This is a genomic window from Streptomyces sp. NPDC026522 (assembly GCF_055567555.1).
On sequence record NZ_JBVHQF010000001.1, the window covers coordinates 491,865 to 546,792 of the forward strand.

Genomic DNA, 54,928 nt, shown 5'->3' on the forward strand with positions numbered 1-54,928 from the left:
AGGTAATCGTCACATAAATGCCTGACGGGTCGTGACCTGCGGATCCGTCAGAAATGTCGCCGCGCGTCCGGCGTGTCGCTCAACCGGGCGGCCCAAAGCCGGAAATGCGCTGGTTGCGGGCCGCCCCGAGGGTTCGTGATGGGAGGCGTTCTCGTCGATCATCCCGGGCGACCGCTCCGGGGCGCTTTCCGCTGGAGGTTCCACCATGCGTGTTTTGCGCGCACTCACCGTGACCGCGGCGGCCTGCGCCGCCGTCGTCCTCGGCGCACCCCTCGCCTCGGCGAATCCGGCGGGCGGCCCGCCGCTGGGCGGCGGCACCGGGCCCAGCAACGTCACCGTCAACCCTTACTCCGTGCACCAGGGCTCCACGATGCAGGTCAGCGCGGCCGGCTGCACCCACGGCGGCACGGTCTGGTCGCACGGCAACTTTCCCGAGACGAGACTGTCGGCCGGCTCCATCGGATTCGCGACCGTACGCATCTTCAACCACGCCTCGCCGGGCCACCAGACGCTGTCCGTCAGGTGCAACGACAGCAGCCTCGTCGCGACGCACCGCTTCACGATCCTCGACGGCAACGGCGCCCAGGGCGGTCTCGGCGGCTCCTTCGGCCCGTCCGCCACCGAGACCGCCATCGGCTCCGGTCTCGTCGGTACGGCGGCCCTCGGCGCGGGCATCCACGTGATGCGCCGTCGCCGCCCGATCGGTAGCCGGGCCTGACCGGCCGACCTCCCCGGTCCGCCCGGCACCGCGGTCGCCCCGAGTCCTGACGAGGGCTCGGGGCGCGTGCGGTTCCCGGCACGGCCGGCGGGGGGCCCGCCGCGGTCAGTGGCCACGGGTGGAGCGGCGGCGCAGCACGTACCCCGTACCGGCCACGGCGACCAGCACGAAGCCGGTGCCGATGCCCAGTTCCAGCAGGTCCACCCCGGCCACGCTGCCGCCGAGGCCGCCCCGCACGCCGAGGGTGGCGCCGCTGGAAGTGGGTACGGCGGGTACGGCTGGTGCGGTGGGCGGGGACGGGAGGCGGCGCGGGGGCCCCACGGTGGAGCTCGTGGTGGGCCGGGTCGTACCGCCGGCGATGGTCAAGTCCGCAGAGCCGGTCTCCCCGTTGCAGGTGAAGGTGACGGAGTACAGCGCCCCGGGCCGGGCGTCGCGGTCGACGGTGACCCGGGCGGTCTGGCCGCGCGCGATGCTCACGGTGTCGAAGACGCCGGAGGAGGAGGTGGCGAACGCGGCGTTGCAGCCGCTGACGGAGAGCACCACCTGGCCGCCGGGGGCGACCGTCGACGGGGTGATGGCGAAGGCGAACGAGGTGGCGGGCTGGGCCTCGGCCGCGCTCGGCCCGGCGGCACTGGTGCCCGCCGGGCCGAGCGCGAGAACGGCGCCCGTGGCGGCGACGCTCAGCAGGGCTGTGGCGGAGCTGCGTATCGCACCCATGAGTGATTCTCCGGATCCCCGAGGAGCAGCCGCGGAATGGTTTCCGCACGTGGAGGGACGTGCGCCTCGATGCCCGTCACGCTAGGCGCGGACTCCGGGACCCGCGATCAGGAACGGGCGAACGGGTCATTTCGATGGGCCGAACCGGGGACGGGAGCCCCGTCCCCGGTTTGCCGGGCTCAGTCCTCCAGCCCGAGGTGCGGGAACTGGGCGAAGAAGGGTTCGGCGGTGGCCGCGATGCCCCGGCCGAAGGGCGCGTCGAAGTCCCAGATCAGGAACAGCAGGAAGGCGATCAGCGCGCTGAACAGTCCGGCCAGCAGCAGTTCGCGGAACGAGCGCCGGATCTGGAGCGTGAAGATCAGGCCCACCGTCACGAGCGCCCCCACGACCAGGCCGAACCACACGACCCCGGGCATGGTCGCCTGGGCGCTCTGGCCGCGGGCGTTGCGGGCGTCGTCCACCGCCGCGACCTGGTCGACCAGCGGCTGGTAGGCCTGCCCCTCGTGGTCGGTCTTCGGCTCGTAGTCCGTGACGTCCCGGCGGATACGTTCCAGCAGCTGGCCGCTGCGGTCGGTGATCTTGCCGTGGTCGGCCATCTCCTTCCACTCCGTGTCCACCACGTACGTCACGTACGCGTCGACATCGGCGCGGATCGTCTTGCGGACTTCCGCCGGATAGACCTCCGAGCGGACGCTGATCTCGTGCAGGGCCTGGGACTCCTGGCGCACGTACTCCTGGGCGGCCCCGCGGCCCTCCCAGACGCCGGCGATAGCCAGGCCCAGGACGATCGCGTAGATCACCCCGATCATCATCGTCATGTACTCGATGACGTCCGGGGTCTCGCTGGGATCGTCGTCCTCGCCGATCCGCCGCTGGTTGAAGAAGGCGATGCTCAGGACCACGGCGCAGGCCGCGGCCATCGCCAGGGACAGGACGAGCCATTCCGACACGATGACTCCTAACGAGGGGGGGGCTCAGCGGGGGCGCAGCGCGACGATCGCGAGCACCGCGGGGGCCGCGGTCATGAGCGTGAAGGTGACCGGCGAGATGTGGTGTTCGACCGGTTTGCGGGATGCCGTGTGGTACGAGGGACGGGCCACCGGCTTGGGGGCGGGCGGGGGCGTCACCGTGGGTGTGGGCGGGGGAGTGGGTTCCGGCTCGGGGGCGAGGGCGGGTTTCGGCGGGATGCGCGGGGCGGGCGGCGCGGCGGCCACGGGCGGGGGCGGCGGCGCGGGCTTCGTCGGCGCGGGACGCGGGGTCGGAGTGGGCTTGGGGGGCGGCGGCGTGGGTGTGGGGGAGGGGGGAGGCGGTGTGGGCGTCGGGGTTGGGGTTGGGGTTGGGGTGGGCGTCGGCTTCGGGGGGCAGGGCGGCGGAGGCGGGGGCGGGCAGTGGTGCCCGCCGTGGTGGTGGCCCCAGCCGGGTCCGTGGCCGGATCCGTGGCCGTCGGCGTGGCCGGGACCGTTGCCGTGGCCGTCGGGGGGCCCGTCTTCGGGTCCGTCTTCGGGTCCGTCTTCGTGATGTCCGCCACCCCGGCCGGCCGGGGCCCGGCCGCTGTGGGCGGCCGCGGAGACCCCGGCGGTGGCCGTGCCGTCGCCGGGGCCGATCGACGCGTGGGCGCGGCTATCGGCCACGGCCGGTGTGGCGGACATCGCCGCCCACACCAGGACCGGTACCGCCAGCAGGCGCCGGGCACATGCTCTGTTCACCCGGGGAGCATGGGCCCCCGCGCGCCCGCACACGCGAAGGTCGGCCACGGTTCGCCTGAACGGGCGGAGTTCGGACCATAGTGGTTTGAGCCACATTTTGATCGCCGTCCATGGTGGTCCGGTCAATTCCCAAAAGGTATTTGTCGGTTTCTGTCAGAGGGTGCGGCCGGACCCGGGCCCGGGTTAGGTGTGTGACCAAGAACGGATCGCCAATTTCCGCTTTTGCTCGCTCCGTTGGCCAATGATCAGTACATTCGGCTCGGACAGGAGTCCGGTTCCCGACCGACCCCCGACCGGACCACGGCACGACTACGGCTTGGAGACCCCGATGGAGCGCCCCGCCTGGGCCCCGCCAGGCATCGACATATCGGTGCCGAGCGTGTCCCGCATCTACGATTACTACCTGGGCGGCTCGCACAACTTCGAAGTCGACCGCCAGGCAGCCCGTCGCGCCATGGAATTCCTGCCGGGGCTCCCCAAGATCATGCAGGCCAACCGGGCGTTCATGCGCCGCGCGGTCCGTCATGCCGTCGACCAGGGCATCACCCAGTTCCTCGACATCGGCTCCGGCATCCCGACCTTCGGCAACGTCCACGAGGTCGCCCGCCGGGCCACCCCCGAGGCCCGCGTGGTCTACGTCGACCACGACCCGGTCGCCGTCGCGCACAGCCAGGCCGTCCTCGCCGGCGACGACCGCACCGGGGTCGTCTCCGCCGACCTGCGCAAGCCGCAGGACATCCTCGGCGCCCCCGAGACCGCCCGGCTGCTGGACCCGAGCCGTCCCGTCGCCCTGCTGCTCGTCGCCGTCCTGCACTTCCTGGAGGACACCGACGATCCGTACGCCGCCGTCGCCGAGCTGCGCGACGCGCTCGCCCCCGGCAGCATGCTGATCCTCACCCACGCCTCCTACGAGGGCATCCCGCTCGCCGAGGAGGTCGCGGTCGGGGCCGTCGGCGTGTACCGGGACATCCGCAACCCCCTCGTGATGCGCACGCGCGGGGAGATCACCCGCTTCTTCGACGGGTTCGAACTGCTGGAGCCCGGCCTGGTGTCGATGCCGGACTGGCGTCCGGACCTCACCGAAGCCCCGGCGGACGGTGACACGCCGGAGGATCCGTTCGCCTTCTCGGGCTTCGGCGGCGTGGGACGCAAGGCGTGAGACTCCCGGCCCCGACCCCACCACCCGTCAGCCCGAGCCCGGCCCGGTCGGCGGAGCCCACCGGGCCCGTGCCGCCCCCGAAGGACCCGTCGGTCAGCGACGCGCCGCCCGGCCCGCATGCGGGCCGGGCGGCCGTGCGCGAGCAGCACAGCGGGCTGGAGGACCGGATCGCGCGCTTCGCGACCATCTGGGGCCGGGCCATCTTCCCCGTCACGGCGACCTCGCTGACCCGCCCCGAGTTCGAACGGCACCTGGTCCCGCTGACCCGCACGCTCACCGAGGCGCTGCACGCCCGGCCCTTCGACGCCTCACCCGCCCAGCGGGTGGGCACCGAACTCGTCGCCGTGCACTGCACCGACCCCGAGGCCCTCGCGGGAACCCTGGGGGTCGTCGAGTCGTACCTGGTGCTGTACTGCGGCCCGGACGGCGCCGGGGCGGAGAGCACCGAGGAGTACCGCTCCCGCTGCGCGCGGCTCCAGCACGGCATCGCGGCCGGTTTCGCCCGCGCCCTGCGCGAGCGCACCCTCAAGGAGCAGGAGGCCATCGCCCGTTCCGCGCTGACCGCCCGCGCCGACGCGCAGCAGGCGCTGCACGCCAGCGAGGAACGCTTCCGGGCCGTCTTCGAAGGGGCGGCCATCGGCATCGGCATCGCCGACCTCGAAGGAAACGTCCTGGAGGTCAACGACGCGCTGCTGCAGATGTTCGGGGGCCTCGAAGGGCACGTCCGCAGCCGCAACGTCAGCGAATGGGGCCACCCCGACGACACCCCGCACGTCTGGCGGATGTACGGGGAACTGGTACGGGGTGAGCGCGAGCACTACCGGGTGGAGAAGCCCTACTACCGCAACGACGGGACCGTGCTCTGGACCAACCTGACGGTGTCGCTGCTGCGGGACGCCGAAGGCAGACCGCAGTACCAGCTGGCCCTGATGGAGGACACCACCGAACGCCGGCTGCTGAACCTGCGGCTGCGCTACGAGGCCACCCACGACGCCCTGACCGGCCTGCCCAACCGGACGCTGTTCTTCGAGCGGCTGGAGAAGGCCCTCAACGGAGCCGGCGGCCCCCGCTTCGGCCTGTGCTACCTCGATCTCGACGGGTTCAAGGCGGTCAACGACAGCCTGGGCCACTCGGCGGGCGACCGGCTGCTGGTGGAGGTCGCCGACCGGCTCCAGAGCTGCGCGACGGGACCGGGCGAGGTCGTCGCGCGGCTCGGCGGCGACGAGTTCGTGGCGCTGACCACCGGTGACGACACCGAGGAGAACGTCACCGAACTGGCGGTCCGGGTGCTCTCCGCCCTGTCCACCCCGATCCGGCTGGAGGGCCGGGAGCTGACGGTCCGGGGCAGCATCGGCATCGTCGAGGGACCGGCGGGCGAACGGACCCCGGCGGAGGTGCTGCGCAGCGCCGACATCACGATGTACCGGGCCAAGGCGGCGGGCGGCAACCGCTTCGAGTTCGCCGACGAGGAGGCCGACGCCCGCGCCATCACCCGGCACGGCCTGACCAACGCGCTGCCCGCGGCCCTGGAACGCGGCGAGTTCTTCATCGAGTACCAGCCGCTGGTGCACATGCACGACGGCAGTGTGCACGGGGCGGAGGCGCTGGTGCGCTGGTCGCACCCGCAGTACGGGGTGCTGGGCCCGGACCGCTTCATCCCGCTCGCCGAGCGGACGGGACTGATCGTGCCGCTCGGCCGCTGGGTCCTCGAAGAGTCCGTGCGCCAGGCCTGCAACTGGCAGCGCCAGCACGGCGGCGCCTCCCTCCGTATCAACGTCAACCTCTCGCCGACCCAGCTGCACCACCCCGGACTGGTCGCCGACACCGTCCGCGTGCTGGAGGCCTCCGGTCTGGCCCCGGGCGCGCTGTGCCTGGAGGTCACAGAGTCGGCGCTGATCGGTGCCGACGACGAACTCCTCGAACCGCTGCGCCGACTGGCCGCCCTCGGCGTGGACATCGCCCTGGACGACTTCGGCACCGGCTACTCCAACCTGGCCAACCTGCGCCGCCTGCCGGTCAGCGTGCTCAAACTGGACCGCTCGTTCACGCAGGGGATGCAGCAGCAGCCGGCCAACCCGGTCGACCTCAAGATCGTGCAGGGCATCGTCGCACTGGCCCACAGCCTCGAACTCGCGGTCACCGTCGAGGGCGTGGAGACCGGCGTCCAGGCGGCCCAGCTCCGCGAGCTCGGCTGCGACACCGCCCAGGGCTGGTACTACGCCCGCCCCGGCTCCCCCGACCGGATCTACGCGCTGTCCCTCTCGGACGCCGTCTCCACGCCTTACTGACGGCCGGAGCGCGGCGGGGGTCAGGCCATGCCCGCCTCCGTCCCCCGGCCGGGCGTCCGGACGGCTTCGACGACCCGGTCGTAGCGCCGCGCGGTGTCGGCCACGACCGCCGTGGCCACCGGCAGCCGCTCCGCCTCGTACGCGTCGAGTACGTCCTGCCGGGCCGGGTCGGCGAGGGCCCCGGCCAGTGTCCGTGCGAGGGCGGCCGCGTCCTGGATGCCGGTGTTCATGCCCAGGCCGCCGGCTATGGGGTGGACGTGCGCCGCGTCTCCGGCGAGGAAGGCCCGCCCCTCCCGCATCCGGGCGGCCACGCGGACGTTGACCCGCCAGCTGGAGAGCCAGGTGGGGTCGGTGAGCCGGATCCCCGGCATCCGGGCGCACCGGTCGAAGATCCGCTGGAAGCTCTCCAGCGAGGGCGGCAGCTGTGAGCCCTGCTCGTCCACCTCGGGTGCGGCCTGCAGTTGGAAGCTGTCGGTTCCCGGTATGGGGCAGAGCAGTATCCCGCCGCCCTCCGAGGTGAACCACTGGTGCCAGAAGTCGCGGCTGAGTCCCGGCACCCGCACGTCGCCGAGCACCATCGCGGGTTCCTCCCGCGTACTGCCCTCGAACGGGATGCCGAGCAGGCCACGGGTGGTGCTGCGCCCGCCGTCGCACCCCGCGAGGTAGCCGGCCGCCACCGCGCTGCCGTCCGCCAGCTCCGCCCGGACGCCGCCCGCGTCCTGGGCGACGGCGACGAGGCGGGACCCGTACTCGACGCGCACGCCCAGCTCGGCGAGCCGGTCGCGCAGGATCTGCTCGATCCGCCATTGCCCGATCAGCACGCCGTCGTCGTCCACGGCGGTGTCCGTGACCCGTTTCCCGTCGAAGTACTTGCGCAGGACCACCTTCCTGCTGCCGGCGGACCTCACAGCCCCGGCCACACCGAGGGTTTCGAAGACCTCCAGGCTGCTCGGCCGCAGCCCCTTGCCCCGGGACTCGCGGTGCGGTGCGGTGCGTTGCTCAAGGACCCGGACGGCGGCGCCGCGCAGGGCGAGGTCGCACGCCAGGGTCAGTCCGGTGGGGCCGGCGCCCGCGATCACTACGTCGGTCATCGGAAGTCCTCTCCTCGTCGTTGCTCCAAGGAAAGCCGCTCCCGACAGAAAAAGCAACTGGGTTACAAAAATAACCGAGTAAGAATTTCGTGGTACGCTCCAGGCATGGAAAAGACGACGGGTCCGCGCGCGACAGGTCTGCGCGAGAGCAAGAAGCTGCGCACGCGCCACCAACTGGCGGCCACGGCGCTCGAACTGTTCCTGGAGCGGGGCTTCGACGCCGTATCGGTCGCTGACGTCGCCGCCGCGGCGGAGGTCTCCAAACCCACCCTGTTCCGCTACTTCCCGACCAAGGAAGACCTGGTGCTCGACCGGTTCGCCGACCACCAGGACGAGGCCGCCCGCGTCGTGCGCGACCGGGAGAGCGGGGTCAGCCCGGTCGGGGCGCTGCGGGCGCACTTCCTCGCGGCGCTCGCCGAGCGGGACCCCATCACCGGTCTCTGCGACCATCTGAACGTGCTCGCCTTCCAGGGCCTGCTCTACGCGACCGCCAGCCTGGAGTCCCGGCTGAGCCACTACACCGCCCGTGAGGTGGACCTGCTCGCCGCGGTGCTGGAGGCGGAGCGGGTGGCGCCGCTCGCCGCGCGACTGGCGGCGCAGCACCTGGTGACCGTCCGTCATGAGCTGGGCCGGGAGAACTGGCGCCGCCTCGCCGCCGGACAGAGCGCCGACGAGGCCTATCCCACCGCCGTCGCGGACGCCGGCCAGGCCTTCGCGATGCTCGCCGACGGCCTCGACCGGGCCCTCCCCATACGCCGGTCCTGACCCGCGCCGCACCCCGCCGCACCGCCCGGGTCAGGACAGCAGCATGCGCTTGAGCTCGCGGGCCGCACGCGGGGGAGCGACGTCCGTGCGGTGGGCCAGGGCGATCGTGCGGCGCAACGGTGAACCGGCGAGCGGGGTGGCGCGCAGCCCCGGTCCGCCGTGGTCGACGACCATCGCCGGGACCACCGCGATGCCCAGCCCCGCCCGGACGAAGCCGAGGACCGCGTCCATCTCGCCGCCCTCCACCGTGAACACCGGCTCGAAGCCCGCCGACCGGCAGGCGGCCACCGTCAGGTCCCGCAGGTCGTAGCCGTGCCGGAACATCACCATCGGCTCGTCCCGCAGCGCGGCGATCGTCAGCGGCCCGCCCCCGCCCGGCGCCGGCCGGTCCGTCGACGAGACCACCACCAGGTCCTCGGTCAGCAGTTCCACCGTCGTCAGCGCCGGCGCCGACGGCGGAAGCGGCAGCGCGATCAACGCCAGGTCCAGCACTCCGCGCGCCAGTTCCCGTACGAGGTCCAGCGAACCGCTCTCCTCGATCAGCAGCTCGATCCCCGGGTGTGCGGCGTGAAAGGCGCGCAGCACGTCCGGGAGCAGCCCGGTGCACACACTCGGCGTGGCCCCCAGCCGCACCCGCCCGCGCCGCAGCTGCGCCAGCTCCTGCACCTCCAGCCGCGCCGTGTCCGCGTCCGCCAGGATCCGCCGGGCCAGCGGCAGCAGCGCCTCGCCCGCGTCCGTGAGGGCGATGTTGCCCCGCGCCCGGCTGAACAGCTCCGCGCCCAGCTCCCGCTCCAGGGCTTTGATCTGCTGCGACAGCGACGGCTGGGCCACGTGGACCCGCTCCGCCGCCCGGGTGAAGTGCCGGGTCTCGGCAACCGCCACGAAATACAGGAGCTGCTGGAACTGCATCATCCCAGGATAGCCCCGTGCATAGGCTGCACCTATCGAGTGCAGCTCCATCATGTCTTGGACCTTTCGGGACCTCTGTCCCTACCGTCGTTCCATGGCTCTGGCACCGCGGACGGATCGACGGCCGTCCACCACGCGAACGCTCTGGGACTCCACCGTCGGCAAGAAGTCCGTGATGGCCGTCTCCGGCCTGATCATGCTCGGCTACCTCGTCGTGCACATGCTCGGCAACCTGAAGGTCTTCTTCGGGCCGGCGGAGTTCAACGGCTACGCGCACTGGCTGCGCACCCTGGGATCCCCCTTCCTGCACCACGAGTGGGCCCTGTGGATCGTCCGCGTCGTGCTCGTCGCCGCCGTCGTCGCGCACGCGGTCTGCGCCTACCAGCTCAGCCGCCGCGACATCAAGGCGCGCCCCGTCCAGTACGCCCACAAGCGGCGCCGCGCGAGCTACGCGACCCGCACGATGCGCTGGGGCGGCGTCATCCTCGCCCTGTTCATCGTCTGGCACCTGCTCGACCTCACCACCCTCACCGTCAACGAGCGGGCGTGGGCCGGCCACCCCTACGAGAACGTCCTCGCCACCTTCTCCACCTGGTACGGCAACACGATCTACATCGTGGCCATGGCGGCGCTCGGCCTGCACGTGCGCCACGGCTTCTGGAGCGCCGCCCAGACCCTCGGCGCCGGCAACGCCCGGCGCGAGCGGTCCCTCAGGTTCCTGGCCAACGCCCTGGCCCTCGTCCTCTTCGCGGGCTTCGTGTCCGTGCCCGTCGCCGTCATGACCGGAGTGGTGAGCTGAGATGAGCAGCACCGACAACAGCGACTACACCGCCTACACCACCGGCGACCCGATCGCCGACACCAAGGCTCCCGCCGGCCCCGTCGCCGAACGCTGGGACCGCCGCCGCTTCGAGGCCAAGCTGGTCAACCCGGCCAACCGCCGCAAGCACACCGTCATCGTCGTCGGCACCGGCCTGGCAGGCGGCGCGGCCGGCGCGACCCTCGCCGAACAGGGCTACCACGTCGTCCAGTTCTGCTACTCCGACTCCCCGCGCCGCGCCCACTCCATCGCCGCCCAGGGCGGCATCAACGCGGCCAAGAACTACCGCAACGACGGCGACTCCGTACACCGGCTCTTCTACGACACCGTCAAGGGCGGCGACTTCCGCGCCCGCGAGTCCAACGTCCACCGCCTCGCCCAGATATCCGTCGAGATCATCGACCAGTGCGTGGCCCAGGGCGTCCCCTTCGCCCGCGAGTACGGCGGCCTCCTCGACACCCGCTCCTTCGGCGGCGTCCAGGTCTCCCGCACCTTCTACGCCCGCGGCCAGACGGGCCAGCAGCTGCTCCTCGGCGCGTACCAGGCGCTGTCCCGGCAGATAGCCGCGGGCAACGTCGAGATGCACGCCCGCACCGAGATGCTCGACCTGATCACGGTCGACGGAGTGGCCCGCGGCATCGTCGCCCGCGACCTGATCACCGGGGAGATCAGCACGTACTACGCCGACGCCGTCGTCCTGGCGAGCGGCGGCTACGGCAACGTCTTCTACCTCTCCACCAACGCCATGAACTCCAACGCGACCGCCGTCTGGCGGGCGCACCGGCGCGGCGCCTACTTCGCGAACCCCTGCTTCACCCAGATCCACCCCACCTGCATCCCGCGCACCGGCGAGCACCAGTCCAAGCTGACGCTGATGAGCGAGTCCCTGCGCAACGACGGCCGGATCTGGGTGCCCAAGGCCCAGGGCGACACCCGCCCCGCCGCCGAGATCCCCGAAGCGGAGCGCGACTACTACCTGGAGCGGATCTACCCGTCCTTCGGCAACCTCGTGCCCCGCGACATCGCCTCCCGCGCCGCGAAGAACGTCTGCGACGAGGGCCGCGGCGTCGGCCCCGGCGGCCAGGGCGTCTACCTGGACTTCGCCGACGCCATCCGCCGCATGGGCAAGGACAAGGTCACCGAGAAGTACGGCAACCTCTTCGACATGTACGAGCGGATCACCGCGGAGAACCCGTACGAAGTCCCCATGCGGATCTACCCGGCGGTCCACTACACGATGGGCGGCCTCTGGGTCGACTACGACCTCCAGACCACCGTCCCCGGCCTGTTCGCGATCGGCGAGGCCAACTTCTCCGACCACGGCGCCAACCGCCTCGGTGCCTCCGCGCTCATGCAGGGCCTGGCCGACGGTTACTTCGTACTGCCCTCCACCATCAACGACTACCTGGCCCGCAACCCGCACCACGACACAGTGGACGACAGCCACCCCGAGGCGGCGGCCGCCGTCCGCGAGACCCGCGACACCCTCGCGAAGCTGCTCGCCGTGGACGGCGACCGGACCCCCGACTCCTTCCACCGCGAGATCGGCGAACTCATGTGGGAGTACTGCGGAATGGCGCGCACCGACGCCGGACTGCGCAAGGCCCTCGCCCGCATCCCCGAGATCCGGGAGGAGTTCTGGCGGCGGATCAAGGTCCCCGGCAGCGGCGCGGAGTTCAACCAGTCGCTGGAGAAGGCCAACCGCATCGTCGACTACCTGGAGCTCGCCGAGCTGATGTGTCTCGACGCGCTCCACCGGGCCGAGTCCTGCGGCGGCCACTTCCGGGAGGAGTCCCAGACCCCCGACGGCGAAGCCGCCCGCCGTGACGAGGAGTTCGGCTACGCGGCGGCCTGGCAGTACCAGGGCACGGGCGCCGCGCCCGTCCTGCACAAGGAAGACCTCGTCTTCGAGTACGTCCACCCCACCCAGCGGAGCTACGCATGAAGCTCACCCTGCGCGTCTGGCGCCAGCGCAACGCCGGCGCTCCCGGCGCCATGGCCTCCTACGAGGTCGACGGCATCTCCAAGGACATGTCCTTCCTGGAGATGCTCGACACCCTCAACGAGGACCTCATCCTGCGCGGTGAGGACCCCGTCGCCTTCGACCACGACTGCCGCGAAGGCATCTGCGGCGCGTGCAGCCTCGTCATCAACGGCGACGCCCACGGCCCCGAGCGGACCACCACCTGCCAGCTCCACATGCGGGCGTTCGCCGACGGCGACACCATCGACATCGAACCGTGGCGGGCCTCGGCCTTCCCGGTGGTCAAGGACCTCGTCGTCGACCGGAGCGCCTTCGACCGGATCATCCAGGCCGGCGGCTACATCACCGCCCCCACCGGCTCCGCCCCCGAGGCGCATGCCAACGCGGTGCCCAAGGCCGACGCCGACTACGCCTTCGAGCACGCCGAGTGCATCGGCTGCGGCGCCTGCGTGGCGGCCTGCCCCAACGGTTCGGCGATGCTGTTCACCTCCGCCAAGGTCAACCACCTGAACGTGCTGCCGCAGGGTTCGCCCGAGCGGGAGACCCGGGTCCTGGACATGGTGGCCCGGATGGACGACGAGGGCTTCGGCGGCTGCACCCTGACCGGCGAATGCGCCACGGCCTGCCCCAAGGGCATCCCGCTGCCGTCGATCGCCGCGATGAACAAGGAGTGGCTCCGCGCGGTCCGCAAGGCCTAAGGGCTGTCCGCCGGGCCTCCGAACGAGGGATCCGCTCCGCCGACCGGGGGCTCGTGGGGCCGTACGCCGTGCCGCGGGCGGGCCGGGCCGGGGGCGTGCGGGACAGTGGGCGCATGGCACAAGCCCCCGCCGGGTCCGGCCCGCGCCGCCGAGCCGTGCTGGCCGCCGCCCTCGCACCGCTCGCGGTGGCCGGCTGCACCTCGCAGCCCGCACGCCCGAACCCCGGTCCGCAGGACTTCCCCAAGGACGCCCTCGTCATGGTCATCCGGCACGGGGAGCAGCCGCCCCCCGGGGACACCGGGGAGGACGACGAGGGCACCGAGCACCCCGGCTCCCTGGCCGGCCGGGGCGAGCGCCGCGCCGAGGAACTCCCGCGGCTGTTCCCCCCGGCGGCCCGGGCCCCGCTGCCCCGCCCGGCGGCGGTCTTCGCGACCGGCGGCGGCCCGTCCGCGCCCGCCCGCTGCAAGCAGACCGTCGAGCCACTGGCGACGGGCCTGCACCTGCCGGTCCGGACCGGCTTCGCCGTCGGCGCCGAGGCCGCCCTGGCCCGGGCGGTGCTGGCCGCGCCGATGCCCGTACTCGTCTGCTGGGAGTACCCCGGCATCCCCCGCCTGGTCCGCGCCCTCGGCGCCCACCGGGTGCTGGGGGTGCCCGCCGCCTGGCCCGACCGGCACGACCTCGTCTGGATGTTCACCCGCCACCAGGGCCGGTGGAGCTTCCGGGAACTCCCGCAGCACCTGCTCTCCGGCGACGCCTGAGTCCGGTCCGAGCGGGGGCATCGGACTGCGCGACCGTGCTCGATCCGGCCGCGTTCCGAGCAACTATTGACATGTGCCCGTCACTGGGCTGCACTTGTGCCCCCTTCCGCTCCGCGGCCCCAGTCGGCTGGAGGCAGCCATGCGTCTGCTCAGGTTCCTGATCGCCGCCGTCTGCGCGGTGTTCGCACTGGCCTTGCCCGGTGTCCGCGCCGACGCCGCCCAGGCGGCCGCCGCGGCCCCGCCGCAGACCGTACCGGCGCTGCGGCAGTGGACCCCCGGCACCGGTGCGTACACCTTCACCGCCGCCACCCGCATCGCCGTCGACCCCGCCTACACCGCCCAGCTCTCCGACGAGGCGGCCACCTTCGCGGCCGACCTGGGCGCGCTGGCCGGGCGCGGCGTGGCCGTGGTCACCGGATCCGCCGCCCCCGGTGACATCCGGCTCACCCTCGGGGACCCCGCGCTGCCCGCGGAGGGCTACCGGCTGACCGTCGCCGCCTCCCTCACCGTCCAGGCGGCCACCGGCACCGGCGCCTTCAACGGCACCCGCAGCATCCTGCAACTGCTGCACCAGTCACCGTCGGTGCCCGCCGGCACGGCGGTCGACTGGCCCGCCAAGGCGGAGCGCGGACTCATGGTCGACCAGGGGCGGAAGTTCTTCACCGTCGACTGGCTGAAGCAGCACATCAAGGAACTGGCCTACCTCAAGCTCAACACCTTCCACTTCCACCTCTCCGACACCTTCGGCTTCCGGCTGGAGAGCTCCACGCACCCGGAGATCGTCTCCACCGACCACTACACCAAGCAGGACATCGCCGACCTCGTCGCCCTCGGCCGCGCCTACCACGTCACCATCGTCCCGGAGATAGACACCCCCGGGCACATGAACGCGGTGCTGGCCGCGCACCCCGAACTCAGGCTCAAGAGCAGCTCCGGCGCGCTGAGCCCCGACTTCATCGACCTCTCGCTCCCCGCCTCGTACACGCTGATCAAGGACCTGATCACCGAGTACCTGCCGCTGTTCCCGGGGCCGTACTGGCACATCGGCGCGGACGAATACGTCACCGACTACGGCAAGTACCCGCAGCTCCTCGCCTACGCCCGCGCCCACTACGGCGCGAACGCCACCGCCAAGGACACCTACTACGGGTTCGTCAACTGGTCCGACGCCCTGGTCCGGGCCGGCGGCAGGACCACCCGCATGTGGAACGACGGGATCAAGTCCGGCGACGGAACGCTCAGCCCGAACCCCGGCATCGTCGTCGAGTACTGGTACACCTACGGCCTCACCCCGCAGCAACTGGCCGCCGCCGGGCACACCGTCGCCAACGAGTCGTGGACGCCGACCTATTACGTACTCGGCGGCGCCAAACCGGACACCAAGTGGATGTACGAGACCTGGACCGCGGACCGCTTCGAAGGCGGGAACACCCTCTCCGACCCCGCGCGGAACCCCGGCTCGCTCCTGCACGTCTGGTGCGACAACCCCACCGCCGAGAGCGAGGACCAGATCGCCGCGGGCATCATGTACCCGCTGCGCGCACTGGCCCAGCAGACCTGGGGGTCACCGAAGCCGGTGGCCACGTACGCCGCCTTCACCCCGATCGTCGCCGCCGTGGGCCACAACCCGGCCTGGCCGGGTCCCGCCCAGGCGGGCAACCTGGCCCTGGGCCGCCCCACCACCGCCTCCAGTACCGAGACGGCGGACTTCCCCGCGGCCGCGGCCACCGACGGTGATCCCGCGACCCGCTGGTCCAGCGCCTACGGCGACCCGCAGTGGCTCCGGGTCGACCTCGGTTCCGTCCGCCGCGTCGACCGCGTGGTGCTGCGCTGGGAGACGGCGTACGGGAAGTCCTTCCAGGTCCAGCTCTCCGACGACGCCGCCACCTGGCGCACCGTCTACTCCACCAGCACCGGCGCCGGCGGGGTGCAGGACCTGACCGGCCTGGCGGGCTCCGGCCGCTACATCCGCGTGTACGGCACCCAGCGCGGCACGGCGTACGGCTACTCCCTCTACGAGTTCGAGGTGTACGGGGACCCCCTGGCCGGAGTCCGCACGCTCACGGTGGCCGGCCAGGCCCTGGACGACCCGGGCAGCTCCGGCGCCGCCGGCACCCAGCTCATCACCTGGACCCCGCACGGCGGCGCCAACCAGCAGTGGCAGCTGAACCCCACGGGCGACGGCGGCTACACCCTCGTCAACGGAGCCTCCAAGCTGTGCGCGGACGTCTCCGGCGGCGCGACCGGCGCGGGCGCGGCCGTCGTCCAGGCGGCCTGCACCGGCGGCGACAGCCAGCGCTGGCGGATCACCGCACTCGGCGCCGGCGGCTACTCGGTGGCCAACAAGAAGAGCGCGCTCCTGCTGACCACCGCCTCCGGCTCGGACGGCGCCCCAGTCACCCAGCAGCCGCCCCAGGACCCGGCCTACCAGCAGTGGCAGATCACCTGAAACCACGCCTCCCGCCGGAAACCACGCGCCGCCGGCTCAGCCCAGGGCCCGGGCCAAGTAGCGTGCCGTGGCACTGCCGGGGGTGCGGGCCACCTCGGCGGGGGTGCCCGCCGCGACCACGCGGCCGCCGTCCGCCCCGCCGCCCGGGCCCAGGTCGATGACCCAGTCCGCGCCCGCCACCACCTCCATGTCGTGCTCCACGACCACCACCGAGTGCCCCGCGTCCACCAGGCCGTGCAACTGCCGCAGCAGCACCCGCACATCGGCCGGGTGCAGTCCCGTCGTCGGCTCGTCCAGCAGGTACAGCGTGTGGTCGCGGCGCAACCGCTGCAACTCCGTCGCCAGCTTGATCCGCTGCGCCTCGCCGCCCGACAGCTCCGTGGCGGGCTGCCCCAGCCGCAGGTAGCCCAGCCCGATGTCCTGCAGCGCCCGCAGGCTGCGCGCCGCCGCCGGGACGTCCGCGAAGAACGCCGACGCCGACTCCACCGTCAGCGCCAGCACCTGCGAGATGTCCAGTCCCTCGTACCGCACCTCCAGCGTCTCGGAGTTGTAGCGCGCGCCGCCGCACTCCGGGCAGGGAGCGTACGTACTGGGCAGGAACAGCAGCTCCACCGAGACGAAGCCCTCGCCCTGGCAGGTCTCGCAGCGGCCGCCCGGCACGTTGAAGGAGAACCGGCCCGCCTTCCAGCCCCGCTCGCGCGCCTGCGGCGACGCGGTGAACAGCCTGCGCACCACGTCGAACAACCCGGTGTACGTGGCCAGGTTGGAGCGCGGGGTACGGCCGATCGGCTTCTGGTCCACCTCCACCAGCCGCCGCACCGGGAACCGCGGGTCCGCGAGCCGCTCCCCGACCTCCCCGGCCAGCGCCTGGCCGACCAGCGTGGACTTCCCGGACCCGGACACGCCGGTGACGGCCGTGAACACGCCGAGCGGGAACCGCGCGTCCACCCCGCGCAGGTTGTGCCGCTCGATCCCGCTGAGCCGGACCGCCCCCGTCGCGGTGCGCGCAGCCCGGGCCGGGGCCGGCTCACCCGTCCCGAACAGGTGCCGGGCCGTCGCCGACCGCGCGACCTCCGCCAGCGCGGCCGGCGGCCCGCTGTGCAGCACCTGCCCGCCGTGCTCCCCGGCCAGCGGCCCGACGTCCACCAGCCAGTCCGCGTGCCGCACCACCTCCAGGTCGTGCTCCACGACGAACACCGTGTTCCCGGCCGCCTTGAGCCGGTCCAGTACGCCGAGCAGCGCCTCGGTGTCGGCCGGGTGCAGCCCCGCTGACGGTTCGTCCAGTACGTACACCACCCCGAACAGCCCCGACCGCAGCTGCGTCGCCAGCCGGAGCCTTTGCAACTCGCCCGCCGACAGGGACGGCGCGCTCCGGTCCAGGCTCAGGTAGCCGAGCCCGAGCTCGATGACCGGGCCGATCCGGGCCCGCAGGTCCTCGATGAGCACCCGCGCCGCCTCCCCGGCGGGCGGCGTCGAGGCCAGTACCTCGTCCAGGGCGGTCAGCGCCAGCGCCGCCAGCTCCGCGATCGTCCGCCCGGCGAAGGTCACGGCGAGGGACTCGGGCCGCAGCCTGCGGCCCCCGCAGCGCGGGCACGGCGAGTCCGTGAGGAACTTCTCGGCGCGGGCGCGCAGCGTGGCGCTCTTGCTGTCGGCGAAGGTCCGCATCACATAGCGGTGTGCGCTCATGTACGTGCCCTGGTACGGGCGCTGGATCCGGTCGGCGTCCCGTACCGGGTGCACGGTGACGACCGGCTGCTCCTCGGTGAACAGGATCCACTCGCGGTCCTCCGCCGGCAGCTCCCGCCAGGGCGCGTCCACGTCGTGGCCGAGCGCCTCCAGGACGTCCCGCAGGTTCTTGCCCTGCCAGGCGCCCGGCCAGGCGGCGATGGCGCCCTGACGGATCGACAGGCCCGGGTCCGGCACCAGGAGTTCCTCGGTGGTGCGGTGGATGCGGCCGATCCCGTGGCAGGAAGGGCAGGCGCCGGCGGCGGTGTTGGGGGAGAAGGAGTCGGAGTCGAGCCGTTGCGCGCCCGGGGGGGAGCTGCCCGCGCGGGAGTACAGCATCCGCAGCGAATTGGACAGCATCGTCACCGTGCCGACGGACGAGCGGGAGCCGGGTGAGGAGCGCCGCTGCTCCAGCGAGACCGCGGGCGGCAGCCCGGTGACGGAGTCCACCTTCGGGGCGCCGATCTGATGGATCAGCCGCCGGGCGTACGGGGCCACGGACTCGAAGTACCGGCGCTGCGCCTCGGCGTAGAGCGTGCCGAAGGCGAGGGAGCTCTTGCCGGAGCCGGAGACACCGGTGAAGACGGTGAGCGCGTCGCGCGGGATGTCCACGTCGACGCCGCGCAGGTTGTGCTCCCGAGCCCCCCGTACCCGTACGTAAGGGTCGCGGGCGTCGGTCTGGGGAGTGGTGAGCGGGTGCATTCGTCCCAGTTTAGGGGGTGTCGCGGCCCGCGCCCGAGTCCGCACCCGAGTCCACCCCGTGCAGGCCCGCGAGCCGGGCGAGCCGGGCGAGCGAGTCCCGCAGGGCCGTGCGGTCGTACGTGGAGGTCGTCACCAGCAGCTCGTCGGCGCCCAGCGCCCCGGCGAGGACGGTCAGCTCCGCCGCGACCTGTTCCTCGGTGCCGTGCACGTGCCCCTCGAGCGCGCCTTCGTACAGCTCGCGCTCCTTCGGCGTCCGCTCCAGCGCCTCGATCTCCTCGGCCGGGCGCAGCGGCGGGAAGGAGCCCCGGGTGCGGGAGTGCGCGAGGGACCACGCCTCCGGGACCAGGATCCGCCGGGCGGCTTCCTCGGTGGCCGCGACCGCCACCGTCCCGGAGACCACCACGTACGGCCGCGCGCCCCAGGGGGAGGGCCGGAACTCCTCCCGGTACGCCGCCACGGCCTGCGCGACCCGGCCGCGGGCCCGCAGGTCCCCCACGACCACCGGCAGCCCGGCCCGGCCCGCGATCCGGGCGCCCTCGCCGGTGGCCAGCACGTACGCCGGGATCCGCAGCCCCTCCGCCGGGCGGGCGTGCACCCCGGGGTGGGCCCGCTGGGTGCCGTCGAGCCAGCCCAGCAGTTCGGCGAGCTGTTCCGCGAACCGGTCCGCGTCCCCGGTGTCCCGGCCCAGGGCGCGCCGGATCCCGTCGGTGAACCCGACGGAGCGGCCCAGCCCCATGTCGATGCGGCCGGGGAACAGCGCCTCCAGCACTCCGAACTGCTCGGCGACGACCATCGGCTGGTGGTTGGGCAGCATCACCCCGCCCGTGCCGACCCGGATCCGCCGGGTGGCGGCGGCCACGGCGGCGGCCAGCACGGTGGGCGCGGAGCCCGCGACGCCGGGCACGCTGTGGTGCTCGGACACCCAGAAGCGGTGGTAGCCGAGCCGTTCCGCCTCGCGGGCGAGTTCCACGGTGTCCCGCAGGGCCTGCGGGGCGGGGTGCCCCAGGCGCGTACGGGACCGGTCGAGTACGGAGATTCGCGGTATCACACCCCCCTCAACACCGGGCGGCCGCCAGGATTCCCGTAGCTCATTCCCGTGGCTCCGGGCACCCCCTAAGGGCTGTCCCGTAATCCGCGGCGGGTCAGCGCGCGGCGTCAGATGCGGTGCATCGCAAGGCGGAGGGTCGCCCTCGTACTGGGCGTATTCGGGCGATCCCGACAACGCGGCGAGGTGCCGTAGCTGGCGCCGCGCGCCCTCCGGGGATTACGGGACAGCGCTTAGGCTTCCCCCCATGTCCCGAGAGAGCGCCGACCGCCGGCCCCTGGCCGTCTTCGACATCGACAACACCCTGTCCGACACCGACCACCGCCAGCACTTCCTGGAGCGCCGTCCGCGCGACTGGGACGGCTTCTTCGGCGCGGCCCCGGCCGATCCGCCGCTCGCGCGCGGGGTGGCCCTGGCGGTGGAGAGCGCGGCCGACTGCGAGGTGGTGTACCTGACCGGCCGGCCGGAGCGCTGCCGCGCGGACACCGTCGAGTGGCTGGCCCGGCACGGGCTGCCCGAGGGCCGGCTGTGGATGCGGGGCGACCGCGACCGCCGCCCCGCCCGGGCGACCAAGCTGGAGGTGCTCGGCCGGCTCGCCTGGACGCGGGAGGTGCGGATGCTCGTGGACGACGACGAACTCGTCTGCCAGGCCGCGCGCGAGGCGGGCTTCCGGGTGGTGCTCGCCGACTGGGCGGCGGACGCGCCGGAACTCACCGCCGCCCAGGAGACCGAGGGCCGTACCTGACGTACCGCCGGACGGGGCTCCCGGCCGCCCGCCGGGGGCCCACCGCGGCCGGCGGTACCTCAGTCGCCGTCGTCGAGCCGGAAGCCCACCTTCAAGCCCACTTGGTAGTGGGCGACCTCGCCGTTCTCGATGTGCCCGCGCACCTGAGTGACCTCGAACCAGTCCAGGTTGCGGAGCTTCGAGCCCGCCCGCGCGATGCCGTTGCGGATGGCGTGATCGATGCCCTCGTGGGACGTGCCGACGATCTCGGTCACCCGGTAGGTGTGGTTGGACATGGGCGTCTCCCGACAGTGGTCGCTGTTGCCTGGTTCTACGGTGCCCCAGTAAGTCCACTCCCGCGAACTTTGTGCGAACAGTCCCGAGGCCGAAGGCCTTGACCAGCCCATTGGTCCATGCCAATTTTCAAGCCATCTGAGATCCGTCCCCAGAAGGTGACTTTCCGTGAAGATGCGCTTCATCGCCCTGTGCACCGCGCTCGCCGCCGCGACCGCCCTCTCCGGCTGCGCCGGGTCGGCCGGATCGCGGCCGGGACCCGAAAAGGTGACCCTGTGGCTGATGAAGGGAAGCGCGTCCGACGACTTCATCACCAAGTTCACCGCCGACTTCGAGAAGGAACACCCCGGCATCGACCTCGTCGTCAAGATCCAGGAATGGACGGGCATCGTCGACAAGGTCAACGCCGTCCTCGACGGCAGGAGCAAGGAGGACGCCGACGTCATCGAGGTCGGCAACACCCAGGTCGCCCAGTACGTGGAGACCGGCGGCCTGCACGAGCTGACCCTCGAAGGACTGCGCGCCTGGGGCAGCAAGGACTGGCTCCGCGGCCTGTCCGACCCCGGCACCGTCAACGGCGCGCAGTACGGGGTCCCCTGGTACGCCGCCAACCGCGTGGTCATCTACAACAAGGACCTCTTCGCGGCCGCCGGCATCAAGACCCCGCCCAGGACCCGCCAGGAGTGGCTCGCGGCCACCCAGAAGCTCGACAAGGGGGACAGGGGCGGCCAGCAGGGCATCTACCTCCCCGGCCAGAACTGGTACGTCCTCGCCGGGTTCGTCTGGGACGAGGGCGGCGACCTCGCCGTACAGAACAGCGGCGAATGGTCCGGCGCCCTGGACGACGAGAAGGCCCTGACCGCCATGGAGTTCTACAAGCAGCTCCAGGGCCTCGGCAACGGCCCCAAGGACGCCGACGAGGAGACGCCCCCGCAGTCCGAGGTGTTCGCCCGGGGCCAGGTCGCCCAGATCATCGCCCCGCCCGGACAGGCCCGCGAGATCGAGGCGGCCAACCCCGCGCTCAAGGGCAGGCTCGGCTTCTTCCCGGTCCCCGGCAAGACCTCCGAGAAGCCCGGCGCCGTCTTCACGGGCGGCTCCGACCTGATCATCCCGGAGCGGACCGAGCGGCGCGCCCGGGCCGTCGACGTGATCACCGCACTGGTCAGCGAGAAGTGGCAGACCGAACTCGCCACCACCATGAGCTACGTGCCGAACAAGACCACCCTCGCGCACGTGGTCGACGGCAACGAGGGAGCCGCCGCCATGGCCCCCGGCGCCGCCCAGGGCCGGGCCACCCCGAACTCCGCACGCTGGGCCGAGGTCGAGGCCAAGAACCCGATCAAGCCGTTCATGACGGCCGTCCTCACCGGCCAGGACCCCAAGCGCGCGGCGACGACGGCGTCCGAGGCGATCGGCAAGATCCTCAACACCGCCCACTGAGCACCGGCCACAGCACACAGGGGCGCCGGCCCTTGCACCCCGCCGCGCCGCCCGAGCACCGAGTTCAGCGTCCGCACATCCCGCCGCCGCTGAGCGGTCATGTCGAATCCAGCCGGTCACGGAAGAAGTAAAGGAGCCAGGCCGCCGACCTGCCGGCCTGGCCCCCGTGCCCGGATCAGGAGCAGCCATGACCATCGCCCCCCTGTCCCCGTCCCCCCTCGCCTCCCCCACCACCCCCCGGTACGCCGTCCGGCTCGCCCGCGACGAGGACGAGGTACGCGCCGCCCAGCGGCTGCGCCACCTCGTCTTCGCCGGAGAGTTCGGCGCCCGCCTGGACGGACCCGAGCCGGGCATCGACGCCGACGCCTTCGACGCCTACTGCGACCACCTCCTGGTGGTGGACGAGAACACCGAGCAGGTCGTCGGCACCTACCGGCTGCTGCCGCCCGAGCGCGCCGCCGTCGCCGGCCGGCTCTACTCCGAGAGCGAATTCGACCTGACGGCGCTGGCCCCGATCCGTCCCGACCTCGTCGAAGTCGGCCGCTCCTGCGTCCACCCCGACCACCGCAACGGCGCCGTCATCGCCCTCATCTGGGCCGGCCTCGCCCGCTACATGGACCGCTCCGGCCACAACTGGCTCGCCGGATGCTGCTCCGTCCCGCTGGGCGACGGCGGGGTCCTGGCCGCCGCCACCCGCGCCAACGTCCTGACCCGCAACCTCGCGCCCGAGGAGTACCGGGTCACCCCGCACCTGCCCTGGAACCCCGAAGGCATCGCCTTCCCCCACCGCACGGAACTGCCCCCGCTGCTGCGCGGCTACCTGCGCCTGGGCGCCTGGGTGTGCGGCGAACCCGCACTCGACGCCGAGTTCGGCTGCGCCGACCTGTACGTCCTGCTCTCGCTGCGCCGCACCAACCCGCGCTACCTCAACCACTTCCTCTCGCTCGCCCCGGGCGCATGAGCGTCTGGCTGCCCACCGCGCCCTGCACCCCCGAGGCCTGCGCGGCCCACGAGGGGCGGGCGGCGAGCGTTCCGCACGCGGTGGCACGGCTCGCCTGCGCCGCCGCCCTGGTGCTGCTCGCCGTCCTGACCGCCCCGCCGGTCCGGCTACTGCCGCAGCGCCCCCGCCGCGCCCTGGTCCGGGCCTGGGCCGCCGCGCTGCTGGGGTCCCTGGGCATACGGATCACCGTGCACGGCAGCCCCGGGCCGGACGGCGGCCGCCTGGTCGTCGCCAACCACATCTCCTGGCTGGACATCCCCCTGATCGCCGCCGTCCTGCCCTGCCGGATGCTGGCCAAGAGCGAGATCGGCGCCTGGCCCGTACTCGGCCGCCTCGCCGCCCGAGCCGGCACCGTGTTCATCGAACGCGACCGGATCAGGGCCCTGCCCGACACCGTGGGCACCCTCGCCAGGTCCCTGCTGGCGGGGGACCGGGTCACCGTCTTCCCCGAAGGCTCGACCTGGTGCGGGCGCGCCCAGGGGCCCTTCCGGCGGGCCGCGTTCCAGGCGGCCCTGGACGCGCGGGTCCCCGTACAGCCGGTGCGGCTCTCGTACCGGCTGACGGCCGACGGGGGCCTGGCCGGGGCGCCCGCCTTCGTCGGGGACGATCCGCTGACCGCCTCCCTGTGGCGGATCGCCCGCGCCCGCGGGATACGGGCCGAGGTGCGGCTGCTGCCGCGCATCCCGCCGGGCCGGCACCCGGACCGCCGGGACCTCGCCGCGGCCGCCCAGGAAGCCGTCCGCAGCGCCGGTCAGCCGACGCTGCCGGGCCTGCCGGCTCAGCCCGCCAGGCCGCCGGCCACCGACAGGGACAGGGCGAAACGGCCCGCCTCGTCCGTCCACCACTGCGTGAGCTCCAGCCCGGCCGCCGCCAGCTCACGCCGTACGCCTTCCTGACGGAACTTCGCGGAGATCTCCGTCAGGATCTCCTCACCCGCCTCGAAGGGCACCACCAGATCAAGGGCCCGGATCTTCACCAGCACCTCCGAACGGGCGCGCAACCGCATCTCGATCCACTCCTGCTCCCGGTTCCACACCGCCACGTGCGTGAAGTCGGCGGTGTGGAAATCAGCGCCCAACTCCCGGTCGATCACGGCCAGTACGTTCTTGTTGAACTCCGCCGTCACCCCCTGCGCGTCGTCGTACGCGGCCACCAGCACCGCCTCGTCCTTCACCAGGTCCGTCCCCATCAGCAGCGCGTCACCCGGCGACAGCATCGCCCGTACGGACGCCAGGAACGCGGCCCGCTCCGGCGGCCGCAGGTTCCCGACCGTGCCGCCCAGGAACACCACCAGGCGGGGCCCGGCCGACTCCGGCAGGTGCAGCGGCCGGGTGAAGTCCGCCAGCAGGGCGTGCACCCGCAACCGCGGATGCGCGGCCAGCAGCGTCTGCGCCGCGCCTCTCAGGGCGCTCTCGCTGACGTCCACCGGGATGTACGTCTCCAGCGCGGGCAGCGCCTCGATCAGGTGCCGCGTCTTCTCCGAGGAGCCGGAACCCAGCTCGACCAGTGTGCGCGCGCCGGTCTCCGACGCGATCTCCTGGGCCCGCCCCAGCAGGATCTCCCGCTCGGCGCGCGTCGGGTAGTACTCGGGCAGCCGGGTGATCTCCTCGAAGAGCTCACTGCCCCGGGCGTCGTAGAACCACTTGGGCGGCAGCTCCTTCGGCGAGCGGGTCAGCCCGCTGCGCACGTCCGCCCGCAGCGCGGTGTCCGCGGAGTGCTCGTCGAGGGTCCGGGTCAACTGGAAGTCACTCACGAAAGGCTCTCCTTGAGCGGGGTCAGGTCGACCCGGGAACGGGTGGCGGTCAGCAGGGTCCGGTCGGCTACCTCGGTCCAGCGGCTGTCGTCGTCGTAGGGCTCGGACGCCACGACCGTGCGCCCGGCCCCCGGATCGGACAGGTACCAGAGGGAGTCGCCCCACGCGGTCGCGGCGATGCCCGTCCCGTCCGTCAGCAGCAGGTTCAGCCGGGAGCCCGGGGACGCGGCCGCCAGCTCCTGCACCGGCCCCGCGAGGGCCTCGCCGAGGCCGTCCCCCTCGCGCAGACGGCGCAGCACCAGCGCCCAGACCAACGCCGAATCGGTGCGCGCGGACAGCTGGAGCAGCTCGTGCGGCGGCAGCCCGGCCGCCAGCGGGGCCGCCGAGTCCGGCCAGTCGCGTATCGCCCCGTTGTGGCTGAACAGCCAGGGCCCCGACGCGAACGGCGCGGCCGCGGCCTCCCCGTCCGCCCCGGCCAGCGTGGCGTCCCGTACGGCGGCCAGCGCGGCCGCGCTGCGCACCACCCGGGCCAGGTCGGCGAAGGTCAGATCGCCCCACACCGGCCCGGAGCGCCGGTAGCGGGCCGGAACCGGGTCGCCCTCCGCGTACCAGCCGATCCCGAAGCCGTCGGCGTTGATCGTGCCGTACCGCTGGCGGCGCGGCGCGTACGACTGCCGGACCAGCGAGTACTCGGGCTCGCTGAGCAGCCGGCCCAGACACACCGGCGGTCCCACGTAAGCGAGGTGACGGCACATCAGGCCCCACCCCCGCGCGCGGTCCGGAAGCCGGCGAAGATCTGCCGACGCACCGGCAGGTCCCAGTTGCGGAACGTGCCCCGGCAGGCCACCGGGGCCACGGCGAAGGACCCGCCGCGCAGCACCTTGTGCTCCGGGCCGAAGAACACCTCCGAGTACTCCCGGTAGGGGAACGCCCGGAACCCCGGGTACGGCAGGAAGTCCGACGCGGTCCACTCCCACACGTCGCCGATCAGCTGGCGCACCCCGAGCGGGGAGGCCCCGGCCGGATAGCTGCCCGCCGGGGCGGGGCGCAGGTGTCGCTGGCCCAGGTTGGCGCGTTCCGGCGTGGGGTCTGCGTCGCCCCACGGGTAGCGGGTGGAGCGCCCGGAGCGGGGGTCGTGGCGGGCCGCCTTCTCCCACTCCGCCTCGGTGGGCAGCCGGCGTCCCGCCCAGCGGGCGTAGGCGTCGGCCTCGTACCAGCTGACGTGCAGCACGGGCTCCTCGTCGGGCACGGGCTCGGTGACACCGAAGCGGCGGCGCAGCCAGATCCCGCCCTCCCGGTGCCAGAACAGCGGGGCCCCGATCCCGTGCGCACGGATCTGCTCCCAGCCATCGGCCGCCCACCAGCGGGGGTCCCGATAGCCGCCGTCCGCCATGAAAGCCTGGTAGGCGGCGTTGGTGACCGGCGCCGCGTCGATCCAGAACGGTGCGACGTCCCGGGTGTGCGCGGGCCGTTCGTTGTCCAGGGACCAGGGCTCCGCGGAGGTGCCCATCGTGAACGGCCCGCCGGGGACGAGGACTTCCGCGGCGGGCGGCGGCGGCCCCTGCGGGGGGTCCGGGTCCGGAGCGGTCAGCACGGGTGCGCCGCGCCGCAGCTGATGGGTGATCAGCATCGTCTCGTCGTGCTGCTGTTCGTGCTGGGCGATCATGCCGAAGGCGAAACCGCCGTCCAGCAGCGGAGAGCCCTCCAGCGGAGTGCGCTCCAGCACGTCGAAGACCCGTCCCCGGACCTCCGCCGCGTACCGGCGGGCCTCTTCCGGCCCCAGCAGCGGCAGCTTCGGCCGCTCCGAGCGCGGGTGCTGGAAAGCGTCGTAGAGCGGGTCGATCTCGGGACGCATGGAGTCGCGCCCGGCCACATGGCGCAGCAGCCAGAGCTCCTCCTGGTTCCCGATGTGCGCGAGGTCCCAGACCAGCGGGGACATCAGCGGGGAATGCTGCGCCCTCAGGTCCTCGTCGGTCACGGCGTCGGTCAGCGCGGCGGTCCGGGCCCGCGCGGCGGTCAGCTCCGCGACCGCCCGCTCGCGCGGGACGGCGGGGCGGGATTCGGTGGTCACGATCGCGTTTCCTTCCCGGCGGGCTGCTGCTGGTCCTGATCGTCGGCCGGACAGCGGCCGCGCCGTACGTAGCGCTCGGCGAAGGTGCCGACCGTGTCCTGTACGTGGGAACTCGCGCCCAGCCGGGGCAGTGCCTCCCCGGCCGCCGCGAAGCAGGTGACGGCGGCCGCGCGCAGCTCGGGATCGGCCAGCCCCGCCCGGGCGGCGGTCCGCCACAGCGGATTGCGGGGCGCGCGCCGGCTCCCGTACGCGTCGGCCAGCGCCTTCACCGCCCGGTAGGCCGTCTCGGCGGCCTCGGGGTCGTCGAACAGCGCGTGCGTGACCGCCAGCGGAACCAGCCAGCCGTCCGCACCGGGCTGCGCGTCGATCATCCGCAGCTCCAGGTGGCCGCGCGGCCGCACCGGCGGGAACAGCGTCGTCAGGTGGTAGTCCAGATCCGCCCGGGTGGGCGGCCGGGGACCCCCGCCGCGCAGCCAGTCGCGGAACGTCAGCCCGCCCGGGACCGGCCACGACGGCCCGGGGGAGCGCACGCACATCACCTCGGTGTCCAGCGCGTGCCGGGCCCAGGCGGCGCGCGGCTCGGCGTCCAGCGGCGGGGCGAGCGCGCGCCGCGGGTCGATGTCGCTCCAGATCCCCTGCCGGGCGCACCGCCAGCCGGCGTACGGCCCTTCGGACGCCGGGGAGTTGGCGAACGCGGCCACCAGCACCGGGCCCAGCAGGTGCGCCAGTCGCCAGCGCCGGCCGTGCCCGAGCGGGCCAGGCTCCTCCAGGCCGGCGTCCACGCAGACCTGCACGGAGGCGGAGGCGCGCATCATGGCGCGTCCGGCCGGGCCCGTACGGTCGAAGTAGCTCTCCATCGCCCGGTACCGCGGGCTGTCCAGGAGGCGGCGATGGGGGCGGCGCGGATCGCGGCCGAGCCCCCGCAGCGCCAGGCCCCGTTCCCGCAGGGCGCCGCGGACGGCCGCGAGGTCGGCCTGGAGGCCGTCCACACAGCCGGTGAGGGAGTCGGCGGGGGCGGAGCTGAGCTCCAGCTGGCCGCCGGGCTCGACGGTGAACCGGGACCGCAGCGGCAGGGCGCCGGCCGCATCGTGTGCCGCGGTCAGCCGGCCGGCGTCCAGCGCCACCCACGGGCGCTCGGCGTCCACCACCAGCCATTCCAGCTCGGCGCCGACCAGGCGCGGCGGGCCGGTCTTGAAACAGATGCCGTGGATCACGTCCTCGGCGGCGGCTTCGGAGAGGGGGGAGTCGGAAGGGGGCTGGCAAGGCGGAGCGGGTGAGTCCTGGCGCATGACCGGAACCTCATCTCCTGTCGTCGGCCGTCACCTGTGGACGGCTCGGATGTCACCCGTGCCTACCCGCCACCGCGGCGCAAATTCCCTTGCCGCGGGAAGTCCTGCACCGCAGGATCACGGCGTGAGCAGCAGATTGCGTGATATCGCGCGGCAAAACACGGCCATCTTGGCGGCCGGCGGTTACCGGACGCGCTCCGGGCGGCAGATCTCCCTGGCCGCCGCCCTGGCGGACGCCAAGGCAGGAACCAGACTATATGGACCAAACCCGGTCATTCCAGGCGAGGTGTCGATGGCCGGATCCGTACGGACCGCCGTCGAGGTCACCGGGGAGAGCAGTACGGCCGCGGCCCGCAGGCTCGCCGGGCACCCCGACCGGGAGGCCGCCGTCGCCGTCCTCAACTTCGCCTCGGCCCGCAATCCCGGCGGTGGCTACCTGCGCGGGGCCAAGGCCCAGGAGGAAGCGCTGTGCCGTGCTTCGGCGCTCTACGAGACCCTGCTGGAGGCGCCCGAGTACTACGAGGTGCACCGTGCCGGCCGGAGCACCTTCTACACCGACCGGGTGATTCACTCGCCCGGGGTCCCCGTTTTCCGCGACGACCGGGGCGAACTGCTGGAGGCTCCCTTCCGGGCCGGATTCCTCACCTCCCCGGCACCGAACGCGGGCACGATCCGCCGCCAGGAGCCGGAGCGCGCGCCCGAGATCCCGGCCGCCCTCGCCCGGCGGGCGGAGCGGGTGCTGGAGGTCGCCGCGCTGCACCGCTACCGGCGGCTGGTCCTGGGCGCGTGGGGGTGCGGGGTGTTCCGCAACGACCCGGCGGAGGTGGCGGAGGCCTTCCGGGGGCTGCTCGCCGGGCGCTTCGAGGGCGTCTTCGAGCAGGTGGTGTTCGGCATCCTGGACCGCGCCCCGGGGCCGCGGGAGGCCTTCGAGCGGGCCTTCACGGGGCTCTGACCACGGGGCGGACGCGGGCCGCGCGGGCGTCGGCGCAGAGCACGGTGCGGGGCGGCCACCATTCGTATGAATTTACGGAGAGTCCGTACGCAGGTACGGGAACACGCCGGGATCGATGGGCTACCCCTGTCACGTCATGACGGCGCCCCTGACTTCCCTCCCACTCCACTCCACCACGGCTGGACGCAGGACGACGGCGCGGGGGCCCCGCCTGGGTACTGAGAGGAAGACAAGCGAATGAAGAAGCGTCTCGTGCTCGCCGGATCCGCTGTGGTGGCAAGCCTGGGCGTGGGCATCGCGGCAGTTCCGGCGGTGGCCCAGCCCCTGACCCTGAACGTGCGGTGCGGCGACGTCGCCGGACTCATCACCGCCGTCACACAGGCGAACAGCAATCCCGACGGCGGCACGATCTCACTGGCCCACCGCTGCGTCTACCGCTTCACGACCACCTTTTCCGGTGTCGACGCGCTGCCGCCGATCACCAGCCGGGTCACCATCAAGGGTGAGGACTCGACCCTGATGCGGTCCGCGATCGCACCTGCCTTCCGGCTGCTGGAGGTGACGCCGACCGGTTACCTGACGCTGAAGGGCATCGTCGTCAACGGAGGCAGCTCGGACGCGGGCGGTGGCATCTACAACTCGGGCACACTGCTGCTCGAGGACAGCACCGTCTCCGGAAACCACGCCGCGTTCAGCGGCGGCGGCATCTACAACAACAACGGCCACGTCACCGCGGTCGACAGCCGGATCCTGAACAACATCGCCGTCACCCTCCAGGGCGGCGGCATCTACAACGCCGGGAGCGGCAACGTCACCCTCAGGAAGACCACCGTCGCGGGCAACACGGCCAACACCGACGGTGGCGGCATCGAGAACGACGGCACGCTCAAGGTCCTGGAGCACAGCGTGTTCACGCACAACGAGGCGTTCGAACACGACGGTGGTGCCATCGACAACGACGGCATCACCACGATCAGCGACAGCCGGTTCGTCGCGAACTGGGCGGACTACGACGGTGGCGCCGTCAACAACAACGCCGGTGCGTCGCTGGAGGCCCGCGAGACGGTCTTCGAGCTGAACAAGGCGGGCCGCGACGGCGGTGCGATCAACAACCTCGGCGTCGCCACCCTGGAGCGGATCAAGGTCGAGAGGAACTCCGCCGGCCGGAACGGCGGTGGCATCAACAACGGACCGGCGAGCGTGCGCGTACCCGCCGTCCGGCTCACGCTGACCCGCTCCCTCGTCGTGGAGAACCGGGCGGCGGAGGACGGCGGCGGCATCAACAACGCCCTGAACGCGGTCGTGGAGCTCAAGGACACCAAGCTCAACCACAACCTGCCCACCAACTGCGCCGGCAACGTCGCGCACTGCCCCGGCTGACCGGAATCCACCCGGATCCCCCGGACGGCCGGCGGCCCCGCCCGAACAACGGGCGGGGCCGCCGCCCCATCTGACCTGCCTCCGGCTACTGCCAGCCGTAGCGCTCCCGCAGCCGGTTCACCACCAGCTGGAACCGTCCCCGGTCCAGCGCACACGCCTCGCGGCGCATGCCCGATTCGTGCACCCGCAGCACCCGGTCCACATCCACCCAGGAATCCCGCCCCGCGCCGTCCCACGGCCCGGTGCCGATCGGCACCCACTCCCGGTCGTGGTCGTGCCGCTTGCTGGACAGCTGCACCGCGAGCAGCGTCCCCCGCCCCGCCTCCCGCGCGACCACCAGCACGGGACGGTCCTTGCCGCGCCCGTCGTTCTCCTCGAAGGGGACCCAGGTCCACACGATCTCGCCGGGGTCGGGGGCGCCGTCCTTGTCGGGGGCGTACGAGGTCTGCACGGGCCCGATGGCGTGCGGATCGGCTTCGGTGGTGGCGGTGGGACCGCCGCGCCCGGGCTGGTCGGCCTGGTCGTTGCCGTGATGCGAAAGTGCCGTCATACGGGTGAGGTTACTGGCCCGACGCCGGCCCTGACACCGGCCGCGGCGCCCGCTGTCGGCGCGCCCTACCGGGCCGGGGCCAGGCCGTCGGCCACCAGCCCGGCCAGTACCGCTTCGCCCAGGGCCTGCACGGCGGACTGCGGGCGGACCATCACGGTGATCTCCTTGATCCGCTCGTCCGCATCGACGTGCAGCAGGTCGATGCCGTGGACCTGCTTCCCGTTCACGGTGGCCCGGAAGACCAGCACCGTGGCCGGAGCATCGGAGGCTTCGGGCGCCCGGTCGGCGCTGGTCCGGGCGGCGCCGGCGAGCTGCCCGACGTAGTGGAAGTCCTCGAAGGTGCGCAGGAGCACGCCGAACAGGCCGAGGACCATCGGCTTGCCCTCGAACGGCGTGAACTTCACGGGGCTGTACAGCCGTACGTCCTCGGTGAACAGTTCCGCGAGGGCGGCCAGGTCACGGCTGTCGACGGCGGAGCGGAAGCGGTCGGCGGTGGTCTCGGGCGTGGTGGGCGTCATGGGAACACACACTCCTCAATTTGATTAGTCATTTTATTGACTATCATGGAGGCGGATCCCTGACCAGAGGAAGGAGACGGCCCGATGGCTTTGCGTCACGCCGTCCTGGCGGCCCTGCTGGATGAGGAGCTGAGCGGATACCAGCTGGCCAAGGCCTTCGACATGGGCGTGGCGAACTTCTGGCACGCGCTCCCGCAGCAGCTCTACGCCGAACTGGCCAAACTCGAACGCGAGGGCCTGATCACCGGCCGGGAGGTGGTGCAGGAAACCAGGCCCAACAAGCGCCTGTTCAAGGTCACGGAGGCCGGCCTGGGCGAACTCGAACGGTTCACGGCGGCCGCCACCAAGCCCTCCGTCATCCGCGACGATCTGCTGGTCAAGGTCCAGGCCGCCGACCACGTGGACACCGAGGCGCTCGTCGCCCAGCTCACGGAACGGATCGCCTTCGCCGAAACCAAGATCGACCTGTTCGACACCCTGCTGCGCACGATGCGCGGCGACCTCCCCGAGGAACAGTTCCTCCGCCACGGCAACCGCATCGGCCCCTACCTGACCTGCCTGCGCGGCCTGCACTTCGAACGCGCCAACCGGGACTGGTACGAGCGCACGGTGGAGGTCTTGCGCGAACGGTAAGGGGGCTGTGGGGCGCGGGGTCCCGTTGGGCGGGGTTGGTGGGGTCCCCAGAACGGCCGGGCACTTCGGGTTCACGACTGAGCCCCGAGCGCAGCGAGGGGGCCCACCCACTGCGCCGCAGATCGCTACGCGCTTCTCCGGCACGGCGACTGCGGCCCGTCTGGGGCTGGGTCGTCAATACACCTACCGCAGCACGCGATGGCGGAGGTACACAATGTTGGAGCTGAAGGTGCGGGTCTCGACGAGTTCGAGGTCCACCCGGCGCTCGCGCCGGGGGAAGAACGGAATGCCGCCGCCGACCAGCACCGGATGGACCCTGGGCCGGTACTCGTCGATCAGACCCAACGCTGCCGCCTCGGCGGCGAGCGTCGCGCCGCCGATCGCGATGTCGCCTTCCCCCGGCTCGGCCCGCAAGCGCTCGATCTCCTCCGCCAGGCCGCCGGAGGCCAGGCGGGCATTGCCCTGTACCGCCGACAGCGTGGTGGAGAACACCACTTTGGGGAGCAGCTTCCAGACCGCGGCAAACTCCAGCGTTGAGAAGGCGAGCGACGGATCCTGGTCGGCGGTCTCCCAGTACAGCATCGTCTCGTACAGCCGACGTCCCATCAGGTGCACGCCCAGGCCTCGAATCTCGTCGGTGACGAAGCGAAATACCTCCTCGTCGGGCGCCGTCCAGTCGAAGCGGCCGTCCGGCCCGACGATGTAGCCGTCAAGCGAGACGCCCATCGAATAGGTCACGCTGCGCATCAGAAGTCCTCCTCGTACCAGGTTCGACAGTACGACCGCCGGACGCGCGGGATCAGTCGTTCGGCGCGTGCCGCCGCACGAACCTGCGATGCGCAGCGTCGTGCGCGCTGCGCAGGAGCCGCAGAACCGTTTCCGTCGTCCGTTCCCCGGGATTGACGACACAGATCCACCCGAACGCCCCGTACACCGGATGTGGCAGCACGCGGTCGGCGGCTGCGAAGTCGTGCGGGCCCTCACCGGTCAGTTCCCGGGAGGCGGCACGGCCGACGTGGACGTTCACCCGCCAGCGGCCCGGAGGGTCGAGGTCGGAGGCGGTGTCGTCCGGGTAGTTCTTGGTGACGATCGTCCCGTAGGGCTGCACGTTGCCCGGCAGCTGCCCATCGGGGGCGTAGTAGAAGAAGGCATCTCCCCAAGCCACCGCTGGGAGATCGCCGCCCGGCTCCGGGACGAGGACGAGTGCGTCGGCGAAGCCTCGTACGGTCGCGATGATCTGTTCCATACTCATGGTTCAAGCATCACGTTCAAGTGCTCATGTGGGGTTGCTGATGGCTGAGCACGCACGGCTGCGAACCGTCGACGTCGCCCGGGAGTCGGATTACTCGGTGCAACAGGTCCGCGATCTGGAGCGGCTCGGAGTCATCCCCCCTGCCACCCGATCGGCCAACGGCTACCGGTCCTACACGCCGCTCCATGTGCAGGCGCTGCGCGCCTACCGCGGGCTCGCGGGGGCCCTAGGCCCAGTGGTGGCACGGCGGATGCTCGTGGAGATGAGGACGGGGTCGATCGTGGAGGCCGCCGCGACCATCAACGAGGTACACGTACGGCTCGCCCGGGAACGGGACGAGGCGCTGCGCGCCCGACAGGCGTTGCGCGCCATCGCGGCCGAGGAGGATGGCGCGGACCACGAGGGGGAGAGTGATGCGATGACGATCACCGAGCTCGCCGCAGCCCTCAATCTACGACCCTCAACCCTCCGGTACTGGGAGGAGGAGGGGCTCGTCACCCCAGAGCGGGTGACGTCACTACGCGCACGTCGTTACGGTCTTCCCGCAATCAGGGCGGCCCGGATCGTCGCGGCCCTCCGCGGGGCGGGATACGGCATTCCCGCGGTCCGGGACGTCATGGACTCCCTCCACCAGCTCGGCGGCCCGGAGGAGACCGGGCGCATCCTGAGCCGACGGCTCGACCAGATCGCCGCGCGGACCGTTGCGCTGCTGCGGGCCGGAACGGATCTGGCGGCCGTTGTGATGTCCGCCGAGGGCCCGGGCCCGACGTAGCCGTATGCGGGCCTGTTCGACGCCAGATGAGGTCAGCCGGGTAGCGATCGGTGGCGCAGCCGATGACGGGCTGATCGACGCTAGATGAGGTCAGCCGGGTAGCGATCGGTGGCGGCTTATGCCCAGCCCGGGGCGGGCCGCGGACGCGTGACGGGAGGAGCGCGTAGCGATCTGCGGCGCCGTGGGTGGGCCCCCTCGCTGCGCTCGGGGCTTCCTGGGGCTCCGCCCCAGACCCTCCCCCAGACTCCGTCCGGGGGGACCCCCACGCCTCAAACGCCGGCGGGGCTGGATTTGCCGGGCGGCGCCCAGTGCCCTCGGGTGCCCCCCGGTGAGGCTGGCATGGCGGGGCCCATGGAAAGAGGCTGTTCAGGGGCTTCGGTCCCAGGTCACTGAGGAACCGGCACCTGGACTCTGAACAGCCGGCCGTTCTTCGGGGGCTTCCCGGCAGTCTTTGGCTTTTCGGGGCGGGACGGACAGTCAAGGGTTGAGCGCAGCGAAATCGCGAAGCGACGCGACGAAGGAGCGCCCTTGACGGGCCGGCCCGACACGAAAGGACAGTGGACTGACGGGAAACCCCCAGCACCCCACCACCACCGCCCAAGGGGACCCCGCCCCCCGAAGCCCCGCCCAGCCGCCCCCGGCCGCCCGCCCCGCCCTCTAAATCCACCCCTCCAGCGACGTCATGAACGCCTCGAAGTCATCCCGGTGGATCGTGTGCCCCGCGCCCGGGACCGAACGGACCTCGAAGCCCCGTTCCCGGAGGATCGCCGCGCGTTCCGGTGAGATCAGGAAGCTCGGGTCGGCGAGCTGGACGAGGGACGGGACGACCGGGCCGGCCGGGAGGAGGTCGGTGGCCGAAAGTTCCGCCAGGGCCAAGGCCGTGGCGTCGTCCCACGCCGCCAGGGTCTCCAGCTCGATCTCCACGTCGGCCTCCTCCCAGCGCGGGTTCATCTCCCACACCCGTTCCTTGCTCGCATGCGTCTTGAACCGCGCGAACACCTCCGGTCCGAAGCCGTCCCCCGACGCCAAGTACCAAGCGGGGTCGGAGTAAACGGCCCGCTTCGGCCTGAGCCGGTCCACCGCCAGCGACAGGGTGAGGCCGCCGAGGGAGTGGCCCAGCGCGAGGTCGGCGCCGGTGGGCAGGGTTTCCGCCACGTCATCGGCGAAGGCCTGCGGGCTGTACTCGCCCCGCCCGCTCGCGCCGTGCCCCCGTAGGTCCACGGCGATGACGCGGTAGCCGAGGTCGGCGAGGGCGGGAGCGACCCGGCGCCAGGTCCGGTGATCGGCCATCATGCCGTGGATCAGCAGGGCGGTGCGGTCGCCGTCGCCCCAGGCCCGGGTGTGCAGTTTCATGGTGTGCGCCACTTTCTCGTCGGGTTTCCCAACGGATCTCACGGATTGCTCAACGGATTGCTCAACGGATTGCTCAGCGGATTGCTCAACGGATTGCTCAACGGATTTCTCAACAGGTCTGGCTGAAGGGTTCGCCACGAGTTCTCTACCGGCCGGTCACCGCACCCCCCGGATCGGTCGGACCGCGAGCGCTCCGACCACTGCCAGCACCGCGGCGACCACGAACAGCGCGGTGTACCCGCCGCTCACGGACACGATCAGCGAGGCGACGAACGGCGCGACGATCTGCGGCCCGGCGTTCGCGATGTTGAGCACGCCCATGTCCCGGGCCGCGTCCTGCGCCGTGGGTAGCACCATCGTCACCAGCGCCGTGTCCACGGCCATGTAGCAGCCGAACGCCAGCCCGTTGACCACCGCGAAGGCGAGCATGGCCGTCCAGCTCGTGGAGAGCGCCGGGAGCACCAGCGCGAGCGCCGACAGCAGCGCCGAGGCGCCCACGAAGAGCTTGCGCCGGTCGAACCTGTCGGAGAGCCAGCCGCCGACCAGGGTGGAGGCGACCATCGCCACGCTCGTCAGCGGCATCAGCAGCGCGACCGCCGCCTCCGGCTCCATGCCCTCGGGCAGCACGGTGTGGTCCTGGAGGACGTAGAGCTGGTAGCCGCTCACCGCGAAGTAGCCGAGTACCAGCAGCGCCCGCCCGATGAACGCCCACCGGAAGTCGTGGTCCCGGAGCGCGCCCGCGAACGCGGCGGCCTGCGCCCGGACGGGCAGCGGCGCCGGGGCCGGGCGGCGTTCCTCGTGCGTACAGGCGGTGAACAGCACCGCGGCGCCCGCCACCACCGCGCCGAACACGAGGTACCCGGTGCGGTAGTGGTCGGAGAAGGCGGCGCCGAGCAGCGCGCCGAGGGTCGAGCCGAAGGGCAGACCGAGGCCGACCGCCGCGGAGGCCTTGCCGCGGGCGGACAGGGGGACCCGGTCGGGGACGACGGAGGTGAGGGCGGCCTGGTAGACGTTCATGACCGCCTGGCCGAGGCACCAGGCGATGGTGATCAGCAGGATGGTGTCGGCGAGGCCGAGCAGGAACATCGCCGGGACCGCCGCGAGTCCGCCGCCCAGGATCCAGGGATTGCGCCGTCCGCTGCGGTCGGACAGGGCGCCGGCGACCGGGTTGAAGACAGTGGCGAAGACCGCCGAGACCCCCGCGATCAGGCCGAAGTCGGCGACCTTGTGGGCCGGGTCGACGTCCTCGACCTGGAGCGCCAGCAGGAGGCCGGCGACGCCGATGTACAGCGAGTACATGGCGGTGTTGCCGACGAGCAGCAGGGGCAGCAGGCCGCGTCGCACCGCGGGCTGCGCCGACGTGTCGGGGGCGGCTGCGGCGTTGCCGGTGCCGGGGGAGGAAAGGGCCACGGTGCCCTCCTGGGCGGGGTGTTCGAGCGGATGAGGGGTGCGCGCCGCCCTGTCGCGACGGCGGGGTGCGGTGGGGCGCGACAGGGCCACGGCACGGTGCGACACGGGCGGCGGTCGGCCCGGGTGAACGGACCGAACGCCCGGTGCGACGGTCGGTCGCACCGCTACTTACACGTGTCAATGAATCGTGTAACCACTGTGTAGCATTCGTTTCAGGCCATCCGCTAGCCCTCGGACGCAACCGGTCTGGAAAGATGCCCGGGCAATGTCTCAGTCACCGAACGCCCCTTCGCCGAACGGTCCGGCCGCCCCCGTGCCGACCAGCGCCGACGTCGCGCGCCTCGCCGGCGTGTCGCGCGCGACCGTCTCGTACGTCCTGAACAACGCGGAAGCCGTCCGCATCAGCGAGCCCACCCGCCGCAAGGTGCGCGAGGCCGCCGAGGAGCTGGGGTACGTCCCGCACGCCGCCGCACGCAGCCTGCGCGCCGGGCACACCCGGATCGTGCTGCTGCCGACCTCCCACGTCCCCGTCGGGCCGCTCTACAGCGCCTTCCTCAACGAGCTCCAGTGGGCCCTGCGCCGCCTCGACTACACCGTGGTGCAGTACGGCAGCCTCGGCCTCTCCGGGGACGACGCCGCCCGCGCCTGGGCCGAGCTGCGGCCGGTGGCGGTGATCTCGTTCGGGGAGATCGCCCTCTCCGCACGCAACGTCGACACCCTCAAGCGGGCCGGTGCCCGCGCGGTGATAACGCTCGGGCCCGGCCGGGTGCCGGGAGCGCACGCGCTGGTCATGGACCAGGCGGAAGTCGGCGCCCGGGCGGCCGCCCACCTGGTCGAGCGGGGCCGGCGCCGGATCGGGGTGATCGTCCCGCAGGAGGAGGGGCTGGAGTTGTTCTCCGGGCCCCGGCTGGCCGGCGCCCGGTCGGTGGCGTCCGCCGAGGTGGAGCCGTTGCCCCTGGCCTACACCGAGGAGTCGGCCGCGGCGCTCGCGGCCCGCTGGCGCTCGCTCGGGCTGGACGCGGCCTTCGCCTACAACGACGAGTACGCGATGCTGCTGATGCGGGCCCTCCAGGACGCCGGTCTGCGCGTGCCCGAGGACGTGGCCGTGATGGGCGCCGACGACCTGCTGATCGGGCGGCTGCTGCGGCCACGGCTCAGTACGGTGCAGATCGAGCTGCCCACCGGCGACCACTTGGCCGCCCTGGTGGACCGCGCGGTGCGGGAACCCTCCGAGCTCACCGAGCGGCACGACCTGATGGCGGCGGTGGCGGTGCGGCGCGAGTCCACCTGAGCGGGCCCCGGCCCGCCCCGCCCCAACCCCCACCCCCCGGCGCCCCACCCACCGCCCCACCGCCCGTTGACAGGCGGTGATCGGCGGACGGAGACTGCGGGCGCGCCCCATCCGGGCGTGTCCGGCGCCGCAGGCCGGCGCCGACACAACGGCGCCGCCCCGGCACCGCCCGTACGGATCCGCCCAGGAGAGACCCCATGAGCATCCGCACCGTCCGCGACGTCTACGTCGTCGACGCCGTCCGCACCCCGATCGGCAAGTTCGGCGGGGCGCTCGCCGGCGTCCGCCCGGACGACCTGGCCGCCCACACGGTGCGCGCGCTGGTGGACCGTACGCCCGACCTCGACCCGGCCCGCATCGACGACGTCGTCTTCGGCGACGCCAACGGCGCGGGCGAGGACAACCGGGACGTCGCACGCATGGCGGTACTGCTCGCCGGGCTGCCCGTGTCCGTCCCCGGGGTCACCGTCAACCGGCTCTGCGGGTCCGGTCTGGAGGCGGTGATCCAGGCCGCCCGCGCGATCGCGCTCGGCGACGCCTCCGTGGCCATCGCGGGCGGCGTGGAGTCGATGTCCCGGGCGCCGTGGGTGGTGCAGAAGCCGGAGCGCGCGTTCCCGGCCGGCCACCAGCAGATGTGGTCCACCACCCTGGGGTGGCGGATGACCAACCCCCGGATGCCCGCGGAGTGGACGGGCTCGCTCGGCGAGGGCGCCGAACTCGTCGCGGACAAGTACGCCGTCACGCGCGAGGCGCAGGACCTGTTCGCGCTGGAGAGCCACCGCAAGGCCGCGGCGGCGTGGGCGGCGGGGCGCTACGACACCGAGGTCGTCCGGTACCCGGGCGTCGACCTCGAACGGGACGAGTCGATCCGGGAGGGTTCCACCCCGGAGGCGATGGCCCGGCTGAAACCCGCGTTCCGGACGGACGGCTCCGGCACCGTCACCGCGGGCAACGCCTCCCCGCTGAACGACGGGGCGGCGGCGCTGCTGCTGACCGACGAGGCGGGACTGGCCGCCACCGGCCGGGAGCCGCTGGCCCGCATCAGTGCGAGCGCCGTCACGGGGATCGAGCCGCAGTTGTTCGGGCTCGGCCCGGTGGAGGCGGTCCAGCGGGCGCTCGCCAAGGCCGGCCGGGGGCTGGCCGACCTGTCCGTACTGGAACTCAACGAGGCTTTCGCGGCGCAGGCGTTGGGCTGTCTGGCGGCCTGGCCGGAGCTGGACCCGGCGGTGGTCAACCCGCGCGGCGGGGCGATCGCCATCGGGCATCCGCTCGGCGCCTCGGGGGCCCGGCTGGCGGGCTCGGTCGCCCACCAGCTCGCGGCGGCCGGGTCCGGTACGGGGATGGCGGCGCTGTGCATCGGCGTCGGGCAGGGCATCGCGCTGGTCCTGGAGCGCTGACCGTCGAGCCGCAGTCGACCGTCGAGCCGCAGCCGATCGTCGAGTCGAGCCGCCCCGCCGCCCCCCGCCGAGCTGCCCGTCGATCATTTCCGGTCAGGGAGGCCCCTCAACTGCCCAATAACTGAACAGAACTGGCGCCCAGGGTCTGGCACGATGGCGCGTGCTGCCGCCCCCCACCCAGACCCGGAGGCCCTGCGCCATGCCGCTCCTCGACCCGACGCTCTGGCAGGACGGACCCACCCTGACCGGCGGCACCGCCCCGGTCGTCGAACCCGCGACCGGCCGTACCCTCGCCACCCTCGACCTCGCCGGGCCGGTGGACGTCGCCGAGGCCGCCGTACGGGCCCGGGCCGCGCAGCACGACTGGGCCCGGGCCGCCCACCCGGAGCGGGCGGCCGTGCTGCGCCGGGCCGGGGACCTGTTCACGGCCCACGCCGACGAGCTGCGGGACTGGCTGGTGCGGGAGTCGGGCTCGATACCCGGCAAGGCGGACTTCGAGCTGCACGTCGCCGCGCAGGAGTGCTACGAGGCGGCCGCGCTGGCCTCGCGGCCGGCCGGCCAGGTCCTGCCCAGCGAGGCGCCCCGGCTCTCCTTCACCCGCCGGGTCCCGGCCGGTGTGGTCGGGGTCATCGCACCGTTCAACGCACCGCTGATCCTGTCGATCCGGTCGGTGGCCCCGGCCCTCGCGCTGGGCAACGCGGTGCTGCTCAAGCCCGACCCGCGCACCGCCGTCTGCGGCGGCATCGCGCTGGCCGCGGTGTTTGCCGCGGCGGGGCTCCCGGCGGGGGTGCTGCACGTCCTGCCGGGCGGGGCCGCGACGGGGGCGGCGCTCGTCGCCGATCCCCTGGTACGGGTGGTGTCGTTCACCGGGTCGACCGCCGCCGGGCGGGCCGTCGGTGAGCTGGCGGGCCGTCATCTCAAGCGGGCGCACCTGGAGTTGGGCGGAAACTCGGCGATCGTCGTACTGGAGGACGCCGACGTCGGGGCCGCCGTGGCGCAGGCCTCCTGGGGCTCCTTCTTCCACCAGGGCCAGATCTGCATGACGGCCGGGCGCCACCTGGTGCACGCCTCGCTGTACGACGAGTACGTCGAGCGGCTCGCCGCGCGTGCCGAGGCGCTGGCGGTGGGCGACCCGTACCGCGAGCGGGTGCACCTGGGCCCGCTCATCGACCGGGGCCAGGTGGAGCGGGTCCACGCGCTGGTCGAGGCGAGTACGGAGCAGGGTGCCAAACTGGTGGCGGGCGGCACCCACCGGGACCTGTTCTACCGGCCGACGGTGCTGGCGGGGGTGTCCGACGACTGCCCGGCCTACGCGGAAGAGGTCTTCGGCCCGGTGGCGCCCGTACGCTCCTTCGCGACGGAGGACGAGGCGGTGGCGCTGGCCTCGGCGGGCCCGTACGGGCTCTCCCTCGGGATCGTCACGCGCGACGCGGCGCACGGGCTCGACCTGGCCGGCCGGATCCCGACCGGCATCGCGCACGTGAACGACCAGACCGTGAACGACGAGGCCGTGGCCCCCTTCGGCGGCGTCGGCGCGTCGGGCACGGGGGCCCGGTTCGGCGGCGAGGCGAACCTGGACGCCTTCACCGAACTGCGCTGGACCACGGTCCGCTCGACGGCGCCCGCTCACCCGTTCTAGGGAAGCTCCCCGGGCGCGGAATGCGCGGGGCGGATTGTTCGTTCACGCAGGACAACCGGCTATCAGGAGGTCTGGACACCGTGGCGACAGTCGAGCTCACCAAGGAGAACTTCGACCAGACGGTCAGCGAGAACCCGTTCGTGCTGATCGACTTCTGGGCCGGCTGGTGCCGGCCCTGCCTGCAGTTCGCGCCGGTCTACGAGAAGGTTTCCGAGGCCAATGCGGATCTGCTCTTCGCGAAGGTGGACACCGAGGCGCAGCAGGAGCTGGCCGCGGCCTTCCAGATCACCTCGATCCCGACGCTGATGATCGTCCGGGACCAGGTGGCGATCTTCGCGCAGCCCGGCGCGCTCCCCGAGCCGGCGCTGACCGACCTCATCGCGCAGGCCCGCGCCCTGGACATGGACGAGGTCCGGGCGAAGATCGCCCCGTCGGACCGGCCCGGGGCGGCGGGCGGCGAATAGACCCCGGGCCGCGGACCGGGGCGCTTCCGGCACGCCGAGGGCCGCCTGTTACCCGCACCGCCCCCGGACCGCGACACTGGCCGCATGACTGAAGCGGTGGAGTACGACGTAGTGGTGCTCGGCGGGGGACCGGCCGGCGAGAACATCGTGGACCGGACCCGGGCTGCCGGGCTCACCACGGTCCTGGTGGAGAGCGAGCTGGTGGGCGGGGAGTGCTCGTACTGGGCCTGCATCCCGAGCAAGGCGCTGCTGCGCCCGGTGCTGGCCCGGGCCGATGCGCGCCGGGTGCCCGGCCTGGCGGGAGCCGTCGGGGGCCCGCTCGACGCGGAGGCGGTGTACGCGCACCGCGACTACTGGACCGGGAACTGGAAGGACGACGGCCAGATCGACTGGCTGGACTCCATCGGCGCCCATGTCTACCGGGGCCACGGCCGGCTCTACGGGGTCCGCAAGGTCGCCGTCACCAGCCCCGAGGGCGAGCACCACGTCCTCACGGCACGCCATGCCGTGGTGATCGCGACGGGCACCCGGGCCGTGATCCCGAAGCTCCCCGGGATCGCCGGGGCCCGCCCGTGGACCAGCCGTGAGGCGACCTCCGCCCGGCAGGCGCCGGGGCGACTGCTGATCGTCGGCGGCTCGGTGGTCGCCGCCGAGATGGCCACCGCCTGGCAGGCCCTCGGTTCCCGCGTCACCGTGCTCGTACGGGGCTCGGGGCTGTTGCCGCGCATGGAGCCGTTCGCCGGGGAACTGGTCGCCGAGGCGCTGCGCGAGGCGGGCGCGGAGATCCGTACGGACGTCGCGGTGGAGGCGGTCGTCCGGGACGGGGCGACCGGGCCCGTCACCGTGGTGCTGGAAGGCGGCGAGACCGTCGAGGGCGACGAACTGCTGATGGCGACCGGCCGCGCCCCGCGCACGGACGACATCGGCCTGGACACCGTCGGCCTGGTTCCGGGCGACTGGATCGGTGTGGACGACAGCTGCCGGGTCCGCGGCCACGACTGGCTCTACGCCGTCGGTGACGTCAACCACCGGGCACTGCTCACCCACCAGGGCAAGTACCAGGCCCGGATCGCCGGCGCCGTCATCGCCGCCCGCGCGGCGGGCGGGGAGGCGGCCGACACCGGTCCCTGGGGCGCGCACACCGCGACGGCCGACACCGCCGCCCTCCCGCAGGCGGTGTTCACCGACCCCGAGGCCGCGGCGGTCGGGCTGACCCTGGCCGAGGCGCAGCGGGCGGGCCACACCGTCCGCGCGGTCGACTACGACCTCGGCAAGGTCTCCGGTGCGGGCTTGTACGCCGACCCGTACCCGGGCCGGGCACGGATGGTCGTCGACCTGGACCGGGAGGTGCTGCTCGGCGCGACCTTCGTCGGCCCGGGCGCGGCGGAACTCCTGCACGCGGCCACCATCGCCGTCGCCGGGGAGGTCCCGATCAGCAGGCTGTGGCACGCGGTCCCGGCGTTCCCGACCGTCAGCGAGATCTGGTTGCGGCTACTGGAGACGTACCGCGGCTGACGGCTGACGGCTGACGGCTGACGGCTGACGGCTGCGGAGTCCGGGGCCGCCGGTGATCGATTGGCCCTGGAACGCGGTCGGTCAGGGCCGGTTGAATGGCTGCACCGACGACCGAAGGAGCCACCGTCCGTGATAGTGATCGCCCACCTCAGCGATGTCCACTTCGACGGCGACGCGCGGGCCGCCGACCGCGCCCGCCTCGTGATGGAGTACCTCGACGGCCTGCCGTTCGACCTCGACGCGGTGCTCGTGAGCGGTGACATCGCCGATCACGGCGCCCCCGCGGAGTACGACGAGGCCCGCAAGGTGCTGCGCTCGCGCCACCCGGTGGTGATCTGCCCCGGCAACCACGACGAGCGGGCCGCCTTCCGGCAGGGCCTGCTGGGGGAGCCGGAGCCGACCGCGGAGCCGGTGGACCAAGTGGTGCGGGGGGAGGGCTTCGTACTCGCCGTGTGCGACTCCTCCGTGCCCGGCGAACACCAGGGCTTCCTGGCGGAGCCGACGCTGGAGTGGCTGGACGGCGTACTGGCCGGCACCCCGCGCGAGGTGCCGGTCCTGGTCGCCTTCCACCACCCGCCCGTCACCCTGCACATCCCGTACGTGGACGGCATCCGGCAGTTCGGGGAGGAGCGGCTCGCGGCGCTGGCCCAGCGGCACCCGCACCTCAAGGCGTTCCTCTGCGGCCACGCGCACACCGGGGCCGTCACGACGTTCGCGGGTCGGCCGCTGCTGGTGGCGCCGGGTGTGGTGTCCACGACGCGGCTCCCGTGGGAGGCGCAGAGCGGCCCCGACGAGCACGTCCACCTCGACGAGCCGCCGGTCGTCGCGTTCCACGTGCTGGGCGAGGACGGGCGGCTGACGACCCATTACCGGGTGGTCGTGGACCGCCGGTAGCTGCTGCCGTCGCGGGTACGGGTGAGGCGGCCCGAGGTGACCAGGTACCGCCGCAGTGCCGAGTAGTCCTCGTGCACGGTGCGCAGCGCGTCGTTCACCTCGGGCTCGGTGTACTCCCGCCCGGGGGCGAAGAGGGTTTCGGCGAGGTGGGCGAGCAACTGCTCGCGCCGGGCCGCCTTGCGCGGAACGGCGGTGAGGCGGCCGTGCGAGAAGAGGTCGTCGACGCCTCGCGGGGGGCGCGGTTCGGCGCCGCGGTCCTGGGGGTCGGTGTCCGGTGACGTCAGGGGGCTCTGTGACATGCCGTGCAGCTTCGCCAGGGCGGCGGGGGTCGCGCAACGCATTTACCGGCGCGGGCGGTTCGCGCGGGCCGGCTGACGTGCGGGCGGCCCGCCGGTCCCGGACGTCCTCCGAGACCGGCGGGCCGCTGGGGTTCGGCCGCTGGGGTTCGGCGGCTCAGGGCGCGACGGTGATCTGCTGCGCGGGGTCGGTGGTGTCGGCGACCAGGTAGACGGCGTTGAAGGTGGACGACGTGGCGCTCGTCGGGCAGCCGAACCCGCCGGTGACCGTGACCGGCACCGAGGCGTTGGTGAAGGTCAGGCTGGACGGGGCGCCGTTGGCCCAGGTGCCGGCGACGTTCGCCGGGCCGGTCGGGGCGGCCGTGACCGTACAGGTGGCCAGGCCGGTGGTGTGGACGACCAGACCGCCCGTCGGCACCGTCATGGTCGCCGTGACGGGCGAGCCGTTCTGTATGGACACCGACCAGGCCCCGCTGGTGGTGACGGTCGGGGTCACGCCGGGCATGCTCGACGTGCAGGAGCTGTACGTCGGGGCGGAGATGGGCGAGGAGACCGGTCCGGCCGCGTTGTGGTTGCCGGGGGCGGCCGGCACCTTACCGGTGGAGACGGAGACCGTGCAGGTCACGGTGACCGATCCGGCCTTGAGGGTGGCCTTGCCGCTGAGCGTGGCCTTGAAGGCGTGCCCGGCCGGGGTGACGGTGGTCGACCCGGCCAGCGGTAACGGCGCGGCGGTCGCGGAGGCGGAGGCCACCGTCAGGGCCGCGGCGGCGGCCATCCCGAGGGCGAGCGCGGTGCGCGTACGGCTCATGGCTGTACTCCTTGGGAATCGTGGTGCGGGGTGGGGGAGCGGGTGGGGTCCGCTGCCGCGTCCCGGAGGGGGATGGGGTCCCGGGAAGCGGTGGGGTCCGCGGCCTCGGTGGCGTCCGGGGCGCGCGGGGCGGCGTACGGGGCTGCGTCCGGCTGCCAGGCGAAGATCAGGCCGCCGCCGAGGATGCCGAGCAGGGTGCCGATCAGGAAGCCGCCGAGGTTCGACAGCACCAGGGCGGCGGTGGCGATCAGGGTGGTGAGGACGCCGGCGAGGGTGCGCTGCTGGGGGGCGAACCACGCCGTGAGCCCGAGGACGATCATGACGATCCCCATCAGGACGGACGGGATGCCCGCCACCCCCTGCTGGAGCATGATCTTCAACGGTGCCAGCGGCAGGACGCAGATCCAGGCGCCGGCCGCGACGGCGGCCAGGCCGCCCCAGAAGGGTCTGCCGCGCCGCCAGCGCCGCCACCGCCAAGGCGGCCGGCGACGGCTCAGAAGCATTCCTTCTTCCCCTTGCTGATGTTCATGCTCAGCCCGGAGAGTTTGAAGGTGCCCGCGTTGGTGGCCCAGGCGGTCTGGTGCAGGTCGGAGATGGCGACCGTGTCGGCCTGTTGGGCGAACAGGTCCTGCATGCCCACCGCCTCCGCCGGCCCCTTGTCGAGAGTGGAGGCGTCGCGGCCGATCTCGATGTTGCTGAACACCGCGTCGCCGGAGAGCTGGGTGGCGTCGACGAACAGGTTGCTGGCCTCGACGGGGTCCTTCCCGCCCGCGGTGAGGTTGAGCGAGATGTCGCCGATGAGCGGGAGGGTGGTCACCACCGACTGGCAGAGGCTGTGGAGCTTGGCCTCCTTGATGGCGGTCACGGCCACGGGTATGAGGTCCTGGCGGGCGTTGACGTCGACGCTGCCGTACTGGGCGAAGCCCTCGCCCTCCAGGCTCTTCGCCGACACCTTGAACTGCTGTCCGGAGACGGCGAAGGAGGCGGCGAGCGCGCCCTGGGCGAGGGCGATCCCGAGGCCGGCGGTCACGGCCACGGCGGGCACGGTCAGCAGGGCGAACCGGCGCCAGCGGACCCGTCCGGTGCCCCTTCGGCCGTCCTCGACGGCGGTGTCCTCGGTGCCGGGTGGTTCGGGGGGGTTCGGTGAGCTTGCCATGAGATCGTCCCTGTATCTCGGCTGTGCACCTTTGTTACCGACGAGTTGAATGTAAGAGTGCCAATGGAGGTTGGCAAGGTTGCTCGAACGTACCTTTTCGGCCGAGTCCTACTGCCCCGTACGCCGCTCCACGGCCTGCGTACGCAGCAGTTCCGCGACCTCCGCCTCGACCCGCCGGGCCATCGCGCGGGCGAACTCCGCGGCCACGACCTCGCCCGCCACCGGCCGCAGCGCCGCGGCCGCCGCGGAGATGTGATCCAGCTGGGTGGCCGAAAGCCGCTCCGCCCCGTCCGTGCTGACGAGCCCGTCCGGACCGATCACGTGCTGCCGGAACAGCCCCACGAACCGGTCGGCGAGCGCGGCCGCCTGGTCCTGTACGAAGTCACCCGCGTCCAGGATCTCCGCGAGCGGCACGCCCTGGCGCACCAGCGCCAGCGTCGCCTCCAGCAGCCGCCGGCTGCGGTGCGTGACCCGGTCGCCCTCGACCCGTACGTAACCCAGCTCCGCGGCCCGCCGGGTGTCCTCGGTGGTCGCCGCCGGGCCGAACAGGTCGCGCAGCTCGGCCGTGGTCATGGTGACCGGCTCCTCCTGCTCCCAGTCGCCGGTCATCGCCCGCTCCAGGCCCAGCAGTTGGGACAGGCCGCCGCCCTGCTCCCACGCGTTCAGCAGCTCGGCGATGCCGTTGACGGAGTAGCCGCGCCCCAGCAGATCGCTGATCAGCCGCAGCCGCGTCAGGTGGTCGTCGGAGTACCAGGCGACCCGGCCCTCCCGGCGCGGCGGGGGCAGCAGCCCGCGCTCCTGGTAGTAGCGCAGGTTGCGCACCTTGACGCCCGCCGCCCGCGCCACGTCCTCCCGGCGGTAGCGCCCGCTGCCGTCGCTCCGTCCGTCCTGTTCCCCCTGGCTGCCCACGCGGCCGAGTGTAGGACGTACCGGCAGGTCACATGGGCCCTACGGGCGCCGTTCCCGCTCCATCCGCTTGACCGCCCGCAGCACCACGAACTTGGGTTCGCTCGCGGTGACTTCGCTGTTGCCGAAGAGCCGCTTGAGATGGGTGTGGTAGCCCATGTGGCGGTTGGCGACCACCCACAGCTCGCCGCCCGGCCGCAGCACCTTCCGGGACTGGGCGAACATCCGCAGCGCGGTCGCGTCCGTGGTGGCCTGGTGGGAGTGGAACGGCGGATTGCACAGGACGAGGTCCACCGAGCCGGGATCCAGCATCGCGACGCCGTCGCCGACGAGGAAGTCGGCCCGGTCGCGGTCGTGGGTGACGTTGGCGCGGAAGGTGGCCTTCGCCGAGGCGATCGCCTGGTACGACTCGTCGGTGAAGACGACTTCCGCCCGGGGGTCGGCGACCGCGACGGCGGTGCCGACGACGCCGTTGCCGCAGCCCAGGTCCACGACGCGGGCGCCGTCGGTGTTGGTCGGGATGGACTGCAGGAAGAAGCGGGTCCCGACGTCGAGCCGGTCGGCGCAGAAGATGCCCGCGTGGTTGACCACGGTCAGTCCGGCGCCGGAGCCGCCGTCCGCGTCGACGGTGTAGGTCACCGGCCAGGGGTCGCCGGACGCGCCGTGGGCGCTCGCCGCGGGAGGCGCGGTCGCGGCGCCGGGCGTGCAGAAGATCAGCCGGGCCTTCTTCTCGGCGAGCGAGGTCTTCGTCGGTCCCAGGATCCGCTCGAAGAGGCGCAGCGTGGAGGTGTGGATCTCCTTGACCATGCCGGCGCCCACGACCACGCTGTCCGCGTGCAGCCGCGGCGCCAGCCGGTGCAGCTGGTCCTCCAGCAGCGCCAGGCTCTTGGGCACCCGGACCAGCAGGACGTCGATCCGCGCGGGCGGCTCGTCCTGCGTGGTCAGCAGGGTCACGGTGTCCTTGGCCGTGCCGATGCCGGCCCGGTCCAGGTTGGCCATGGTGGCCGAGCGGGTCAGGGAGGAGTCGGTGATCTGCGTCGGGTGGTGGGCGGCCAGGGCCGTCGTCAGCGCCCCCCACCGGTCGCCGAGCACGGTGATCTGCCGGCCGCTGCCGAGGTCCACCGGGCCGCGGTCCCCGGTCCCGGAGGCGAGGTGCTGCAGGAGGTACTCGTCGGCGGCGTCCCAGGCGCGCAGCCGGTCGCGCGGGTCCTGGGGGAAGCGGGTGAGCTCGTAGGAGCCGAAAGGCGTGGTCAGACGGTTCATATTGGCCCCAGGCTATCCGAGACGGCCGCCCGGCCCCGAACGGACGGGGCCGGGCGGCGGCCGCGGGGCGCGCGGCCGCCCCGCTACGCGGGCAGCTCGCCCGCCATGGCGGCGGCGATCCGCAGGTACGGGGCCGCCTCGGCGGCCCGGCCCTGGCGCTCCAGGGTGCGGCCGAGCATCAGCTGCGCGTAGTCCTCCACCGGCCAGCGCTCCAGGATGGCGCGCAGCTCCCGCTCGGCGCGAGCGAGCTGGGCGGAGTGGTAGTAGGCCCGGGCCAGCAGCAGCCGGGGCGCGAGCTGCTCCGGGACCTCGGCGGTCAGCATGGCCAGGACGCGGGCCGCGGTCGCGTACTCCTTCGCGTCGAAGAAGAGGCTGCCCCGCTCCCAGCGCTCGGCCGCCGTCCCGTGTCCGTAGTACGCCGCCTGCGCGTCGTACCCGGCGTCCTGGGTCTCGCGGGCCCGCTCGGCGTCCATGACCGTTCCTTCCGCCGTTCAGGTGGTGTGTTCCGTCGCTCCAACACGGCGGCACCCCCGCGCATTCCATGGAACGCTGCGGGCCCGGCGGTACTAAGTTGTGCGGTATGAGCAATCTCGATCGCCAGCCCGCTCTCGCCGTCTGCGGCGGCCGTGGTTTCGTCGTCGCCGAACCCGTACGCGAGCTCCTCAGCCCGCGCACCGTCAAGCTCGGGGAGTCCACCGAGGTCCGCCGGCTGCTGCCGAACCTGGGCCGCCGGATGGTGGGCGCCTGGTGCTTCGTGGACCACTACGGCCCCGACGGCATCGCCGACGAGCCGGGCATGCAGGTGGCGCCCCACCCGCACTCCGGTCTGCAGACCGTGAGCTGGCTGCACGAGGGGGAGGTCCTGCACCGCGACAGCGTGGGCAGCCTCGCGACGATCCGCCCGCGCGAGCTGGGCCTGATGACCTCGGGCCGCGGCATCAGCCACTCCGAGGAGAGCCCGCGCCCGCACGCCCGCCTCCTGCACGGCGCCCAGCTGTGGGTGGCGCTGCCGGACGCCCACCGCGACGTGGCCCCGCACTTCCAGCACCACGCGGACCTGCCCCGGGTCACGGCCCCGGGGCTGACCGCGACGGTCATCCTGGGCACCCTGGACGAGGCCACCTCGCCCGGCACCGCCTACACCCCCATCGTGGGCGCGGACCTCGCCCTCACGGCGGGCACCGAGACCCGGCTGCCGCTGGACCCGGACTTCGAGTACGCGGTCCTGTCGATGTCGGGCGAAACCCACGTCGACGGCGTCCCGCTGCTGCCGGGCTCGATGCTCTACCTCGGCTGCGGCCGCACGGAACTCCCCCTGCGCGCCGCCTCGGACGCGGGCGTGATGCTCCTGGGCGGCGAGCCGTTCGAGGAGGAGATCGTCATGTTCTGGAACTGGATCGGCCGGAGCAACGAGGAGATCGTCCAGGCCCGCCAGGACTGGATGAACGGCACCCGCTACGGCGAAGTGAAGGGCTACGACGGCCCCCCGATCCCCGCTCCGCAACTCCCGCCGGTCCCGCTGAAAGCACGTGGCCGGGTGCGCTGACCTGCGTGTGTCTCGTCCGGCTGGAGCGGTGAGGGGCGGGGAAGCGCTCGGACGGCCCGCTCACTTCGGGTCGCGGCTGAGCGTCGCATGGGCGTCGGCGGCGGACCGGTGCCGTCGTCAGTCGCAGTCGCCCCCCGGTGTGAGCCGGCGGACGTTACTTCTCGGCCGTGCCGAACTTCCCGCCGATGGACTCCTGATAGACGTCCGCGTAGGTGCGTGAGTCCTTGATCAGGTCGTCGCAGAACGCGGCGATGTCCGTGCCGATGAGTTCCACGACCCCCTTGCCCGAGGCCGCGCCCTCCTCGAAGAAGTCGACGATCCCGGGGAGCAGGGGCCCGTCGGGCAGGTCGACCGGTCCTACCTTGAACAGGTACCTCTGCATCTCCTTGTAGACGATCTGGTAGTCCGGCGGGAGTGCCTTGACCCGCGCCATGTGCGCCCGCCACTGCTTCTTGCCCTCGATGATGTCCTGGATGCCCACGTCAGCCTCCCAGCCGGCTCAATTTCCTGGCGACGTTCCTGTTCAACTGCTCGCGCCACCGGTCGCGATAGGTTCGGGCCCCTTCTCCACCGGCCAGCGCCGTGCAAAAGCCTCGGACGTCGTCGCCGAGTACCTCATGGACGCTCTGTCCGTCCGCCGCTGTCTCTTCGAGCAGGCCCAGGGTGGCGTCGAGGATGGGCATCAGGTTGCGGCCGGTGAAGTCCCCGTGGGGGAGGAGGCCGTCTTTGACCTGCTCCCATGCCGCCCGGTAGTCGTCCGGCAGGGCCGCGGCCCGGGCCTCGAACGCCTTCCATTCCCTGGTGAGATCGCTACCCGTGATCGTCTCCCAGAACTTCATCTCCCGCCCTCCTTGAGCTTGTCGATGCGTGATGAGACGTACTGCCATTTCGCCCAGAACTTCGCGAGTTCCTCGCGTCCGGCGTCGTTGAGCGCGTAGAACTTGCGCGGGGGGCCGACCCCCGACGGTCGTTTCGTCACCTGGACGAGACCGTTCCGCTCCAGCCGCAGGAGGATGGTGTAGACCGTCCCCTCGACGACGTCGGCGAAGCCCAGCTCGTTCAGCTGACGGGTGATGGCGTACCCGTAGGTTTCCTCACTGTCGATGATTTCGAGCACGCACCCTTCGAGCGTGCCCTTCAGCATCTCCGTCAGGTCGTCCATCGCGAGTCCTCCTCGGCACGATCGGTACTGCGTAGTACCGAGTACAGCTATACGGTATCACCGAGTAGTGGGGGATGCCAGGGATCGGCGAACAGGGGCCGGACCCTGCGATCCCGCCGCTGCCCGCTCGGCCGCGTACGACGACGGGCAGGCCCGGCCGCCTGCGGCAGCCGGGCCAGGGTGCTCCTTCAGGCCTCCCAGTCCCAGGTGTCGAAGTACGCCGGGAGCCCGGCGCGGCGGGCGGACATGACGGCCTCGAGCCGTGCGTGGTCCCGTCCCGGCATCAGGGCCCGCCACTCGGGCACCGTCAGGGCGCGCACCTGGTCGTGCTCGTCCGGGTCGAGCACGAGCGCGGCAAGCTGCCGGGCGGAGAGCCGGCCGCCGTCGAAGACGAAGCCGACCGTGGCCAGCGGCCAGTCCTTGCCCGGCAGCCCGAACACCGTGGCCAGCAGTTTCGGCGGTTCCGTCACGTGGAGTCCGGTCTCCTCACGGCATTCGCGTACGGCGGTCTCCCAGGGGCGCTCGCCCGGCTCGGCGACGCCGCCCGGCCACTGCCAGGGGTGGGCGCTGGAGTAGGTGGCGCGCAGTTGGACGGGCCGGTCGTCCTCGTCGGTGAAGAACACGGCTCCGAAGACCGTGGCCTTCGGCAGGGTCGCGGCGAACTCCGCCGGAGGGAGCCACTTCTTGCTCACGGTGCGTTCCCCTCCGCGGGGTCGGCGGCTACCGCGTGGATCCGTACGGCGGGCCCCTCGGGGTACTTCGGGGCGGTGGCGAGTGCGCCAGTCGGGGAGTCGGCCAGGTAGGCCGGGGTGGCGCGGTGGGGTTCGGGCACGGTGTTTCCCTTCGCGAAGGGGCAGTTGGGGCTCATGGGATATGGGTTACGGGCGCCGTGTGGCGTGGAGCCGGCGCAGGGTGCGGTGGCCGCGTTCGGTCACCTCGGGGTCGTCGTGGCTGGTTCCGTAGGCGATGCCGGAGACGGCGTCGAAGGCGGCCTCGCAGTCCAGGCGGAGCTCCTCGGCCGGGGTGAGCGCTCTGCCGTAGCCGTCGAGGAACGCGGTGCGCAGGTACGGACGGCCGGTCCAGGTGTCGCTCAGCCGCACCAGGTCCCGCGTCACGGTCCCGTACTCGGACCGCTCGAAGTCGAACAGCTGCGGTTCGCCGCCGTCGCCGAGCAGGACGTTGCGGTATTGCAGGTCCCCGTGGGTGGGCACGAGCACGGGCTGCGGGAGACCCGCGCAAGCGAGGACCAGGGCGCGGACCAGGTCCTCGTCACCGTCGGCCAGGTACGGTCGAGCGCCTTCCAGATGGCGCTTGACCTTGTCGGCGGCCGTCGCGGACCGCGCGGGCCGCTCCGGCGCGCTGCGGTGGAGGGCGCGGACGAGACGGCCCAGGTCGTGCTGGACGCGCGCCTCGTCGGCGGCGTCGAGGACCATGCCGTGCAGCGGGCGCCCGGGCAGTGCGGTGACGACGACGGCCTGCGCCGCGGTGTCGGCCGCGACGAGGCGGGGAGCCCGCGGCCCGAGCGTCGGCACCCACGACCGGTACGCGGTGACTTCCCGGTCATGGAACTTCCGTCCGCGGTGCCGTTTCAGATACCAGGAGCCGCCCCCGGGTCCGGTGAGCTGCCACACCCGGCTGCCGGTGCGGATCCAGGAGACCTCCGTCGCGTCCGCGATCTGTCCGACGGCCTGCTGGGCGAACACGCGTAGCCGGTACGGCAGCTCCACCCCACCGGTTGGCGGGCCGGCCAGGAGGCGGGTGCGGTCGGGGCCGTCCGGGCCGTGTTCGACGGTGTCGCCCGGCTGTTGGAAGTGCACGGCGGCGGGCAGGCCGGCGCGGTAGGCGTCGAGCCCGGCCCGGCAGTACGCCACCATCGGCGCGGGGAGGGCGTCGAGCGGGTACCAGTCCATGCCGTCGCAGCGGTCCGGCTCCATGACCCGGGGCCGGCCGTTCCACCGGCGCACCTCGAAGAAGACACCGATGCGGGAGCGGGAGCCGGTGGGCGGGTGGTGGTGGACGGTGACCGCCGCGGTCACGTCCTCCGCCTGGATGAGTACGCCTGTTTCCTCCAGGGCCTCCCGGATCACGGCCTCGACCATGTCCTCGCCGGGGTCGAGGTGCCCGGACGGGAGGTGCCACAGGCCGGCGGCGTACACGGGGCCGGCCCGGCGGGACAACAGGACCTCGGGGCCGTCCTCGCCGTCGCGGCGCAGGACGAGGTGCACGTCGACCGGCACGGTGTGCCGGTCCCCGCCGCTCACCGCGATGCCCCGGGGCGGCGGTTTCCGCCGGGGCGGGCGCGGGCCGGGCCCTTGAACGCGGCCGTCCTCATGCGTGGTCCTCGGTGCGTACGGCGTCGTGGTCGCCGGTGGGCTGGGCCGGGACCGGGGCATCGAAGGCCGTGGCCTGGACCAGGTAGGCGTCGCGGAAGTCGCCGGTGCCCGTCGCCGCGTCCATCAGCTCCTCGAAGGTGCCCGACTCCGCGACCCGGCCGTTCTTGAGGACGTGGATGAGGTCGGCGTGGCGTACGGAGTGCAGGCGGTGGGTGATGAGCACGATGGTCTGGCCGGTGGTCGCGGCGAGCGCCCTGATCTGGTCGAAGACCCGCTGCTCCGCGACCGCGTCCAGGGCGCTGGTCGGCTCGTCCACGATCAGGATCTCGGCCTGCCGGTACTTGGCCCGCGCGATGCCGATGCGCTGCCACTGGCCGCCGGAGATCTGGTGCCCGCCGCGGTAGCCGCGCGCCAGCAGCGTGCCGAGCCCGCGCGGCAGGTCCGCGAGGACCCGGTCGGCCCCGGAGAACGCGGAAGCCGCCTCGACGGCGTCGTCGTCGATGGCCTGACCGGGCTGGCCGATGCCGACGTTCACCCGGTAGGTGAACGGCCAGTGGTAGAAGTCCTGCGACATCAGCGCGACCCGGGCGAACACCTGGTCACGGTCGGCGGCGCGGGCGTCGACGTCGTCCCACCAGATCGTCCCGCTGCCCTCGTCGGGCAGGTACAGGCCGGCCAGCAGCTTGACCAGCGTGGACTTCCCGGAGCCGTTCTCCCCCACCAGCGCGATGATCTTCCCGGTCGGGAAGGCCAGACTGACTTCGCGCAGGGTCGGCTCCGGCGTCGTGCCGCTGCTGCCGGGGTAGGTGAAGGTGACCTTCTCGAACCGGACCTCCCGCAGCCGTTCGGGAAGCGCCTGTCCGCCGCTGGGGATCGCCCTCGTCTTCGCCTCCCGGCACAGCCGCTCGAAGTCGGCGACGAACAGGCTCTCCTGGTGGAGCTCGGTGATCTGCAGCACGAGCGTGTCCAGGCTGGCTGCGCCACTTCGGATGGCGAGGACGGCCGTGCCCCCGACCGCGAGATCCATGGCGCCGCCCCACAGCAGCAGCCCGAGCGCTCCGTAGGTGAGGAGGGTGGCGAGGCCGCCGGCGCCGTCGGCGACGAGGCCGATGCGCGCGGCCCGGCGGGCCAGCCGGGTCTGCTCCCGTTCGCTGGTCTCGGCCATGGTCCGGAAGTGGCCCAGCAGGAACGGGCCGACGCTGTGGATGCGGACTTCTGCCGCAGCTTCCTTCTGGGTCAGCAACTGGCCGAGGAGGTGCCCGGCCCGGGCGTGCTGGACGAACGCGTGGAAGGAGATGTATTTCTGACGGGAAATCATCAGCGAACTCCAGGC

General features: G+C 72.7%; 56 protein-coding genes (1 of these 56 running past the window's edge). 24 read left to right on the forward strand and 32 right to left on the reverse strand.

Annotation, left to right across the window (positions count from 1 at the left end):
• Positions 1-205: 205 nt before the first annotated feature.
• On the forward strand, positions 206-718 hold the full coding sequence (locus ACZ4M3_RS02220) for a hypothetical protein (RefSeq protein WP_453355857.1): 513 nt from the start codon (positions 206-208) through the stop codon (positions 716-718).
• A gap of 105 nt (positions 719-823) precedes the next feature.
• On the opposite strand, the gene ACZ4M3_RS02225 is transcribed toward ACZ4M3_RS02220, so the two are convergent.
• The 3 genes from ACZ4M3_RS02225 to ACZ4M3_RS02235 form a co-directional block, all read right to left on the reverse strand.
• Positions 824-1,435 carry a hypothetical protein gene (locus ACZ4M3_RS02225; RefSeq protein ID WP_467729331.1) on the reverse strand — a complete coding sequence of 204 codons (612 nt, stop codon included), beginning with the start codon at positions 1,433-1,435 and terminating at the stop codon, positions 824-826.
• Between the two features lie 179 nt (positions 1,436-1,614).
• Positions 1,615-2,385, reverse strand: a complete 771-nt coding sequence (locus ACZ4M3_RS02230; RefSeq protein ID WP_467729333.1) for a bestrophin-like domain — start codon at positions 2,383-2,385, stop codon at positions 1,615-1,617.
• A gap of 24 nt (positions 2,386-2,409) precedes the next feature.
• On the reverse strand, positions 2,410-2,649 hold the full coding sequence (locus ACZ4M3_RS02235; RefSeq protein WP_467729335.1) for a hypothetical protein: 240 nt from the start codon (positions 2,647-2,649) through the stop codon (positions 2,410-2,412).
• A gap of 820 nt (positions 2,650-3,469) precedes the next feature.
• Between ACZ4M3_RS02235 and ACZ4M3_RS02240 the strand changes: the two genes are divergently transcribed.
• Together ACZ4M3_RS02240 and ACZ4M3_RS02245 are read left to right on the forward strand one after the other, a co-directional pair.
• Positions 3,470-4,300, forward strand: coding sequence for an SAM-dependent methyltransferase (locus ACZ4M3_RS02240; protein ID WP_467729337.1), 831 nt, complete (start codon positions 3,470-3,472; stop codon positions 4,298-4,300).
• A 134-nt stretch (positions 4,301-4,434) separates the two neighbouring features.
• The gene (locus tag ACZ4M3_RS02245; RefSeq protein WP_467730106.1) at positions 4,435-6,588 is read left to right on the forward strand and encodes a putative bifunctional diguanylate cyclase/phosphodiesterase; all 2,154 of its coding nucleotides are present in this window, start codon (positions 4,435-4,437) and stop codon (positions 6,586-6,588) included.
• A gap of 20 nt (positions 6,589-6,608) precedes the next feature.
• Here the strand turns inward: ACZ4M3_RS02245 and ACZ4M3_RS02250 are convergent, their stop codons facing one another.
• Positions 6,609-7,679, reverse strand: coding sequence for an FAD-dependent monooxygenase (locus ACZ4M3_RS02250; protein ID WP_467729339.1), 1,071 nt, complete (start codon positions 7,677-7,679; stop codon positions 6,609-6,611).
• Positions 7,680-7,784: 105 nt separating this feature from the next.
• Here ACZ4M3_RS02250 and ACZ4M3_RS02255 point away from each other — a divergent pair, with 105 nt between their 5' ends.
• Positions 7,785-8,444 carry a TetR/AcrR family transcriptional regulator gene (locus tag ACZ4M3_RS02255; RefSeq protein ID WP_467729341.1) on the forward strand — a complete coding sequence of 220 codons (660 nt, stop codon included), beginning with the start codon at positions 7,785-7,787 and terminating at the stop codon, positions 8,442-8,444.
• Positions 8,445-8,474: 30 nt separating this feature from the next.
• Here the strand turns inward: ACZ4M3_RS02255 and ACZ4M3_RS02260 are convergent, their stop codons facing one another.
• Positions 8,475-9,353 (reverse strand): LysR family transcriptional regulator, encoded by an 879-nt coding sequence (locus ACZ4M3_RS02260; RefSeq protein ID WP_467729342.1) that lies wholly within the window; start codon positions 9,351-9,353, stop codon positions 8,475-8,477.
• 94 nt (positions 9,354-9,447) lie between these two features.
• On the opposite strand from ACZ4M3_RS02260, the gene ACZ4M3_RS02265 reads away from it, so the two are divergent.
• From ACZ4M3_RS02265 to ACZ4M3_RS02285, 5 genes are all read left to right on the forward strand, one after another.
• Positions 9,448-10,152, forward strand: coding sequence for a succinate dehydrogenase cytochrome b subunit (locus ACZ4M3_RS02265; protein WP_467729344.1), 705 nt, complete (start codon positions 9,448-9,450; stop codon positions 10,150-10,152).
• Position 10,153: 1 nt separating this feature from the next.
• On the forward strand, positions 10,154-12,118 hold the full coding sequence (locus ACZ4M3_RS02270) for a fumarate reductase/succinate dehydrogenase flavoprotein subunit (protein ID WP_467729345.1): 1,965 nt from the start codon (positions 10,154-10,156) through the stop codon (positions 12,116-12,118).
• Positions 12,115-12,855, forward strand: a complete 741-nt coding sequence (locus ACZ4M3_RS02275) for a succinate dehydrogenase/fumarate reductase iron-sulfur subunit (RefSeq protein ID WP_453352588.1) — start codon at positions 12,115-12,117, stop codon at positions 12,853-12,855. Before ACZ4M3_RS02270 ends, ACZ4M3_RS02275 begins: the two co-directional genes overlap by 4 nt.
• Before the next feature lie 113 nt (positions 12,856-12,968).
• Positions 12,969-13,613 carry a histidine phosphatase family protein gene (locus ACZ4M3_RS02280; protein ID WP_467729347.1) on the forward strand — a complete coding sequence of 215 codons (645 nt, stop codon included), beginning with the start codon at positions 12,969-12,971 and terminating at the stop codon, positions 13,611-13,613.
• Positions 13,614-13,752: 139 nt separating this feature from the next.
• Positions 13,753-16,062, forward strand: a complete 2,310-nt coding sequence (locus tag ACZ4M3_RS02285; RefSeq protein ID WP_467729349.1) for a family 20 glycosylhydrolase — start codon at positions 13,753-13,755, stop codon at positions 16,060-16,062.
• A 36-nt stretch (positions 16,063-16,098) separates the two neighbouring features.
• Here the strand turns inward: ACZ4M3_RS02285 and ACZ4M3_RS02290 are convergent, their stop codons facing one another.
• On the reverse strand, positions 16,099-18,489 hold the full coding sequence (locus tag ACZ4M3_RS02290; RefSeq protein ID WP_467729351.1) for an excinuclease ABC subunit UvrA: 2,391 nt from the start codon (positions 18,487-18,489) through the stop codon (positions 16,099-16,101).
• A gap of 10 nt (positions 18,490-18,499) precedes the next feature.
• Positions 18,500-19,537, reverse strand: a complete 1,038-nt coding sequence (locus ACZ4M3_RS02295; protein WP_467729353.1) for an MsnO8 family LLM class oxidoreductase — start codon at positions 19,535-19,537, stop codon at positions 18,500-18,502.
• Between the two features lie 244 nt (positions 19,538-19,781).
• Between ACZ4M3_RS02295 and ACZ4M3_RS02300 the strand changes: the two genes are divergently transcribed.
• Complete coding sequence (locus ACZ4M3_RS02300; RefSeq protein WP_467729355.1) at positions 19,782-20,279, forward strand: phosphatase domain-containing protein; 498 nt, start codon at positions 19,782-19,784, stop codon at positions 20,277-20,279.
• Positions 20,280-20,338: 59 nt separating this feature from the next.
• Here ACZ4M3_RS02300 and ACZ4M3_RS02305 read toward each other — a convergent pair whose 3' ends face one another.
• On the reverse strand, positions 20,339-20,554 hold the full coding sequence (locus ACZ4M3_RS02305) for a dodecin (RefSeq protein ID WP_467729357.1): 216 nt from the start codon (positions 20,552-20,554) through the stop codon (positions 20,339-20,341).
• A 166-nt stretch (positions 20,555-20,720) separates the two neighbouring features.
• On the opposite strand from ACZ4M3_RS02305, the gene ACZ4M3_RS02310 reads away from it, so the two are divergent.
• The 3 genes from ACZ4M3_RS02310 (at position 20,721) to ACZ4M3_RS02320 (ending at position 23,888) form a co-directional block, all read left to right on the forward strand.
• Complete coding sequence (locus tag ACZ4M3_RS02310; protein ID WP_467729359.1) at positions 20,721-21,992, forward strand: extracellular solute-binding protein; 1,272 nt, start codon at positions 20,721-20,723, stop codon at positions 21,990-21,992.
• A gap of 187 nt (positions 21,993-22,179) precedes the next feature.
• Entirely contained in the window at positions 22,180-22,953 is a 774-nt protein-coding gene (locus ACZ4M3_RS02315; protein ID WP_467729361.1) for a GNAT family N-acetyltransferase, read from the forward strand.
• Positions 22,950-23,888: a lysophospholipid acyltransferase family protein gene (locus tag ACZ4M3_RS02320; RefSeq protein ID WP_467729363.1), complete on the forward strand. Its 939-nt coding sequence runs from the start codon at positions 22,950-22,952 to the stop codon at positions 23,886-23,888. The genes ACZ4M3_RS02315 and ACZ4M3_RS02320 overlap by 4 nt, the downstream gene beginning before the upstream one ends.
• Here ACZ4M3_RS02320 and egtD read toward each other — a convergent pair.
• The 4 genes from egtD to egtA are packed head-to-tail and all read right to left on the reverse strand — an operon-like array spanning position 23,771 to position 28,105.
• Entirely contained in the window at positions 23,771-24,745 is a 975-nt protein-coding gene (egtD, locus tag ACZ4M3_RS02325; RefSeq protein ID WP_467729365.1) for an L-histidine N(alpha)-methyltransferase, read from the reverse strand. The genes ACZ4M3_RS02320 and egtD overlap by 118 nt on opposite strands.
• Complete coding sequence (gene egtC, locus ACZ4M3_RS02330) at positions 24,742-25,500, reverse strand: ergothioneine biosynthesis protein EgtC (protein WP_467729367.1); 759 nt, start codon at positions 25,498-25,500, stop codon at positions 24,742-24,744. The genes egtD and egtC overlap by 4 nt, the downstream gene beginning before the upstream one ends.
• Entirely contained in the window at positions 25,500-26,816 is a 1,317-nt protein-coding gene (gene egtB, locus ACZ4M3_RS02335) for an ergothioneine biosynthesis protein EgtB (protein WP_467729369.1), read from the reverse strand. The genes egtC and egtB overlap by 1 nt, the downstream gene beginning before the upstream one ends.
• Positions 26,813-28,105 carry an ergothioneine biosynthesis glutamate--cysteine ligase EgtA gene (gene egtA / locus ACZ4M3_RS02340; RefSeq protein WP_467729371.1) on the reverse strand — a complete coding sequence of 431 codons (1,293 nt, stop codon included), beginning with the start codon at positions 28,103-28,105 and terminating at the stop codon, positions 26,813-26,815. Before egtA ends, egtB begins: the two co-directional genes overlap by 4 nt.
• A 124-nt stretch (positions 28,106-28,229) precedes the next feature.
• Between egtA and ACZ4M3_RS02345 the strand changes: the two genes are divergently transcribed.
• Both ACZ4M3_RS02345 and ACZ4M3_RS02350 read left to right on the forward strand, forming a co-directional pair.
• Complete coding sequence (locus ACZ4M3_RS02345) at positions 28,230-29,057, forward strand: TIGR02452 family protein (RefSeq protein ID WP_467729373.1); 828 nt, start codon at positions 28,230-28,232, stop codon at positions 29,055-29,057.
• 237 nt (positions 29,058-29,294) lie between these two features.
• Positions 29,295-30,437 carry a hypothetical protein gene (locus tag ACZ4M3_RS02350; RefSeq protein WP_467729375.1) on the forward strand — a complete coding sequence of 381 codons (1,143 nt, stop codon included), beginning with the start codon at positions 29,295-29,297 and terminating at the stop codon, positions 30,435-30,437.
• 85 nt (positions 30,438-30,522) lie between these two features.
• Here the strand turns inward: ACZ4M3_RS02350 and ACZ4M3_RS02355 are convergent, their stop codons facing one another.
• Both ACZ4M3_RS02355 and ACZ4M3_RS02360 read right to left on the reverse strand, forming a co-directional pair.
• Complete coding sequence (locus ACZ4M3_RS02355; protein WP_467729377.1) at positions 30,523-30,987, reverse strand: type II toxin-antitoxin system PemK/MazF family toxin; 465 nt, start codon at positions 30,985-30,987, stop codon at positions 30,523-30,525.
• Positions 30,988-31,052: 65 nt separating this feature from the next.
• The gene (locus ACZ4M3_RS02360) at positions 31,053-31,505 is read right to left on the reverse strand and encodes a nuclear transport factor 2 family protein (protein ID WP_467729379.1); all 453 of its coding nucleotides are present in this window, start codon (positions 31,503-31,505) and stop codon (positions 31,053-31,055) included.
• An 84-nt stretch (positions 31,506-31,589) separates the two neighbouring features.
• On the opposite strand from ACZ4M3_RS02360, the gene ACZ4M3_RS02365 reads away from it, so the two are divergent.
• Entirely contained in the window at positions 31,590-32,138 is a 549-nt protein-coding gene (locus ACZ4M3_RS02365; RefSeq protein WP_467729381.1) for a PadR family transcriptional regulator, read from the forward strand.
• Between the two features lie 183 nt (positions 32,139-32,321).
• Here ACZ4M3_RS02365 and ACZ4M3_RS02370 read toward each other — a convergent pair whose 3' ends face one another.
• Positions 32,322-32,885: a dihydrofolate reductase family protein gene (locus ACZ4M3_RS02370; RefSeq protein ID WP_467729383.1), complete on the reverse strand. Its 564-nt coding sequence runs from the start codon at positions 32,883-32,885 to the stop codon at positions 32,322-32,324.
• 52 nt (positions 32,886-32,937) lie between these two features.
• Positions 32,938-33,384 (reverse strand): DUF6194 family protein, encoded by a 447-nt coding sequence (locus ACZ4M3_RS02375; protein WP_467730108.1) that lies wholly within the window; start codon positions 33,382-33,384, stop codon positions 32,938-32,940.
• A 46-nt stretch (positions 33,385-33,430) separates the two neighbouring features.
• Between ACZ4M3_RS02375 and ACZ4M3_RS02380 the strand changes: the two genes are divergently transcribed.
• A complete protein-coding gene (locus ACZ4M3_RS02380) occupies positions 33,431-34,162 on the forward strand; it encodes a MerR family transcriptional regulator (RefSeq protein WP_467729385.1) in 732 nt (243 codons plus the stop codon).
• Positions 34,163-34,819: 657 nt separating this feature from the next.
• Here ACZ4M3_RS02380 and ACZ4M3_RS02385 read toward each other — a convergent pair.
• Positions 34,820-35,515: an alpha/beta fold hydrolase gene (locus ACZ4M3_RS02385; RefSeq protein ID WP_467729386.1), complete on the reverse strand. Its 696-nt coding sequence runs from the start codon at positions 35,513-35,515 to the stop codon at positions 34,820-34,822.
• 156 nt (positions 35,516-35,671) lie between these two features.
• Complete coding sequence (locus tag ACZ4M3_RS02390; protein ID WP_467729389.1) at positions 35,672-36,925, reverse strand: MFS transporter; 1,254 nt, start codon at positions 36,923-36,925, stop codon at positions 35,672-35,674.
• A gap of 265 nt (positions 36,926-37,190) precedes the next feature.
• Between ACZ4M3_RS02390 and ACZ4M3_RS02395 the strand changes: the two genes are divergently transcribed.
• From ACZ4M3_RS02395 to ACZ4M3_RS02420, 6 genes are all read left to right on the forward strand, one after another.
• On the forward strand, positions 37,191-38,216 hold the full coding sequence (locus ACZ4M3_RS02395; protein ID WP_467729390.1) for a LacI family DNA-binding transcriptional regulator: 1,026 nt from the start codon (positions 37,191-37,193) through the stop codon (positions 38,214-38,216).
• Positions 38,217-38,413: 197 nt separating this feature from the next.
• A complete protein-coding gene (locus ACZ4M3_RS02400; protein ID WP_467729391.1) occupies positions 38,414-39,613 on the forward strand; it encodes a thiolase family protein in 1,200 nt (399 codons plus the stop codon).
• 199 nt (positions 39,614-39,812) lie between these two features.
• Positions 39,813-41,252, forward strand: coding sequence for an aldehyde dehydrogenase family protein (locus ACZ4M3_RS02405; protein ID WP_467729393.1), 1,440 nt, complete (start codon positions 39,813-39,815; stop codon positions 41,250-41,252).
• Between the two features lie 80 nt (positions 41,253-41,332).
• On the forward strand, positions 41,333-41,716 hold the full coding sequence (locus ACZ4M3_RS02410) for a thioredoxin family protein (protein ID WP_467729394.1): 384 nt from the start codon (positions 41,333-41,335) through the stop codon (positions 41,714-41,716).
• Positions 41,717-41,800: 84 nt separating this feature from the next.
• On the forward strand, positions 41,801-43,231 hold the full coding sequence (locus ACZ4M3_RS02415) for a dihydrolipoyl dehydrogenase family protein (RefSeq protein WP_467729396.1): 1,431 nt from the start codon (positions 41,801-41,803) through the stop codon (positions 43,229-43,231).
• 132 nt (positions 43,232-43,363) lie between these two features.
• A complete protein-coding gene (locus ACZ4M3_RS02420) occupies positions 43,364-44,125 on the forward strand; it encodes a metallophosphoesterase (protein WP_467730110.1) in 762 nt (253 codons plus the stop codon).
• Here ACZ4M3_RS02420 and ACZ4M3_RS02425 read toward each other — a convergent pair.
• From ACZ4M3_RS02425 to ACZ4M3_RS02455, 7 genes are all read right to left on the reverse strand, one after another.
• The gene (locus tag ACZ4M3_RS02425; RefSeq protein ID WP_467729397.1) at positions 44,098-44,424 is read right to left on the reverse strand and encodes a DUF2087 domain-containing protein; all 327 of its coding nucleotides are present in this window, start codon (positions 44,422-44,424) and stop codon (positions 44,098-44,100) included. The two genes, ACZ4M3_RS02420 and ACZ4M3_RS02425, sit on opposite strands and share 28 nt — an antisense overlap.
• A gap of 154 nt (positions 44,425-44,578) precedes the next feature.
• Positions 44,579-45,229, reverse strand: a complete 651-nt coding sequence (locus tag ACZ4M3_RS02430) for a hypothetical protein (protein ID WP_467729398.1) — start codon at positions 45,227-45,229, stop codon at positions 44,579-44,581.
• On the reverse strand, positions 45,226-45,732 hold the full coding sequence (locus tag ACZ4M3_RS02435) for a DUF6114 domain-containing protein (protein WP_467729400.1): 507 nt from the start codon (positions 45,730-45,732) through the stop codon (positions 45,226-45,228). The genes ACZ4M3_RS02430 and ACZ4M3_RS02435 overlap by 4 nt, the downstream gene beginning before the upstream one ends.
• The gene (locus tag ACZ4M3_RS02440) at positions 45,723-46,385 is read right to left on the reverse strand and encodes a DUF6230 family protein (RefSeq protein ID WP_467729402.1); all 663 of its coding nucleotides are present in this window, start codon (positions 46,383-46,385) and stop codon (positions 45,723-45,725) included. Before ACZ4M3_RS02440 ends, ACZ4M3_RS02435 begins: the two co-directional genes overlap by 10 nt.
• 108 nt (positions 46,386-46,493) lie before the next feature.
• The gene (locus ACZ4M3_RS02445; protein ID WP_467729404.1) at positions 46,494-47,294 is read right to left on the reverse strand and encodes a MerR family transcriptional regulator; all 801 of its coding nucleotides are present in this window, start codon (positions 47,292-47,294) and stop codon (positions 46,494-46,496) included.
• A 39-nt stretch (positions 47,295-47,333) separates the two neighbouring features.
• Entirely contained in the window at positions 47,334-48,554 is a 1,221-nt protein-coding gene (locus tag ACZ4M3_RS02450; RefSeq protein WP_467729406.1) for a methyltransferase, read from the reverse strand.
• Between the two features lie 83 nt (positions 48,555-48,637).
• Positions 48,638-49,027, reverse strand: a complete 390-nt coding sequence (locus tag ACZ4M3_RS02455; protein ID WP_467729408.1) for a tetratricopeptide repeat protein — start codon at positions 49,025-49,027, stop codon at positions 48,638-48,640.
• A gap of 107 nt (positions 49,028-49,134) precedes the next feature.
• Between ACZ4M3_RS02455 and ACZ4M3_RS02460 the strand changes: the two genes are divergently transcribed.
• The gene (locus tag ACZ4M3_RS02460) at positions 49,135-50,100 is read left to right on the forward strand and encodes a pirin family protein (protein ID WP_467729410.1); all 966 of its coding nucleotides are present in this window, start codon (positions 49,135-49,137) and stop codon (positions 50,098-50,100) included.
• A 154-nt stretch (positions 50,101-50,254) separates the two neighbouring features.
• Here the strand turns inward: ACZ4M3_RS02460 and ACZ4M3_RS02465 are convergent, their stop codons facing one another.
• The 7 genes from ACZ4M3_RS02465 to ACZ4M3_RS02495 all read right to left on the reverse strand — a co-directional run.
• The gene (locus tag ACZ4M3_RS02465) at positions 50,255-50,581 is read right to left on the reverse strand and encodes a DUF1048 domain-containing protein (RefSeq protein ID WP_467729412.1); all 327 of its coding nucleotides are present in this window, start codon (positions 50,579-50,581) and stop codon (positions 50,255-50,257) included.
• 1 nt (position 50,582) lies between these two features.
• On the reverse strand, positions 50,583-50,939 hold the full coding sequence (locus ACZ4M3_RS02470) for a DUF1048 domain-containing protein (RefSeq protein WP_467729414.1): 357 nt from the start codon (positions 50,937-50,939) through the stop codon (positions 50,583-50,585).
• Complete coding sequence (locus ACZ4M3_RS02475; RefSeq protein ID WP_467729415.1) at positions 50,936-51,262, reverse strand: PadR family transcriptional regulator; 327 nt, start codon at positions 51,260-51,262, stop codon at positions 50,936-50,938. The genes ACZ4M3_RS02470 and ACZ4M3_RS02475 overlap by 4 nt, the downstream gene beginning before the upstream one ends.
• 188 nt (positions 51,263-51,450) lie before the next feature.
• Positions 51,451-51,954 (reverse strand): NUDIX domain-containing protein, encoded by a 504-nt coding sequence (locus ACZ4M3_RS02480; protein WP_467729416.1) that lies wholly within the window; start codon positions 51,952-51,954, stop codon positions 51,451-51,453.
• Positions 51,951-52,094 carry a hypothetical protein gene (locus tag ACZ4M3_RS02485; RefSeq protein WP_467729418.1) on the reverse strand — a complete coding sequence of 48 codons (144 nt, stop codon included), beginning with the start codon at positions 52,092-52,094 and terminating at the stop codon, positions 51,951-51,953. The genes ACZ4M3_RS02480 and ACZ4M3_RS02485 overlap by 4 nt, the downstream gene beginning before the upstream one ends.
• Before the next feature lie 46 nt (positions 52,095-52,140).
• On the reverse strand, positions 52,141-53,523 hold the full coding sequence (locus tag ACZ4M3_RS02490; protein ID WP_467729419.1) for an NUDIX domain-containing protein: 1,383 nt from the start codon (positions 53,521-53,523) through the stop codon (positions 52,141-52,143).
• Positions 53,524-53,590: 67 nt separating this feature from the next.
• Positions 53,591-54,928 carry the 3' portion of an ATP-binding cassette domain-containing protein gene (locus ACZ4M3_RS02495; RefSeq protein WP_467729421.1) on the reverse strand. It continues 672 nt past the right edge of the window, so 1,338 of the gene's 2,010 nt are visible here — the last part of the coding sequence; the start codon falls outside the window, past its right edge; it ends in the stop codon at positions 53,591-53,593.

What these genes read in the sequence shown, in the direction of transcription:
- ACZ4M3_RS02220 (WP_453355857.1), top strand. Translation starts at nt 206, where the DNA reads ATGCGTGTTTTGCGCGCACTCACCGTGACCGCGGCGGCCTGCGCCGCC.
- ACZ4M3_RS02225 (WP_467729331.1), bottom strand. Translation starts at nt 1,435, where the DNA reads ATGGGTGCGATACGCAGCTCCGCCACAGCCCTGCTGAGCGTCGCCGCC.
- ACZ4M3_RS02240 (WP_467729337.1), top strand. Translation starts at nt 3,470, where the DNA reads ATGGAGCGCCCCGCCTGGGCCCCGCCAGGCATCGACATATCGGTGCCG.
- ACZ4M3_RS02250 (WP_467729339.1), bottom strand. Translation starts at nt 7,679, where the DNA reads ATGACCGACGTAGTGATCGCGGGCGCCGGCCCCACCGGACTGACCCTG.
- ACZ4M3_RS02255 (WP_467729341.1), top strand. Translation starts at nt 7,785, where the DNA reads ATGGAAAAGACGACGGGTCCGCGCGCGACAGGTCTGCGCGAGAGCAAG.
- ACZ4M3_RS02260 (WP_467729342.1), bottom strand. Translation starts at nt 9,353, where the DNA reads ATGCAGTTCCAGCAGCTCCTGTATTTCGTGGCGGTTGCCGAGACCCGG.
- ACZ4M3_RS02265 (WP_467729344.1), top strand. Translation starts at nt 9,448, where the DNA reads ATGGCTCTGGCACCGCGGACGGATCGACGGCCGTCCACCACGCGAACG.
- ACZ4M3_RS02270 (WP_467729345.1), top strand. Translation starts at nt 10,154, where the DNA reads ATGAGCAGCACCGACAACAGCGACTACACCGCCTACACCACCGGCGAC.
- ACZ4M3_RS02275 (WP_453352588.1), top strand. Translation starts at nt 12,115, where the DNA reads ATGAAGCTCACCCTGCGCGTCTGGCGCCAGCGCAACGCCGGCGCTCCC.
- ACZ4M3_RS02280 (WP_467729347.1), top strand. Translation starts at nt 12,969, where the DNA reads ATGGCACAAGCCCCCGCCGGGTCCGGCCCGCGCCGCCGAGCCGTGCTG.
- ACZ4M3_RS02285 (WP_467729349.1), top strand. Translation starts at nt 13,753, where the DNA reads ATGCGTCTGCTCAGGTTCCTGATCGCCGCCGTCTGCGCGGTGTTCGCA.
- ACZ4M3_RS02290 (WP_467729351.1), bottom strand. Translation starts at nt 18,489, where the DNA reads ATGCACCCGCTCACCACTCCCCAGACCGACGCCCGCGACCCTTACGTA.
- ACZ4M3_RS02300 (WP_467729355.1), top strand. Translation starts at nt 19,782, where the DNA reads ATGTCCCGAGAGAGCGCCGACCGCCGGCCCCTGGCCGTCTTCGACATC.
- ACZ4M3_RS02305 (WP_467729357.1), bottom strand. Translation starts at nt 20,554, where the DNA reads ATGTCCAACCACACCTACCGGGTGACCGAGATCGTCGGCACGTCCCAC.
- ACZ4M3_RS02315 (WP_467729361.1), top strand. Translation starts at nt 22,180, where the DNA reads ATGACCATCGCCCCCCTGTCCCCGTCCCCCCTCGCCTCCCCCACCACC.
- ACZ4M3_RS02320 (WP_467729363.1), top strand. Translation starts at nt 22,950, where the DNA reads ATGAGCGTCTGGCTGCCCACCGCGCCCTGCACCCCCGAGGCCTGCGCG.
- egtC (WP_467729367.1), bottom strand. Translation starts at nt 25,500, where the DNA reads ATGTGCCGTCACCTCGCTTACGTGGGACCGCCGGTGTGTCTGGGCCGG.
- egtA (WP_467729371.1), bottom strand. Translation starts at nt 28,105, where the DNA reads ATGCGCCAGGACTCACCCGCTCCGCCTTGCCAGCCCCCTTCCGACTCC.
- ACZ4M3_RS02350 (WP_467729375.1), top strand. Translation starts at nt 29,295, where the DNA reads ATGAAGAAGCGTCTCGTGCTCGCCGGATCCGCTGTGGTGGCAAGCCTG.
- ACZ4M3_RS02355 (WP_467729377.1), bottom strand. Translation starts at nt 30,987, where the DNA reads ATGACGGCACTTTCGCATCACGGCAACGACCAGGCCGACCAGCCCGGG.
- ACZ4M3_RS02360 (WP_467729379.1), bottom strand. Translation starts at nt 31,505, where the DNA reads ATGACGCCCACCACGCCCGAGACCACCGCCGACCGCTTCCGCTCCGCC.
- ACZ4M3_RS02365 (WP_467729381.1), top strand. Translation starts at nt 31,590, where the DNA reads ATGGCTTTGCGTCACGCCGTCCTGGCGGCCCTGCTGGATGAGGAGCTG.
- ACZ4M3_RS02370 (WP_467729383.1), bottom strand. Translation starts at nt 32,885, where the DNA reads ATGCGCAGCGTGACCTATTCGATGGGCGTCTCGCTTGACGGCTACATC.
- ACZ4M3_RS02375 (WP_467730108.1), bottom strand. Translation starts at nt 33,384, where the DNA reads ATGGAACAGATCATCGCGACCGTACGAGGCTTCGCCGACGCACTCGTC.
- ACZ4M3_RS02380 (WP_467729385.1), top strand. Translation starts at nt 33,431, where the DNA reads ATGGCTGAGCACGCACGGCTGCGAACCGTCGACGTCGCCCGGGAGTCG.
- ACZ4M3_RS02385 (WP_467729386.1), bottom strand. Translation starts at nt 35,515, where the DNA reads ATGAAACTGCACACCCGGGCCTGGGGCGACGGCGACCGCACCGCCCTG.
- ACZ4M3_RS02395 (WP_467729390.1), top strand. Translation starts at nt 37,191, where the DNA reads ATGTCTCAGTCACCGAACGCCCCTTCGCCGAACGGTCCGGCCGCCCCC.
- ACZ4M3_RS02400 (WP_467729391.1), top strand. Translation starts at nt 38,414, where the DNA reads ATGAGCATCCGCACCGTCCGCGACGTCTACGTCGTCGACGCCGTCCGC.
- ACZ4M3_RS02405 (WP_467729393.1), top strand. Translation starts at nt 39,813, where the DNA reads ATGCCGCTCCTCGACCCGACGCTCTGGCAGGACGGACCCACCCTGACC.
- ACZ4M3_RS02415 (WP_467729396.1), top strand. Translation starts at nt 41,801, where the DNA reads ATGACTGAAGCGGTGGAGTACGACGTAGTGGTGCTCGGCGGGGGACCG.
- ACZ4M3_RS02425 (WP_467729397.1), bottom strand. Translation starts at nt 44,424, where the DNA reads ATGTCACAGAGCCCCCTGACGTCACCGGACACCGACCCCCAGGACCGC.
- ACZ4M3_RS02430 (WP_467729398.1), bottom strand. Translation starts at nt 45,229, where the DNA reads ATGAGCCGTACGCGCACCGCGCTCGCCCTCGGGATGGCCGCCGCCGCG.
- ACZ4M3_RS02435 (WP_467729400.1), bottom strand. Translation starts at nt 45,732, where the DNA reads ATGCTTCTGAGCCGTCGCCGGCCGCCTTGGCGGTGGCGGCGCTGGCGG.
- ACZ4M3_RS02440 (WP_467729402.1), bottom strand. Translation starts at nt 46,385, where the DNA reads ATGGCAAGCTCACCGAACCCCCCCGAACCACCCGGCACCGAGGACACC.
- ACZ4M3_RS02450 (WP_467729406.1), bottom strand. Translation starts at nt 48,554, where the DNA reads ATGAACCGTCTGACCACGCCTTTCGGCTCCTACGAGCTCACCCGCTTC.
- ACZ4M3_RS02455 (WP_467729408.1), bottom strand. Translation starts at nt 49,027, where the DNA reads ATGGACGCCGAGCGGGCCCGCGAGACCCAGGACGCCGGGTACGACGCG.
- ACZ4M3_RS02460 (WP_467729410.1), top strand. Translation starts at nt 49,135, where the DNA reads ATGAGCAATCTCGATCGCCAGCCCGCTCTCGCCGTCTGCGGCGGCCGT.
- ACZ4M3_RS02470 (WP_467729414.1), bottom strand. Translation starts at nt 50,939, where the DNA reads ATGAAGTTCTGGGAGACGATCACGGGTAGCGATCTCACCAGGGAATGG.
- ACZ4M3_RS02475 (WP_467729415.1), bottom strand. Translation starts at nt 51,262, where the DNA reads ATGGACGACCTGACGGAGATGCTGAAGGGCACGCTCGAAGGGTGCGTG.